Below are 55892 nucleotides of genomic sequence, written 5' to 3' on the forward strand. Positions count from 1 at the left end.
AGACCGGATGTGGCGCCGCCCGGCAGATCGACCTGCGTGATGTCGCCGGTGACCACGATCTTGGATCCGAACCCCAGCCGGGTGAGGAACATCTTCATCTGCTCGGCGGTGGTGTTCTGCGCCTCGTCGAGGATGATGAAGGCGTCGTTGAGGCTGCGGCCACGCATGAAGGCCAGCGGTGCCACCTCGATTACGCCGGCGGCCAACAGGTTCGGGATGGCGGCCGGATCCATCATGTCGTGCAGCGCGTCATACAGCGGCCGCAGGTAGGGGTCGATCTTCTCGGTCAGCGTGCCGGGCAGAAACCCAAGGCGCTCACCGGCTTCCACTGCGGGGCGGGTCAGGATGATCCTGCTGACCTGCTTGGTCTGCAGCGCATTGACGGCCTTGGCCATGGCCAGATAGGTCTTACCGGTACCCGCCGGCCCGATACCGAACACGATGGTGTGGGCGTCGATGGCGTCGACATAGCGCTTCTGGTTCAGCGTCTTGGGCCGAATTGTCTTGCCCCGCCGGGACAGAATGTCCAGGGTCAGTACCTCGGCCGGTGACTCGTTATCGGCGCCGGTGACCATCCCGATGCTGTGCCGCACCGCATCCGGCGACAGCGTCTGGCCGCCGGCCACGATTGCGATGAGCTCGGAGATCACCCGCTCGGCCATCGCGATATCGGCCGCGTCGCCGGACAGGGTGACGGTGTTACCTCGGACATGCACGTCGGCTGACAGGCTGCGTTCCAGTGCGCGCAAGTTTTCGTCGGCGGAACCCAGCAGGCCCACAACGAGGTCGGGCGGAACAGTCATGCTGCTGCGCACTTGCGAAGCAGCGGTCGTCTCGCGGGGCGTCACGTGTTCTTCGAAGCCTGCTTCCTGGAGGTCGAGATTGCCGGTTGGTTCATCCTACCGCCGGGCCTTGACCCGGTGAAGTCGATAACGTCTGGGCGCTGGCACGTATGCCTGCCAGCAGGAGGTCGAGCGCGCACTCGAAGTCCGCCGCCGCCGAGGACCGCTGGCTCACCTCGGCCAGGGCGGCAAGGCGGTGATGCCGATCCGAGGCCAGCGCCCCGATCTGGGCGGCTACCTGTCGCTGCTGCTCGTCGCGCCCGGTGCCGGCCAGCGGCCCGGCCAACTCGACCTGCGCGCTGCCCATGACCAGGCTGAGCACCGCCCGGAACGCGCCAAGCAGGGCGGTGTCGTCGAGGCCTCCGCGGCTCAGCGCGTCGACGAGACGCTCGGCGGCCGCGTAGCTCGTCGGTGACACCGTGCGCCTGGTCAACACCAGCGGAATGGCGTTTGGATGCGCCCGCACGCCCTGCCACATCGCGGTGGCGATCGCGCGAACATCGCCGAGCCAGTCGCTGCCGCTGTCGGGCAGCTCGACGGCGGCGATCACGGCCTCGGCAACCAACTCCTCCAACTGATCTCGGTCGCGGACGTAGTTGTAGAGGGTCATCGCGCCGGTGCCAAGGGCCGCGGCCAGCGTGCGCATGCTCAGCCCGGCCAGCCCGTCGCGGTCCACGATCTGCAGCGCGGCGGTCTGGATCTCGTCGATCGTGAAGCGTGGGCGCATCGGCGGAATCTCCCTCCCTTGACACGTACATCGTACGGGTTAGTGTTTACGTACACCGTACGTATCGAGGAGAACCGATGTCCCCAGCCACTCAAACCGCCCTGACCTTCGACTCGAGCGGCGCGACGTGCGCCGCCTGGCTCACCCGGCCGCCCGGCCCTGGGCCGCATCCCGGCCTGGTGCTCGTCCACGGGTTCGGCGCCAACCACACGATGTCGCTCGAGCAGTACGAACAGCACTTCAGCCAGGCGGGAATCGCCACGCTGGCGTTCGACTACCGCGGACTGGGAGCATCGGGCGGATTCCCGCGCCAGCGATTGAGCCTGCGCAAGCACCGCCAGGACGTCGGCGCCGCATTCGAGTTCCTCGCCGGCCTGCCGGACATCGATGCCGGGCGGGTCGGCCTGTGGGGCACCAGCCTGGGCGCGATGCACGCCCTGCAGGTCGCGGCCGCCCGCGACGACGTGGCGGCCGTCGTGGTGCAGTGCCCGATCGTCGACGGCCCCGCGGTGGTGCGCCGGCTCGGACTCGGCGCCATGCTGCAGCTGACCCCGGCAGTGCTCAACGATCTCGGACGGCGCCTGTTGGGCCGGACACCGCACTACATCCCCGTCGTCGGCCCGCCGGGCAGCGCGGCGGCGGTGACGGTTGCGGGCGCGCTGGAAGGCTGGGACGCCACCGTCTCCCCCGGCGGCTACTTCGACAACCGGGTCGGGGCTTCCGACGTCGCGGAGATCGCGGTCACGACCGCGGTTCGCGCGGCGTCCCGCATCACCGCGCCCGCGCTGGTCTGCGTCAGCGACCGCGAGACGCTGATGGATCCCGGGCGCGCAGAAGACATCGCCCGACGGGCGCCGCACGGCGAGATCCGCCATTACGACGCCGACCACTTCGACGTCTATCACCCGCCACTGCTGGCCGATCTTCTCGCCGACCAGACCGACTTTCTGCGGAAGCACCTCAATGTCGACCCGACGTAACCTGTTGCGGCGCAACGATCTCAGGTTTATCGCGTTCGCGAGATCGCTGTCCGCCGCCGACTGGCAGCACACAAGCCTGTGCACGGACTGGACCAACCACGAGGTGCTGGCCCACATCGTCTACGGCTACCAGGCCCCGCCTGCACCCATGGTGGCCGAGATGGTCAGGCATGGCGGGTCTTTCGATCGCGCGAACTCCGCCCTGGCGCGCCGGCACGCGGTACGCCGCACACCGGCCGAGCTGATCGGCGACCTGACCGCCCTGATCGACGCACCCCGCGGCATCGGCCGGGTGTTCCCGCCGGGGTTGTTACTCGGCGACCACGTGATCCACGAACTCGACATCGCGCTGGCGATCGGCCGGGAGCCGGACGTTCATACCGAAGCGCTGACCGCTGTTCTCGAAACCCAAGTGCGCGTGCCCAATCCGTTCATCCCGGCGCGATCCCGGGCACGTGGGCTGACCCTGCACGCCCGCGACGTGGGCTGGCGTCGTGGCGCCACCGGACCTCGCGTGAGCGGATCGGCCGCACACCTGGCCTCGGTGCTGGCCGGCCGGCCCCAGGCGTTGGAGCACCTCGACGGTGACGGGGTGACGACGTTGGGCGCCCGCCTCTGACGCGCTATTCGCGGGTGAAGGCGTCGTGGGTCAGCGCCGAGTTCATGAAGTCCCGGAAGTGCAACCACTTGCCGTCCCGCAACGTGATGATGTGGGCGAACTCCGACTCCCAGGTGTGCCCGGTAGCCAGCCGCAGGAACTTCTGGTGACCCCAGACCGCCAGGTTGTCCCCGTCGCCGATGAACAGCCACGGTTCCATCGCCACAATCTGGATGTGGCTGCCGACGGTGGTGAAGAAGTCGACCGCCTGCGTAATGCCCTGGTAGTCACCGGCATACGGGATCGCGGCACTGCCGTAGTAGGTGATCCGGATTTCCGGATCCATGTGGCTGAGCGCGGTTTCGAGATCGCCGGCGGGGACCGCCGCGTAGATCGCCTTGGTGGCGGCGACGTTGCCGCTCTCGACGGTGCTCATCGGCTCAGTTGCATCGGCAGGCGGACGAAGCCGTGGGTGAGCAGGCTGGCGGTCTGTCGCACACCGGGTTCCTCGGAAAGGCCGATCACCGAGTAGCGGTCCAGTACCGCGTTGACGACCGCGAACACCTCCAACCGGGCCAGCGGCGCGCCCAGGCAGAAGTGCAGTCCGTGGCCGAAGGCCAGGTGCTGGCGAATGTTGGGCCGGTCCAGGTCCAGGCGTTGGGGATCTTCGAAGACGGCCGGGTCGTGGTTGGCCGCGCCGAAGAACAGCGCCACCCACTCCCCCTTCTTGATATTGGCGCCATCGATCTCGACGTCGCGGGTCGCGATGCGGAACAACCGTTGTGGTCCGGTGAGCCGGGCGACCTCCTCGATGAAGGTGCTCACCAGCGAGCGGTCGGCCCGCAGCCGAGCGGTCACCGCAGGCTCACGCGCCATGGCGTGCAGGACGCTGCCGATCAGATAGGTCGTCGTCTCGCTGCCTGCCACCACCAGCGTCACGCACAGGCGCACGATCTGCTCGGGGGTGAGCCGCTGGCCGTCGAGTTCGGCCCGCAGCAGCGCCGAGATCAGATCCTCAGCGTCCTCGACATCCTGCGAATTATCCAGGCGGGCACTGTGTTCGATGACCCGATCGGTGAACGCCGCCACCATGTCGGCGTTGCTGGCCATCCGCTCCTCGGGCGTCATCGTCGATGAGAGCATGAATGCGTTGGCCCAGTTCTTGAACCGGACGTGGTCGCCGTCGGGCAGACCCAGCAGCCGCACCATCGCGCGGGTGGGCACCTCGTCGGCGAACTCCATGACGTCGGGATCATCGTCGCGCTTGCGGGCATCGAAATCGGCGAGCAGAACCGGCACCAGCTCGGCGAGCCAGTTCTCGAGCCGGCGGATGCGCCGTGGCGAGAACGCCTGGCTGACCAGTTTGCGTTCACCGGTGTGCGCGGGCGGGTCGGTGTTGACCAGCATCAGACTCGGGGCCGACGACGCCTCCTGGATCGGGTCGCGGGAGGAGAACGTCTCGCCGTCGCGAGCCGCCGCGAGAACCTGGTCGTGGCGGAACAACGCCCAGGCGGTGACGGGCTCGTCAGCCCCGGGCACGGTCCCGGGCGGCCAGTCCTGGTAGCCCGCCACCGGCGAGGAATCCCGCAGTTGCTCGAAGAGTGGATAGGGGTTGGCGATCCCCTCCGGAGTGGTCAGCAGGTGGAGCGCGGAAGCGGTCGTCGAGGTCATGCCAACAGCCTCGATGCTGCTATGGCGGCCGGTCGATCTCCCGATGGAGGTCAGTTGCGCTCCCTACCGGGCGGTTTTGCCACTGCCGCCCCGTTGGTGGTGAGACGATCGGCGCACTGTGACCGCCACCACTGACTCCCTTGACTCGCTGCCCGTGACCGCGCTCGTCGACGGCAATCACCCGGGCTGGGCGTCCAAGCAACCGCCGACCAGCGCGGTGACCCGTCGCTACGACGAGGCCTGCCGGCTGGGCATCGTCGAACGCGCCGACGACCCGATCCGAGCCGTCGCCGACACCGTCGACGCGCATGCCACCCAGGTGCGCGAGGCTCTGGAAGGCCTGGGCGACGAGAAGGCGCTGGCCGCGTTGGAGGCGGTGCTCGATCTGTCCCTGCTGGAGCGTCAGCTGATCGAGGACGCCGCCCGGCGCAGGACGCTGGCGCTGCTGCGCGTGCAGGAAGGGCTCTCGAAACTGCGCGCGATCGACGAGGTCGCCAAGATCGTCGACCGGGCCCCGCGTGAGCTCGTGGAGTCGTGCGGGTTCGACCGGGCGGTGTTGTTCCGCGTGCACGAAGGCCGGATGGTGATGGAGTCGGCGTACTTCGGCGATGACGTCGAGGGTGCCGAGAAGATGGTCGCCTTCGCCCAGTCCGTCGCCCCGCCGTTGGACCACATGTTGCTCGAGACGCAGATGATCCGAAGGCGCGCACCGGAAATCGTGCGCGACGCCCAGAACGATCCGCGCGTCAACCGCCCGATCATCGACTTCTCGCTGACCCACTCCTACGTTGCGGCCCCGGTCATGCCCACCGGTCGGGTGATCGGCTTCCTGCACGCTGACCGGCTGTACTCGGGGCGCACCGTCGACGAGATCGACCGAGACACGGTGTGGGCGTTCGCCGAAGGATTCGGCTACGCCTTCGAGCGCACCGTGCTGATGGAACGGATGCGCCGCCAGCACGCGGAGGTGCGTAGCGCGCTGGCCACCGCGGAGGAGGCCGCCCAGGCCTTGCAGGACGCCGATCTGGAACTGCGCAAGGTCGAGCCGGCCGAGCGCAGCCCGGCCAGCCGCCGGCTTGCCGAGGTCGAGTCACGCGTGCACGAGATGCTGACCCGCCGCGAGGCCGAGGTGCTGCGGCTGATGGCAGACGGGCGGACCAACCAGCAGATCGCCGATGAACTGGTGATCACCCCTGGCACGGTGAAATCCCATGTGAAGCGGGTACTTCGGAAGCTGCACGCGAGCAACCGCGCTGAGGCCGCGTCGATCTACGCGCGCCTGGCGTCCCGGCCGGATCCGGCCTGAGCGCGTGCGGCCGTAATCAGATGAGCGCCCCGCAGATTTCGGAACCGGGATTCGCCTGGCACTGGGCTACGGCCACGACATAGAGCGCGGCGAAGGCGAGGGTCGCGGGCAACGTCACCACTGCGATCGCGCCCTGCAGCTGCTGGACACCGAGGATCTTAAAGATCAGATCCGTCCTCAAATCGGCCTGCTCGTCGGCGATGTCGTCGATGTCGCCACGCCGCTGAGCTTCGAGCAGCTCGATCCCGTCCTGCACCAGATTCACCGCCCCCACCACCTGGGCGACGACCGGAATGAAGCCGAGCACCGTCGAAAACTGTTCGCGGTTGGACTCGGCTGCGCTGTTGGGCAGGCGCCGCGGCGGACCGGACGGAATCTCGGTCAGCCCAAGGTCGCCCGGGAAAACACCGGGGTCGAACGCCTTGATATCCCAGCTCGCGCCGAGCGGCACGTTGGCATTCTGGTTCAGATACAACCGGGTGTAGGCGACGTACTTGTCGCCGTCACCGTGGAGGACGAAAATCTCGGCATCGTCCACCGCTCCGTCTGTCCCGTAGACGCCGGTGATCTTGATATTCCACGAATCGTCCCGGAACGCCTGCATATTCAAGTCCACGTAGTAGGACGGCGGCAGATCCGCCAACGTGACCGAACCGGTGGAGGACTCCGCCGCCGGCGTCCGCACGGAATTGGCCCGGCGATCGGCAGGGCGCGCCGCACGCAGATTCACCACCCTCGCGGGAGCCTTCTGCGTCCCCGAAATCGTGGATGCCGCCAACGCCCGCGTACCGGCCTGCTTCTTCGCGACCGCCCGGGGCGGGGAGCCTTCGCTGTGCGCGTGCGCGGGCTTGGCAGATCCGCTACCTGTCGAATCAGCCGACGCAGAACCCGATCCCGCTAAAACCGCGGCACCCAGACCGAGCGCGAACACCCCACCACAGACGTAACCGACATACGTCATCTTGACCCCCCAAAAATTGACGTTGGGGAATATTAACGCATCGACGCGGGGTAGGGCTGAGTTACCGCGCGATCGACCAGCGCGGCGTCAGTACGCCCAGCGCGCCCAACGCCACCGCCGCGGCGGTCGTGGTGCGCAACACCGTGGGGCCAAGCCGCACCGCCGAGGCGCCTGCGGCAACCAGCGCGACGAGCTCGCGGTCGCTGATCCCACCTTCGGGCCCCACGATCAACAGGATCGAATTCGCTTGCGCCACAGGGAGTTCAGCCAGCGGCCGAGCGGCGGATTCGTGCAGCGCAAGGACCAGTCCCCCGGCACCCACCTGATCGCCGACGGCCTTGACCAGCGCCGCCGTCGCCACCGGCCCACCGATGTCCGGGATGTAGGCACGCCGCGACTGCCGGGCGGCCGAGCGCGCCACCGCGCGCCAGCGGCGCAAACCCTTCTCCGCGCGCTCGCCGTCCCAGCGCGCGACGCACCGGTCCGCCTGCCAGGCGATGAAATCGTCGGCGCCGGCTTCGGTGGCCAGCTCGATCGCCAGTTCCGACCGTTCCGACTTCGGGATGCCCTGGGCGACAGTCACTGTCGGCGTGGGGCGCGATGCTGTCCAGCGCTCGAGGACCCGGGCCGAGAACCCGCGCTTGCTGGTTTCCTCGACCTCGCAGCGGGCCAGGGTGCCTGCACCGTCGGAGAGCACCAGCGCCTCACCGGGGCGGATGCGCCGCACCGTGGCGGCGTGGAAGCCCTCGTCGCCGTCGACGACGGCCGCCTGCCCGACCGCCGGGATGGCGTCGGCGTAGAACAGGGTGTCGGCCAATGCCTCAGCGGCCGCTGAAGGTCTCGCGCAGCCGGTTGAACAGGCCGCCGGAATTGGCGGACGCGGCGTGCGTGGATTTGACCTCGGGTTCGGCGTGGCTGCGCGTCTTGAACTCGGCGAGCAGTTCCTTGGCTCGCGCGTCGAGCTTGCCAGGGACCGTCACCTCGATGTGTGCGTGCAGGTTTCCGCGGACGCCCGAGCGCAGGTGCGGCATGCCGTGGCCCCGCAGCGTCGTCACCGAACCGGGCTGGGTGCCGGGCGCGATCGTGATCTCGGTCAGCCCGTCGAGAATGGCGTCGACAGTGACCGTGGTGCCGAGCGCGGCATCGACCATCGGCACCGAGACGGTGAAGTGAAGGTCGTCAGTGTCGCGGATGAAGATGTCATGTTGCTGCTCGTGGACCTCGACATAGAGATCGCCCGCCGGGCCACCGCCCGGACCGACTTCACCCTGGGCGGCCAGCCGGACCCGCATGCCGTCGCCGACGCCGGCCGGGATCTTGACGCTGATGTCGCGACGGGCGCGCACGCGGCCGTCACCGGCGCACCGGTGGCACGGGTCGGGGATGACCTCACCGACGCCACGACAGGTCGGGCAGGGGCGCGACGTCATGACCTGTCCGAGCAGCGAGCGCTGCACGGTCTGCACCTCGCCGCGTCCGCCGCAGGTATCGCAGGCGACCGGGGTGGAGTTGCCGTGGGTGCCCTTGCCCTGGCAGATGTCACACAGCACAGCGGTGTCGACGGTGACCTGTTTGGTCACGCCGGTCGCGCACTCCGCGAGGGTAAGCCGCATTCGCAGCAGCGAGTCCGAGCCGGGACGCACCCGGCCGATGGGACCGCGCGATGCGCCACTACCGCCGAAGAAGGCTTCGAACACATCGCCTAAGCCGCCAAAGCCGCTGAATCCGTTGCCTGCCGAGGCGGCGCTTTCCAGCGGATCGCCACCGAGGTCGACGATGCGGCGCTTCTCCGGGTCGGACAGCACCTCGTAGGCGGCGCTGATTTCCTTGAACTGGTGCTGGGCCGCCTCGTCGGGATTGACGTCGGGATGCAGTTCGCGGGCCAGCTTCCGATAGGCGCGCTTGATCTCCTGATCGCTGGCGCCCTGGCTCACCCCGAGCAAGCCGTAGTAGTCCCGTGCCACACTTGACCTTTCGAAATCCTGCCGGTTATCCGGCTCGGTGTCCCCTGCCGGCTATCCGGCGCGGTGTCCTAGGACATCGCCGATGTACAGCGCAACCGCCGCGACATTGGCAATAGTTCCCGGGTAGTCCATTCTGGTCGGCCCCAAGACACCCATGCCGCCGAATACGGTGCCTGAGCTGCCGTAGGTCGTGGTCACCACCGAGGTGCCGACCATCTGCTCGGCCTCGGTCTCATGGCCGATGCGCACCGTGACCTTACCCGCTTCCTGCTGGGCGGCTAGCAGGCGAATGACCACCACCTGCTCCTCGAGCGCTTCGAGGATCGAGCGCAGCGAGCCCCCGAAGTCGGCGGTGTTGCGGGTCAGGTTGGCGGTACCGCCCATCAGCAGGCGTTCCTCGTTGTGTTCGACCAGCGACTCCAACAGGACGGTCGCTGAGCGGCCGACGGCGTCGCCAAGCCCGCCCGACCCGTCGAGCCTGGCGGCCAGGTCGGCCACCGCGGCCGAGGCCGCCGCGAGCCGCTTGCCCTCCAGCGCCTGCCCGAGCAGTTCGCGCAACTGGGACAGCTGGTGGTCGTCGATCGTGTCGCCCAGCTCGACGATGCGCTGGTCGACCCGGCCGGAGTCGGTGATGACGACCATCAGCAGCCGCGCGGGTGTGATCGAGACGATCTCGAGGTGGCGCACGGTCGAGGTGGACAGCGTCGGGTACTGGACGATCGCCACCTGGCGGGTCAGCTGGGCCAGCAGCTTCACCGCGCGGCGCAGCACGTCGTCCAGGTCGACCCCGGACTCCAGGAACTGCAGGATCGCGCGGCGTTCCGGCGGCGAGAGCGGCTTGACGTCGTCGATGCGGTTGACGAACTCCCGGTAACCCTTCTCGGTGGGCACCCGACCGGAGCTGGTGTGGGGCTGGGTGATGTACCCCTCCGCCTCCAGCACCGCCATGTCGTTGCGCACGGTGGCGCTGGATACCCCGAGGTTGTGGCGGTCGACGAGAACCTTGGAACCGACTGGTTCCTTGGTCGCGACGAAGTCGGCAACGATGGCGCGAAGTACCTCAAAGCGACGGTCGTCGGCACTTCCCATCAGATACACCTCCAAGTTGCCTCTATTTTAGTGTCAGTATCAGCTCAATTAGCACCCACACGCTCCGAGTGCCATCGCGCCGTCGACGCACGGCCGCCCTCCGCTGGCAATCCGGGCGCCAGCGACTAGCCTTGCTCAGATGGTGATGCGGAGTCCGGGGGCTGCGCTCGGGGCTGGGGCCCGATGATCTTCAAGGGCGTTCGGGAAGGCAAGCCGTATCCCGAGCATGGTCTGACCTACCGCGACTGGTCGCATATCCCCCCACGACAGATCCGCCTCGACGAGCTGGTCACCACGACCACCGTGCTCGCGCTGGATCGCCTGCTGTCCGAAGACTCCACCTTCTACGGCGACCTGTTTCCGCATGCGGTCCGGTGGCGGGGCGTCGTCTACCTCGAAGACGGCCTGCACAGGGCGGTGCGCGCCGCGCTGCGTAATCGCACCGTGCTGCACGCCAGGGTCTACGACATGGACCCCGGCCCGAACGGCCAATTCGCACCGAGCTGACCGGACTCGGTCGCCCTCGCCGCGGGTAGCCGCACCATGAATACTGTTCTGCCAGGACTGGATTCGGCCACCACGGTGCCTTTGTGCGCCTCCACGATCGACAGGACGATCGCCAGCCCGAGGCCACTGCAGCCCAGTTCGCGCGACCGCGCCTTGTCGGCCCGGACGAACCGACCGAAGAGATTCGGCATGATCTCGTCGGGAATCCCTGGCCCGTCGTCGGCCACCACCAGCTCGACCACCGTGCCGGTGCCGGCCGTGCGAGTCGACAGCGACGTGGTGACGGTCACCCCGGCCGGTGTGTGCACTCGCGCGTTGCTCAGCAGGTTGCCCAACAGCTGATGGAGCCGGGCGCGATCCCCGCGTACCCAGATCCCATGGTCGGGCAAGTCGGTGACGAAATGGTGATCCGGTGCGGTCACCGACGCATCGTTCACGGCATCGGCGACGACATCGCACAGATCGAGATCCTCGAGCTCGAGATCGAGGCCCTCGTCAAGCCGGGACAGCAGCAGGAGATCAGCCACCAGTGCGGCCATCCGCCGCGACTCCGCCTCGATGCGCGCCAGGGCGTACTCGGTGGTCGGCGGCAGGATTTCGCTGTCTTGCCGGGTGAGTTCGGCGTAGCCGAGGATCGCCGCCAGCGGAGTGCGCAGCTCGTGGCTCGCGTCGGTGAGGAACTGCCGGGTCCGCCGATCCGAATCCGCCATGTTGGTGAGCGCGGTGTCGACGTTGGCCAGGAGCCGGTTCAGCGTCTGCCCGACGACACCGACCTCGCTTTCGGGGTCGGTATCGGCGTCCCCCACCCGGGCGGTGATGCGATGGTCCATGGCATCCAGCGGCATCGCAGCGACCTGGCCGGCGACCGCGGCCACCCGGCGAAGCGGCTTGAGCGCATAGTTCACCGCCACGACGGTGCCAAGCGCGGTGGTGACGAGCGCAAGCACCACCAGCCCCACCACGGTCAGCGCCTTGCCGGCCACGGTCTTGTTGGCCTGGTGCAGGGACACCGCTGAAACCAGCCGCTCACCTCCGGCGAAGTCGCGATGGCCGACCCGATGCGGCCCTAGGTCACCAAGGCTGACCGTCTGCGGATCCCCGTCACCCCAGTCGATGGCTTCCAACGCCCGCATCACGTCCGACGACGCGGGAAGGGGTTCGCCGTCGGTGAACACCGTGCCGGAGACGGCGGTGTCGCCGCGCAGCATGGCGATGACCGTCCCTGGCGCCTGGCCCGGGAAGTCGATGACATCCCCGTGCGACTCGTCGGCCGCGGGCGGCACCGGGTAGACGTGGTCGCGCTTGGACTTCGCATACGAATAGCCGAACGCGGCCAGCGAATTGGACACCTGACTGTCGGCCAGGCTGGCGGCCTCGTCCCGCAGGCTGATGACAGCCACGGCGCCGACGCCGACCAGCGCAACGCTGACGATCACCGATACCCACAGAACCAGTCGCCGGCGCAGCGACCTCGGCCGCCACGACCAGCTCCTGGGGTTCATGGCTGGGGCCGCAGCATGTAGCCGACCCCTCGAACGGTGTGGATCATCGGCTCACGGTGTGTGTCGACCTTTCGGCGCAGGTAGGAGATGTAGAGGTCGACGATGCTGGACCGTCCGCCGAAGCCGTAGTTCCAGACTCGATCCAGGATCTCCGTACGAGTGATTGCGCGCCGCGGGTTGCGCATCAGATAGCGGAGCAACTCGAACTCAGTCGTGGTCAGCGAGATCGGCTCACCGCTTCGTCGAACGTCACGGCTGGCGCCGTCGAGCACCAGGTCGCCCACCTTGAGCACCTCGTCCTCGGGGTCCATGGTGGCCTTGGCCCGGCGCAGCAGGCCGCGCAACCGGGCCACCAACTCCTCCAGGCTGAAGGGTTTGGTCAGGTAGTCGTCGGCACCGGCTGTCAGACCCGTCACCCGGTCGACCACCGAGTCGCGCGCAGTCAGGAACAGCGTCGGGGTGTACCCCTCCGACTCCCTCGTCATCTTGAGGATCTGCAGGCCGTCGGTGTCGGGGAGCATGATGTCCAGGACCAGCAGGTCCGGCTCGAAGTCCTGAAACTTCGCCAAGGCGTCCCGGCCGTCGCCTGCCGTCTGCACATCCCAGCCCTCATAGTGCAGCGCCATCTTGACCAGATTGGTCAACGCCGGTTCGTCGTCGACGAGCAGAACACGGATCGGCGATCCGTCGATCCGTGAGATGCGGGGCAGCTGGCCAAGGATCGCCTGGCGGGGCTGGAGTGGACGGGACGAAGTGGGTGCGACCGGTAGAGCCATACTTCGATTCTGTAGAAAACACATGAATCTGTCATGCAGCCCATACCTGTTTCATATCTTAGCTGGCCGCAGCTGCATCCATGCCGTGCTGTATTACGTTCGCCGCCACGGGTTTCCGCAAAGTTCTGTTAGGCGCGACACAGTTTGGTCACGACTGCACGCCGTTCGACCGATCCAGATATGGATCCGATATGGATACCTTGAATACCCCAAGACACCACACCTACTGTCGCGCTTGTGAATTCGTTCCGCTTCAGCGGCTCGATACGCGAATCGATTGTCACTGAAAAGATCTCGCACGCGCAGACAGGAGTTTTACCTTGCAGCGTTCCATCGAGCCGACCACGGGTTCTGACGACCCGAGCAGGATGTCCACGATCCTGCGCCATGATCTACCGGCCTCGCTGGTGGTCTTCCTGGTGGCCTTGCCACTGTCGCTGGGTATCGCGATCGCCTCCGACGCACCGGTGCTCGCCGGGCTGATCGCCGCGATCGTCGGTGGTGTGGTCGCCGGGGCCCTTGGTGGCTCCCCGCTGCAGGTGAGCGGACCGGCGGCCGGGCTGACGGTCATCGTCGCGGGCTTGATCGCCGAGTTCGGCTGGGCGGTGACCTGCGCTGTCACCGTCTGCGCAGGTCTGCTGCAGATACTGCTCGGGGTCAGCCGAGTGGGCCGTGCGGCGCTGGCGATCTCGCCGATGGTGGTGCACGCCATGCTGGCGGGCATCGGAGTCACGATCGCGCTGCAGCAAGTCCACGTGCTGCTCGGTGGCAGCTCCGAGAGTTCGGCCTGGCGCAATATCACCGAACTGCCCAGTCAGCTGATCGCGGCCGACGGCGCCGGGCTGGCCGTCGGTGTGCTGGTGATCGGAATCCTGCTGGCGTGGCGCTGGGTCCCCGCTCGGATTCGCAAAGTGCCAGGCCCGCTGGTCGCGATCGTCGTCGCGAGCGCGGTATCGGTGCTCTTCGCGTTGAACGTGCCCCGCATTCAGCTCGACGGATCCCTGCTCAACGCCCTGCAGGCACCCGGTCTACCGGAGGGCAATTGGGGGGCGTTCGCGACGGGCGTCATCACCGTTGCCCTCATCGCCAGCGTGGAAAGCCTGCTCACGGCGGTCGCCGTCGACCGCATGCAAGACGGTCCGCGGTCGAACCTGAACCGCGAACTGGTGGGCCAGGGCGCCGCCAATGTGGCCTCGGGCGCCGTCGGCGGACTTCCGATCACCGGTGTGATCGTGCGCAGCTCGGCCAACGTGACCGCAGGCGCCAAGACCCGCGCATCGTCGATCCTGCACGGACTATGGGTGCTGGTCTTCGCCCTGCCGTTCGCCGGCTTGGCCCAGCAGATTCCGACCGCGGCGCTGGCCGGACTGCTCATAGTGATCGGCATCCAGCTGGTCAAGCTCACCCACATCAAGACGGCCCGGCAGACCGGGGACATCGCGGTCTATCTGGTGACGATCGCCGGCGTGGTCTTCCTCAACCTCCTCCAGGGCGTCCTGCTCGGGCTGGCGTTGGCGGTCGCACTCACCGTCTGGCGGGTGGCGCGCGCCAGGATCCACGCCGAGCCCGCCGACGATACGGACAACGCCGATTGGCACATCGCCGTGGAAGGGTCGTGCACGTTCTTGTCCCTGCCCCAGCTTCACAAGACGCTGGCATCCGTGCCGCCGGGTGTGCGCGTCACGCTGGAGATGTCGGTGGACTTCATCGACCATGCCGCACACCAGGCACTCAAGGACTGGCAGCGTCAGCACGAGGCATCCGGCGGCAGCGTGCTGGTGCAGGAGGTCGGCTCCGTCGAACTTCACAGCGCAGTCACCGGGCCGCCCCAGCGCGCCTTCACTCAGATCGACAAGCGGCTCGGAGTGGTGCCGTGGAGTTCGTGGCAGGACCCGCAGACCAAGAACGGCCACGAGCGGCGCGACACCCCGCCCCAGGCGGTTCTCGACGGCCTCGAGGTGTACCACCGCAGGACCGCGCCCCAGATACGGCCGCACATGGCGAAATTGGCGCACGCCCATCAGGCCGAGACGCTGTTCATCACCTGCACTGACGCCAGGATTGTGCCGAATGCGATCACCAGCAGCGGGCCTGGCGACCTGTTCACAGTGCGCAACGTCGGCAACCTGGTACCCGCCGACCAGCTCGACTCTTCCGTGGAGGCAGCGATCGCCTATGCGGTCGGCAGGTTGACGGTGTCCTCAATAGTCGTGTGTGGCCATTCCGCCTGCGGCGCAATGCATGCCGCCCTGCGCGAGCAAGGCGTGCCAGGCGAGCGAGTACCCGGTGAAGAACACCTGCGATCCTGGCTCAAGCACGCTCGGCCGGCATTGGACGCCTTCGACGAAGGCCGCCACCCCATTGCAATATCCGCCGAGGAACAAGGATTCAACACCGCGGACCAGCTGAGCATGGTCAGCGTCGCCGTCCAGGTCGACACTCTGGTACGCCATCCACTGATCCGTGAACTGCACGAGGAAGGCCGGCTGAAGGTCGTCGGCTTGTTCTACGACATTGGCAGCGCGCGGGTGCTGCACGTCGAGCCAGCATCGAGTTTGACTGTCCATCAACATATTTGACCCTGATATGAATAGCGTGACCGGTGGGAGACCATCGCCTATGTTGGAGATATCGGGCAGACGTCACGAAACCTGCATTCCCCCAATGGGTTTCTCTTCCCGACACACGAAAGGACCAGCAATGAAGCTCACACTCCGCCACCTCGCACCCGTCGTCGCCGCCGGCGCCGCGGCAGCTGCCCTCAGCCTCGCACCGAGCGCTGCTGCGGCGCCCAATCCGATCAATTGCATGCAGAAGGGCGGCGCGACCATGTGCGAGAAGCAGGGCCACGCCCGGATTCACGCCACACCCCCTGCCACTTCGCCCCAGCAGGCCTTCGGGTTCAACGGCATCCCGCTGTGGGCGCTGGGCTAGCCGGCAGGGCCACCGAGCAAGGCCGCGGGAAGTGCCTACCCCCCAAGGCTTCCCCGCGGCCTTGCCATGTCCGGCCGTCAGTCGTCGAGCACGTCGCGCACGATGCCGTCGGCCAACAGTCGCCCACGGTCGGTCAGCACCAACCGGTCGCACGCACGGACCAGAAGACCGGCGCCCACCGCCTCGTCAGCCCGCACCTGTTCGGACCCCGTCAGCGCCGTCAGCGGCAGCCCCGTGCGCATCCGGATCTGCAGGAGGACGTTCTCGATGTGGCGGGCGTGGGCGTCAAGGCGTTCGAACTCCGCGACCGGCAGCTGCCTCCCGGCGAGCGCCTCGGCGTAGGCAGTCGGGTGCTTGACGTTCCACCACCGGGTGTCGCCGACGAACGCGTGGGCGCCGGGTCCGGCCCCCCACCACTGGCCGCCGTTCCAGTAGCCGACGTTGTGCCGGCACTCGGCGCCGGGACGACTCCAGTTCGACACCTCATACCAGCTCAGCCCGGCCGCCGACAGCCGCTGGTCGAGTAGTTCGTAGCGGTGCGCGAGCACATCGTCGTCGGGAGCGGCGATCTCACCGCGGCGCACCCGGCGGGCCAGCGCGGTGCCGTCCTCGACGACAAGGGCGTAGGCCGACACGTGGTCGACGCCTGCAGTCAGCGCGGCGTCGACCGAGCGCAGCAGATCGTCGTCGGACTCCCCCGGCGTGCCGTAGATGAGGTCGATGTTGAGGTGCTCGAAGCCGGCGGACGTGGCCTCGGCGGCGGCGTGCAGCGCCCGCCCCGGCGAATGGGTCCGGTCCAGCAGCGCCAGCACGCGGGGTGCCACCGACTGCATGCCCAGCGACACCCGGGTGTAGCCCGCGGCGCGGATCTCCTCGAAAAACTCCGGTGACGTCGACTCCGGGTTGGCCTCGGTGGTCACCTCGGCGTCGGCGGCCATGGCGAAGTTGTTCCGCACGACGTCGAGCACCTCGGCCAGTCCTGTGCCACCGAGTAGCGATGGTGTGCCACCACCGACGAACACCGTGTCGACCGGTACTGCACCCAGCAGGTCAGCGGCCAGTTCGAGCTCGGTGCGCAGCGCGGTCAGCCAGCCCTGTGGCGACGCGCCGCCCAGCTCGGCGGCGGTGTAGGTGTTGAAGTCGCAATACCCGCAGCGGGTGGCACAGAACGGCACATGGACATAGATGCCGAACGCCGTGCCGGGCGTCAGGACGAGCTCCGGCAGGGCGGCCTGCGCGGGACGGACCGACATGCGTCCAGTGTCCCAGAGTCGACTTTTACTCACGACGAGCCGAAATTTGTCCCGGTTAGAGCGATTGACGGGGTTCGTGGCAGAATGGCGCGCATGCCTGCCCCCCAGAATCTGCGCCCGGTCGCACTGGTGGTTCGGCGGCATGTCGATTACCAGCGCGTCTGTACCTGTTGTTGTCTGGCTTGACGCCGTAGACCGCCCACCTGTACTTCAGCTGGCCGCCGGATCTGCGCCGCCGGAACAGCCCACCGGTGGAATCGCGCGATCCGAACGCCAGCTCCTTGACATGAGGAGCCCCATTTCATGACTCAGCCGACCAAGGCCGCCCCGAAGCGCCCGAAGGGTGAGGGCCAGTGGGCCCTTGGCTACCGCGAGCCGCTCAACCCCAACGAGCAGTTCAAGAAGGACGACGACGCACTCAACGTCCGCGCCCGCATCGAGAACATCTACGCCAAGCAGGGCTTCGACAGCATCGACAAGCAGGATCTGCGCGGCCGCATGCGCTGGTGGGGCCTCTACACCCAGCGCAAGCCCGGCTATGACGGCACCTGGACCGGTGACGAGAACACCGACATGCTCGAAGACGAGTTCTTCATGCTGCGAGTGCGCAGCGACGGCGGCGCACTGACCACCGCGGCGCTGCGCACGCTCGGCGGCATCTCGACCGAGTTCGCCCGCGACACCGCCGATATCAGCGATCGCGAGAACGTGCAGTACCACTGGATCCAGATCGAGGACATGCCGGAGATCTGGCGTCGGCTCGACGAGATCGGTCTGCAGACCACCGAGGCGTGCGGCGACTGCCCACGCGTGGTGCTGGGCTCACCGCTTGCGGGTGAATCGCTCGACGAGGTCATCGACGGCACCCCGGCGATCCAAGAGATCGTCAAGCGCTACATCGGCAAGCCCGAGTACTCGAACCTCCCCCGCAAGTTCAAGACCGCCATCAGCGGCCTGCAGGACGTCGTGCACGAGGTCAACGACGTCGCCTTCATCGGGGTCAACCACCCCGAGCACGGCCCCGGCTTCGACCTGTGGGTCGGCGGCGGCCTGTCCACCAACCCGATGCTGGGACAGCGAGTCGGCGCCTGGGTGCCTCTCGACGAGGTGCCCGACGTCTGGGAAGGCGTGGTCAGCGTGTTCCGTGACTACGGTTACCGGCGGCTGCGCGCCAAAGCCCGGCTGAAGTTCCTCATCAAGGACTGGGGCATCCAGAAGTTCCGTGAGGTGCTCGAGACCGAGTACCTGAAGCGGCCGCTGATCGACGGGCCCGCACCCGCACCGGTCCCCCGTCCGATCGACCACGTCGGCGTCCAAAAGCTCAAGAACGGCCTCAACGCCGTCGGGGTTGCACCGATCGCGGGGCGGGTCTCGGGCACGATCCTGACGAAGGTCGCCGACCTGGCCGAGGCCGCCGGTTCAACTCGGGTCCGGTTCACCCCGTATCAGAAGCTGATCGTCCTGGACGTGCCCGACGACAAGCTCGAAGAGCTTCGCAGTGGGCTCGATGCCATCGGCCTGCCATCGGCACCGTCGCATTGGCGGCGAAACCTGATGGCCTGCACGGGAATCGAGTTCTGCAAGCTCAGCTTCGCCGAGACCCGCGTGCGCGCTCAGAGCCTGGTGCCGGACCTGGAGAAGCGGCTCGAAGACATCAATGCCGAACTCGATGTGCCGGTCACAGTCAACATCAACGGCTGCCCCAACTCATGCGCCCGCATCCAGGTCGCCGACATCGGGTTCAAGGGCCAGATGATCGACGACGGCAACGGCCCGGAAGAAGGGTTCCAGGTTCACCTGGGCGGCAGCCTGGGCCTGGACAGCGGTTTCGGCCGAAAGCTCCGTCAGCACAAGGTGGTCTCCACCGAACTCGGCGACTACATCGAGCGGGTCGTGCGCAACTTCGTGAAACAAAAGCACGAAGGAGAACGTTTCGCCCAGTGGGCTGTGCGAGCGGAAGAAGATGATTTGCGATGAGTATTGGGGTGGGTGAATTGACGGAGGCAGACCTACGACAGCTTGCCGAGCACGGCGCCGCCGAATTGGACGGCGCCAGCGCTGACGAGCTGATGGCCTGGACCGACAAGCACTTCGGCGGTGAATACGTCGTGGCCTCCAACATGCAGGACGCGGTGTTGGTCGACATCGCCGCCAAAGTTCGCCCCGGCGTTGACGTGCTGTTCCTCGATACCGGCTACCACTTCGCCGAGACGATCGGCACCCGCGACGCGGTCGAGGCCGTATACGACATCCATGTCGTCAACGTCACACCCGAGCACAGCGTGGCCGAGCAGGACCAGTTGCTGGGCAAGGACCTGTTCGCCAGCAATCCGACCGAGTGCTGCCGGCTGCGTAAGGTCACCCCGCTGGGCAAAGCGTTGCAGGGATACACGGCCTGGGTCACCGGCATCCGCCGTGTCGAGGCACCCACCCGTGCCCATGCGCCGCTGATCAGCTTCGACGAGGCATTCAAGCTGGTGAAGATCAATCCGCTGGCCGCGTGGTCCGATGACGACATGGACGCCTACATCCAGGCCAACGGTGTTTTGGTGAACCCGCTTGTCGACGAAGGATATCCGTCGATCGGCTGCGCGCCGTGCACGGCGAAGCCGATCGAGGGTGCGGACCCGCGCAGCGGCCGCTGGCAGGGCCTGTCGAAAACAGAATGCGGACTCCACGTTTCGTGAGGCTCATCCTCACCGCGCACGGCAGCGCTGATCCGCGCTCCTCGGCCACCATTCATGCGGTGGCCGAGCGAATTCGCGCGTTGCGGCCCGAGCTGGATGTGCGAGTCGCGTTCTGCGAACAGAACTCACCGAATCTGTGTGATGAACTACGCGCGCTGGACGGTCCGGCGGTCGTCACACCGCTACTGCTGGCCAGCGCGTACCACGCCCGCACCGACATCCCCGCGATGATCGCCGACGCGGGTGCCGATGTGATCCAGGCCGACGCCCTGGGTGAGGATCCGCGCCTCCTCGAGGTCATGCGGGAACGCCTGGCACAGAACCAGATTCACCAATTCGAGCGCGGTCTGGGCGTGCTGGTGGTGGCGGTCGGCTCTTCGCATCCCGCCGCCAACGCCCGCACCTCGGCGCTCGCCGAGACATTGGCCCGTGGGACCCGATGGTCCGGGGTGCAGGTGGCCTACGCGACCGGACCGCACCCGTCGGTGCTGGACGGAGCCGAGATCCTGCGCCGCAAGGGCGCCCGGCGAATCGTCGTGGCGCCGTGGTTCATCGCACCGGGGCGCATCACCGACCGGGTGGCCGCAATCGCTGACGCCGAAGGCATGACGATGGTGGCGCCGCTGGGCGCGCATCCACTGGTGGCCGAGACGGTGCTCGACCGGTTCGACCACGCGGTGTCCGCCCGGGTCGCGGCCTAGGTTGCCGCGACCTGCACTTCGCTTGCCGCGACCTGTACTTCGCCGGCGATCGGCGGCACCCTGGTGGCCCGCACGTACACCGAGTCGCCCTCTTTCAGCCCGAGCGCCTCGGCGTCGCCGCGGGTGATCTGCGCGATGAACGGTTTCCCGTTGGTGGCGCTGGTCAATTCGACCCGCACCTCGAAGCCCAGATACGCAACCCGATCGATGGTGGCGCGCACGACACCGGTTGACTCCCCGGTGCCGTCGCCGGCGGCGATCGCCATTTCTGGATTGCGCCCGACGCGAATATCGTGCGGGCGCACCAGGATTCCGTTGAGCGACGACACGGTGCCCAGGAATGACATCACGAATGCATTGGACGGGCTGTCGTAGACCTCCGTCGGCGAGCCGACCTGTTCGATCCGACCCTTGTTGAGCACGGCGATCCGGTCGGCGACGTCCAGCGCCTCGGCCTGGTCGTGGGTGACGAGCACCGTCGTCACGTGCACCTCGTCATGCAGCCGGCGCAGCCATGTCCGCAGATCCTCTCGGACCTTGGCGTCCAAGGCGCCAAACGGCTCGTCGAGTAGCAGCACCTCCGGGTCGACGGCGAGTGCCCGAGCCAGCGCCATCCGCTGGCGCTGGCCACCGGAAAGCTGGCTGGGATAGCGGGTTTGGAACCCGGCCAGCCCAACGACCTCGAGCAGGTTGTCGACCTTGTCCTTGATCTCCGACTTAGGCTTCTTGCGGATCTTGAGCCCGAACGCGACGTTGTCCCGCACAGTCAGGTGCTTGAACGCGGCATAGTGCTGGAACACGAAGCCGATGCCGCGCCGCTGCGGGGGGACGTTGGTGACATCTCGGCCGTTGATGGTGATGCTGCCGGTGTCGGGCTGGTCGAGTCCGGCGATGGCACGCAGCAGTGTGGACTTGCCCGAGCCACTGGGCCCCAGCAGCGCGGTCAGCGACCCGGCGGGCACCACGAAGTCGACGTCGTCGAGCGCGGCGAACTCGCCGTAGCGCTTGTTGGCGCCGGTGACGGTGATGGCATTGGTCATGAGAGCTTTTCTCCTCGTTACCTATTCACTCGCCGCTTTGGCGCGCCGGGCATCCAGCACCACCTGAACGATGAGGACGAGCACGGCCACCGCCATCAGCAGTGTCGAGATCGTGTACGCGCCGTATTGGTCACCGCGGCTGTAGCGGTCGGACACCAGCAGAGTCATGGTCTGCGAGGTACCCGGCAGGTTCGACGACACCATGATGACGCCGCCGTACTCACCAAGCGTGCGGGCGATCGTCAGCACCACACCGTAGGTGAGTCCCCACCGTATCGATGGCAGGGTGATCCGCCAGAACGTCTGCCACCAGCTGGATCCCAGCGTGGCGGCCGCCTCCTCCTGGTCGGTGCCGAGTTCGTGCAGCACCGGCTCGACTTCGCGGATCACGAACGGCACGGTGACGAAGATGCTGGCCAGTACGATCCCGGGAAAGCCGAAGATGATCTTGAATCCGAGATCGTTCTCGACGAAGCCGAACACGCCCGCGCTGCCCCACAGCAGGATCAGTGCCACACCGACGACCACCGGCGACACCGCGAACGGCAGGTCGATGACGGCCTGCAGGGCAGACTTACCGCGGAACTTGTTGCGCGCCAGCACGAGCGCGGTCGGTATCCCAAAGATGACATTGAGTGGCACGACGATCGCGACCACCAGCAGCGAAAGCTGCAGCGCCGATATCGCGGCCGGGGTACTGATCGAGTCGAAGAACGCGCCGATTCCCGGCTGGAACGCCCGCCAGAGAATCAATCCGACGGGGACGATCACCAGCACCGCGACGTAGGCCAGAGCCACGTAACGGATGAGGTACCGCACCAGCGGTGACAGCGTCACTTTGCCAGCTCCTCCCGCTTGGCCGCCCGCGAGCCGACAGCCCGCAGGACGAACAACACGATGAACGAAACAAGCAGCAGCACAATCGAAATCGCGGCGGCACCGGTCCGGTCGTCATTCTCGATCAGCGTGCGGATCCACTGTGAGGACACCTCGGTCTCCCCCGGCACCGCGCCGCCGATCAGCACCACCGAGCCGAATTCGCCGATCGCGCGGGAGAACGCCAGCCCCCCGCCGGAGAGCAGGGACGGCAACAACGCAGGCAAGATCACCTTGGTGAAGATGATCCTGTTGTTGGCGCCCAGCGAGGCGGCCGCCTGCTCAACTTCGCGGTCGAGCTCGAGCAGCACCGGCTGAACAGAACGCACCACGAACGGCAGCGTGACGAACAGCAGCGCGATCCCGACACCCCATTTGGTGTGCTGTAGCTGGACATCGATCGGGCTGTACGGGCCGTACAGCGCGAGCATGACCAAGCTGGCGACGATGGTGGGCAGGGCGAACGGCAGGTCGATCACGGCATCGACCAACCGCTTACCCGGGAAGTCATCGCGGGTCAGCACCCAGGCGACCAGCAGTCCGAAGACGGTGTTGACCAGGGTGACGCCGATCGAGATCGTGAGCGTCACCCGGAACGACTCGATCGCGGCGTTGGAGGTGACCGCCAGCCAAAAGAGGTGCCAGCCACCCTTGGCCGACTGCCACACGATCGCAGCGAGTGGCAGCAGGACGATGACGCTCAGCCAGATCGACGCCGCCCCAACCCGCAAGCTGGTCGTGCCGTGCCTGCGGCCGCCGAAGCGGGACGGCCCGCCCGAGTCACCTCCGGTGAGCTCGGGCCGGACCGCCTGCGGATTTGGTTCGATGGCTGCTGTCATCCAGTGGCCTGCTTGTAGATCTTCGTGATGGAGCCATTGTCCTTATCGAACAGCGCCGGATCCACCTTGCTCCAGCCGCCGAGGTCAGCGATGGTCCACAACTTCTGCGGGGTCGGGAAGTCGGTGGCGAAGTCAGCAGCCGCTGCGGGATCGACAGGACGGAATCCGGCCTGGGCCCAGATCTTCTGAGCTTCCGGGGTGAACAGGTAGTTGTTCAGCGCGGTCGCCTTGTCGACGTGGGCGCTGGTGGTCACCACCGCCACCGGGTTCTCGATCTTGAACGTCTGCGGCGGATTGACGTGCTCGACCGGCTTGCCCTGCCGCTCGGTGTTGATGGCCTCGTTCTCGTAGCTGATCAGAACGTCACCGGTGCCCTGCAGGAACACGTCGGTGGCCTCGCGACCGGAACCCGGCCGGGTCTTGATGTGCTCGGAGACGAGCTTGGTGATGAAGTCGATGCCTGCCGCGTCGTCCTGACCGCCGTTGCTCTTGGCGGCATAGGGCGCCAACAGGTTCCACTTGGCCGAGCCGGAACTCAGCGGGCTGGGGCTGACGACCTCAAGACCGGGCTGCAGCAGATCATCCCAGTCCTTGATGTTCTTCGGGTTGCCCTTGCGGACGACCAGCGACACCACCGAGCCGAACGGGATGCCCTTGGTGGTGGACTTGTTCCAGTCGGCGGCAACCTTATTGGCCTTCACCAGGCGGCTGACGTCCGGCTCGACCGAGAAGTTGACGATATCGGCCGGCTTGCCGTCGACCACGGCGCGCGACTGATCACCGGAGGCGCCGTAGGACGTCGTCACTGCCACGCCCTTGCCCTCGGGCGTCGCGGCGAACGCCGGGAGGATCTTGCTCCAGCCGGGCTCCGGCACCGCGTAGGCGACCAGAGTCAGGGTGGTGTCAGCCTTCGGCTGGCTGCTACCGCCGGCGACATCGCTCGAACCGCCGCCGCCGCAGGCGGCAAGCACCGTTGCGGTCGTCGCGAGCGCGACTGCTGTGCTCCACCGTCGAACGGGGAGGTGAAAGTTGGGCATTGCTGGCCTTTCTCATTGCGGATAAGGGGATTCGAGCCCCGTCGCAACGGAATGGCGATGCTTGACAACGATTGCCAACGACCATCACCGACACCAAACCGCGGACGGGTAAAGGGTGTCAGCGACAACAAGCAACATCAGCAACGGCCAACGCACCGACGGCAATAAGGGCCAAGACATGGCCCTCGCCGTAACCGGTCGCCGTTTGCATGGCGCGAAGCTTAACAGAGATTTTTTCGGTCACCAGCCGGGGCATTCAGCGGTTGATCAGCCACACCACGACGACGAGGATCAGCAGCGCGACCAGGGCCAGCGTCACCCGCGATCGCGGCATCCCGCTCATCGAAGCCGCCGGTCAGCGCCGCGCAGCCGGCGCAACACCCGGATGCCGTTGCCCAGGAACACATCGAAGACCAAGGCGATGACGTAGGCGAGCAATAAAACCACGGGCATCACGATGATCGTTTGAAGAACGAAACCGAGGCCGGACAACCACAGTTCGACACCGTCCCACCAACTCAACAGCGCCTGCACGGCACCAGCGTATGCCGCGGCTGTCACCGCCTTGTCACCGGCGGTAACAGCAAAGGCACGGATCGCTGTATAAGTAGACGCCGAGTGGCCCGGCGGTCGATGATGTCCCCATGGTTCTGCAAGCCCAGCCGACCGGCGAGGACACTCGAGACGTGGCCATCGAATCCGCCCCGCCGCCGCTGTCCGCAACCGCCCCAGTGCCCTACCCCTCGCCCGCTTCGCTGCGCAATCCGTTCCCGCCGATCGCCGACTACGCCTTCCTGTCCGACTGCGAGAACACGTGTCTGATCTCGTCGGCCGGCGCACTGGAATGGCTGTGCGTTCCGCGGCCGGACTCCCCTAGCGTTTTCGGAGCGATCCTGGACCGCGGCGCCGGCCATTTCCGGCTTGGGCCCTACGGCGTGTCGGTGCCGGCCGCCCGCCGCTATCTCCCGGGCAGCCTCATTCTCGAGACCACCTGGCAGACCCACACCGGCTGGCTCATCGTGCGGGACGCCCTGGTGATGGGACCGTGGCACGATCTCGATACCCGCTCTCGGACGCACCGGCGTACCCCGATGGACTGGGACGCCGAGCACATCCTGCTGCGCACCGTGCGCTGTGTGAGCGGGACGGTCGAGCTGGTGATGAACTGCGAACCGTCATTCGACTACGCCCGGGTCAACGCCACCTGGGAGTACTCGGCCAACGCCTATGGCGAGGCGATCGCGCGGGCCAGAAAAGACCCCGATGCCCATCCCACGCTGCGGCTGACGACGAATCTGCGGATCGGGCTGGAGGGCCGCGAAGCGCGCGCCCGCACCCGGCTCAAAGAGGGTGACAACGTGTTCGTCGCCCTCTCGTGGTCGAAGCACCCGTCGCCGCAGACGTATGAAGAAGCGGCCGACAAAATGTGGCAGACCAGCGAGGCGTGGCGGCAGTGGATCAACATCGGTGACTTCCCCGATCATCCGTGGCGCTCTTACCTGCAGCGCAGCGCGCTCACGCTCAAGGGTCTGACCTATTCGCCGACCGGCGCCCTCCTGGCCGCCAGCACCACGTCACTACCCGAGACACCGCAGGGTGAACGCAACTGGGACTACCGCTATGCGTGGGTGCGTGACTCGACGTTCGCGCTGTGGGGTCTCTACACGCTGGGTCTCGACCGCGAGGCCGACGACTTCTTCTCCTTCATCGCCGACGTGTCCGGCGCCAACAACGGTGAGCGGCATCCACTTCAGGTGATGTACGGCGTCGGCGGCGAGCGTGAACTGGTCGAGGAAGAACTCAGTCACCTATCCGGGTACGACAACGCTCGGCCGGTGCGCATCGGCAACGGCGCATTCGACCAGATGCAGCACGACATCTGGGGCACCATGCTCGACTCGGTGTACCTGCACGCCAAGTCCCGCGAGCAGATCTCCGATCAGTTGTGGCCGGTGCTCAAGGAGCAGGTCGAAGAGGCGATCAAGCACTGGAAGGAACCCGACCGCGGCATCTGGGAGGTCCGCGGCGAGCCGCAGCACTTCACCTCCTCGAAGATCATGTGCTGGGTCGCGCTGGATCGCGGGTCCAAGCTGGCCGAACTGGTCGGCGAGAAGAGCTACGCCCAGCAGTGGCGGGCGATCGCCGAGGAGATCAAGGCCGACATCCTTGCGAAAGGCGTGGACAAGCGCGGCGTGCTCACCCAGCGCTACGGCGACGACGCTCTGGACGCGTCGCTGCTGCTGGTGCCGCTGGTGCGGTTCCTGCCGTCGGACGACCCGCGGCTGCGGGCCACCGTGCTGGCCATTGCCGACGAGCTCACCGAGGACGGCTTGGTACTGCGGTATCGCGTCGAGGAGACCGACGACGGCCTGTCCGGCGAAGAAGGCAGCTTCACCATCTGCTCGTTCTGGCTGGTGTCGGCGCTGGTCGAGATCGGCGAGGTCAGCCGCGCTCGCCATCTGTGCGAGCGGCTGCTGTCCTTCGCCAGCCCACTACACCTCTATGCCGAGGAGATCGAGCCGCGTACCGGCCGCCATCTGGGCAACTTCCCGCAGGCGTTCACCCATCTGGCCTTGATCAATGCCGTGGTGCACGTCATCAGGGCCGAAGAGGAAGCCGACAGCACGGGCGTGTTCCAGCCGGCCAACGCGCCGATGTAGGTGTAGCTAGCCCAAGCGACCGGCCACCAGCCCCGCTTCGACCCGCTCGAGCAGCGCCTTGGCGGCTGCAATGGCCTGCCGATCGTCGCCGACGGCGCGCGTCATCTGGCTGGCCCACTGCCGCCGCAGCCGGGTGAGGTTGTCAGCCGCGAGGTCGGTCGGAAACAGATTGACGCCCCTCGCGTCGTGCGGATCGGCACGCCGCTCGACGAACCCGCGGCGTTCCAGCGTCCGCAGCGCGGTCGAGAGGTTGCTGCGCTGCAGGCCGGTCGCTCGCGCGACATCGCTCGGCGTGACGCCCGGATGGTGATCGATGTGCCGCATCACGTGCGCTTCCTGCGCGGTCAGGTGGATGACGTCCGCAGATAAGGCCATCCGCAGCTCTCGGCCCACGCCCAGGATCGCCTCGGCAAGATCGGCCAGCTCACTATCCATGGACAAATCCTACCCTACTAGTTATGATTCAATAGTTATTGTTTGATAACTACTTAGATTGAGGATCTTGATGACCACCGTCACCCAGCCGGCCGAGCAGCTCCGGCGCGACGCCGCCATCTCGCCATGGCTGCTGGTCGTGCTGGCCCTGCTGAGTGCGGTCGCGCCGGTAGCCACCGACCTCTATCTACCGGCGTTCCCGGAGATGACCGCGGAGCTGCAGGCTAGCGCCACCGCCGTGCAACTGACCCTGACGGCGTTTCTGCTCGGGCTGACGTTCGGCCAGTTGATGTTCGGCCCGCTCTCCGACCGGCTCGGCCGGCGCCGCCCGCTGATCGTCGGCGCCCTGCTGTGCGTGGTCGCCAGCGTGATCGCGGCGACGGCGCCCAATATCGGCATTCTCATCGTGGCGCGGTTCGCCCAAGGGTTCACCGGAGCCGCAGGCATGGTGATCGGCCGCGCGGTGATCTCCGACCTCACCACCGGCAAGACGGCGGGGCGGGCGTTCAGCCTGATGATGATCGTCGGCGGTGTGGCGCCGGTAATTGCGCCGTTCGCCGGCGGCCTGCTCGTCGATTCACTCGGCTGGCGCGGGATCCTGTGGGTGGTCTGCGCCATCGCGGTCGCGATGCTGATCTCCATCGTCTTCGTGGTCCGGGAGTCACACCCCGAAGAGCGTCGATCCGAGCTCAAAGCCGCTGCTGCGCAGGGCATCTCACCGTGGTCGGCACTGCGGTCCCGGACGTATATCGCCAACACCCTGGCCTTCGGGTTCGGCTTCGCGGTGATGATGGCCTACATCTCGGCCTCACCGTTCGTCTACCAGGTGATGATCGGCCTCACGCCCATGCAGTACGGCATCGCCTTCGGTGTCAATGCGCTGGGCATGATCTCCGTCAGCGCCGTGTCGTCGCGGCTGAACCGAACCGTCTCCAGCACCACGCTGCTCGGCATCGGCCTTGGGCTGACCGTGGCCGCGACGCTAGTGCTGCTCGCGCTGGTCCTGACGGGCGTGCCGGCGTGGCTGATGATGATCCCGATCTTCGTGGCGGTCGCCAGCCAGGGGCTGATTCTCGGCAATGCCACTGCCCTGGCATTGTCCGCCGTCCCGCGCGCGGCCGGCTCCGGCTCGGCCGGCCTGGGCGCCCTGCAGTTCGGGCTCGGCGCCGCCGTATCGCCCTTAGTCGGCCTTGGCGGTGAGCACACCGCCCTACCGCTTGCCGTGGTGATGGTGACCGTGTCGGTGCTGGCACTGATGGCATACCTCGCCAGCCGACGGGCTAGCTGACCAGCGCCGGTTCCTGGGCGGCCGAATACTCCTGCCACGCAACCAGAACGGCCTCCAGCTGTTCGGGTGAATGCCGGCCCAGCCCGCACTCGGTCGACACCCCGAACTCGGGCAGGAACTCGGCCGCCAACTCGGCCCTCGTCCTCGCCCCCGCGGCACCGTCCTCGGCATGCAGCAGGCCGAGGTAGAACTCGGTACTGGGCTCCAGGGCCAGGTCGGCCAGCGGCTGCCAGTGCGCTCGCTTGGTCCAGGCCGCCACCGTCGCCGCCTGGATCGCGTCGATGCGCCGAGTGACGTGACGAGACAGGCCGTTGGCCAACGCGACGATCGCAGACGCGTCGCGGGGCAGGATGTGCCGTCCGCCGCGGGCCGCGGCCTCCTCGCTCGGCGGTTCCCCCATGAACGGCGAAGCACCGAACTTCGAGTCGCCGTAGCACAAATGGAACGTCAGCTCCGCCTCGGGACGGACCCAGTCCCCCACCCGACCCGTCGCCGCGAAGATCGGCTCCAGGCTTCCGTACGGATTGTCGAACCACCCCTCGACGGTCGCCAGCTCGGTCGGTAGATCCCATTGGATGGCGAGGTCTCCCGGCGGAATGGCGTCCTGGATCGCATCGACGCTGTGCCGCAACGCCTTTTCGTAGGCGTAGGCCACCTGCACGCGATCGGCGAAATCGACGAACGAGTTCACCGCGTTGAACGGAGTCGGAATCGACACCAGGAACCGCGAATCCGCGGCGAGCACCCCCTGGTCGCGGGCGTTGCGGAACTTCGCGTACGACTCGGTGGCGATGCTGTGGTAGTCCACCGGACCGAATTCGACGGACACCCCGGGCCGGGTCGTGACGCGGTCGCCGACGACCTCCAACGTCGGGTTCTTCCGGAAGTGGTCGGCCTGGGTGAACACCCAGTTGGCCCGGTCCCCCGGTTCGCCATCGGGCACTCGGCGGACGCCGGGCTGCAGCCGAGAACCGACAAGCCGGAAGGCGTCGTCGACGGTCGGGACGTTGATGCTTCCGGTCACGTAGAAGGTGGTCATCGAAACTCCAATGATTGCAAGGGTTTACAAGAGGACACCGAGGCGTGGCGGAAAGGTGCCGCGCAACGTGAAATTGCCGAGGTGGACGTATTTCCACCGCGCCGGGTCGTGCAGGGAATGCACGCGAACGTTGCGCCAGTGTCGATCCAGCGCGAAACCGCGGTCGGTGGCCGAGGCGCCGGCGAGTTCGAAGACACCACTGGCGATCTCGACCGCGAACTCCTGGGCCAGGGCCTTGGCCGCCGCGACCTGAAGCGATGCGGCGGCCGCGGACTCGCGGGTCAGCTCCGGTTCCGCCAGCGCCGCGTCGACCAGGTGGGAACCGTGCGCCAGCAGCGCCTCCAATGCGAACAGCCGCGCGGTGAGCTCGCCGAAGCGGCGCACCACGTGTGGCTCCTCGGTCGCCGAGTCGACCTGCGCCTCGAACCACGGCCTGCTCCTGGTGCCGACGAACTGCGCGCCGTCTTCCAGTGCGGCCCTGGCGATGCCGATGTCGACCGCGGCATGCAGTGCCTGATCGAAGGCGCCCAGCACCGAAGGGTCCGCCGTCACCGGATCGGCGTCGGGCCCCTCATCGATGACGAATGCGTCGTCGACGACGACGTTGTCGAACACCACCTCGCCGCTGGCCGTACCGCGCTGGCCGAACGACGACCACTTCTCCAGGTTCAGCGTGACACCCGGATCGTTGGCGCGGACGAACACCGTTGCACCGTGCGCGGGTTCGGTACCCGGGATGCGCGCGGCGACGCCGATCCACGTCGAGCCGAGGGTGCCGGTCGCGTAGTACTTCGTGCCGTTGAGCAACCAGCCACCCTCGGGCCTGCGTTGCACGGTGGTGAGCCGGTCGACCGAGAGGCGGGTGCCGCGCTCGACGGTGGCGTTGCCCAGCTGTGCACCGGCCAGGATGTCGGCGTAGATCTGCGGCGCCGGATCAGACTGGCCCAGTCCTCGTATCGCCGCGCTGAGCACGAAGTGTGCGAGTAACAGCTGCCCGACGGCCGAGTCGGCCCGGGACAGGATGCGCAGCACCTCGACCGCGGTGGCGCGCGGTAGATCCGGACCGCCGTGCTCGGCAGGCACGATGATGCCGAGCAGACCCGACGCCGCGACCGCGCGCAGCTGTTCGGTCGGCAAGGTGCCGTCGAGCTCGCGCTGGACGGCGCCGGCGGCGATCTCGGCGGCAACGTCAGCGGCGACCGCCAGGGCGTCGTCAACCGACTGCAGCACCGGGGTTTTCGCTTCGATGGTCGTCATGCAATTCACTCCTTGGGGAAGGTGTACCGGAATGCTAAGTGGCACTTCGTTGTCGAACAGCAGGCGTCAAGCAACGCTGGAGGGGCGTGCAGGAACGCTGTACACAGCGTCGGCGGCCAGCCGCGCGCCCACGCCCTGCACGAGTGCGACCAGGGTGGCCAGCGCGGTCCCCCGTGCCGGGGGCGCCGCGGTCGCCACCGAGATGCGTCGCACCGGGCGACGGCCCACGACGCGACGCACGGCGACGTCCACCCTGGTGTCGGAGGCCGCCAGCGAGGGCACCAGCGACACCCCGAGGTTCGCCGCGACCAGACCTTGCACTGTCGAATACTCCTCGGCACGGAAGGTGATCGATGGCGCGAAACCCGCATGGCGGCAAGCATTGTGGAAGACGCGGGTGTCCGGACAGGTTCCCGTTGCCGAGCTGACCACCCACTGCTCGGCGGCCAACGCGGGCAGCGCCACCTCTGCGGCCGCAGCCAGCCGATGGTTGAGCGGCAGGACGACGAAGAACTCGTCGTCGTAGACCGGGACGGCCACGACGCCGGGGTACTGACTGGGCTCACCGGGAACCTCGGTGATGATCGCTGCGTCGGCGCCGCCACTGGCCAGCAGCGCTACCCCGTCGTCGGGGTCGGCATCGATGAGTTGCACCTTGGTGCGCGGGTGCCGGGTCCGGAACCTGGCGAGTGCTCGCGGGAGGATCGCCGCCGCAGCGCTGGTGAACGACGCCACCCGAATCAGGTCCGGCCCTGCGGCAGCGAGGCTTTGGAGATCTTGCTCGGCCTTGGCAACGGCGTCCAGGATCCGTTCGGCGTGCTCCAGCAGCCTCGTGCCGGCGGGCGTCGGGCGGGCCCCGGAGGGTCCGCGGACCAGCACGACGGTGCCGATGTCGCGCTCGAGCGCGGAGATCTGTTGGGACACAGCAGAGGTCGTGTAGTTCAGCGTTGCGGCGGCAGCACTGAGCGAGCCGCAGCGCGCGACCTCTTGCAGTACCCGCAGCCGTCGCACATCGAACACCCTGGCCAAACTAGCCGCAGCGGTGCGGGCCGCCCATGGTTGTGATCAGGGCGAAGTAATCGCCCCCACCGGTGTGATGCCGTGGTGCAGCTCGGCGACGTCGGGGTGCGCACGCGTGCGGGACTTCCAGGCGTTCTCGCCGTAGGTATTGAAGATCGGGTTGTTGGGATCGGCTTCCACACCCCGCGAGCGCGCGGCCAGCTCGGGCGGCAGCTCGATGATCGGGATCGTGGCGTCCAGGGCCGGATTGACGAAGTACGGAATGGACACCCGGTCGGTGCCGGGTCGCGGGGCCAGCACCCGATGCTGGGTGGCGCGCAGGTACCCGCCGGTGGCCACCTCGAGCAGTTCACCGATGTTGACGACGAATGCCCCGGCCAGCGGCGGTACGTCGAGCCACTGTCCGTCCGCCAGTTCGACCTGCAGCCCGGTCGAATCGGGTTCGAGCAGCAGCAGGGTCAGCACCCCGGAATCCTTGTGGGCGCCAACACCTTGCACGTAGTCGTCGCGGCCGGGGTATCGGACGACCTTGATCAGGGTGGCGGGCTTGTCGGCGAATGCGGGATCGAACGTGTCCTCGGCTGCGCCAAGAGACACCGCCCAATGCCGTAGCAGCCGCAACCCCACCGCGGACAGGCTGGCATCCCAGCGTTCGAACGCCGCGCGGAAGCCGGCCGGGGTGGCCGGCCACAGGTTGGGCCCCTGCAGCCGCCAGTACCCGGTCGCACCGTCGAGCGTCGGGCGTTGGGGCCCGACGTCGATCTGCTCGCGCCAGTCCACCCTGCCGTTGGTCAGTTCACCGCCGAGCCGTGAGTAGCCGCGAAACTGCGGGCTCTTCAGCTGGCTGATCTCGTTCTTGGCGTCCAGCGGCAGGGCGAAGAACGTTCGCGCCAGCGTCAGCACTTCGTCGATCTGAGCATCCGGCACCCCGTGACCGACCAGGTAGAAGAAGCCGATGTCGTGAGCGGCTTCGCGCAGCCGCGAACGGAATGCGCCCGCGTCACGGTCAGCGTCGGCGAGGTCGAGTACGGGCAGCACGAGAACCATTGTGGGGTCCCCCAGCGTCCGCGCGCCACAGGCGTTCACGAGAACTGCACGGGTGTGAAGCAATCACGGTGCTTTGATTTCTTGTCCCAGCTCACCTCGGCGCGAACCATGGTGTCCATGAGCTATCGCACTGTCGACACCTCACGCCGGGTGATCGATCTGGCCACCGGGATTCTGGTGGGCCTGCGCGGGTGCTCGGAGCGCGACGCGTTCGCCGAACTGGTGGCCGTGGTTCAGCACACCGGCATCGGCCTTGGCAGTATCGCGCGGGCGTTGGTGGCGATTGCCGGATCCCCTGGCGACTCGGTGCCCCATCAGGCCGAGGCGTTCGATGCGTGGGCGGACCTGCTCGCGGCTCGGGCGCTCACCGCCGCGGCGCACTAGACTCGCGGTCGGCGCACAGTATCGGAGCGGAGCACCATGACCACAGTCGAAGACACCACACCCGCGACGTTCGAAGACGCCTGGAACGAGTGGCACCGGGAGCGCGAGCGCTACTACCGCGATCCGCTCGGCTGGGTCAGCCTCACGGGCTTGTACTGGCTCACCGACGAATTCACGTCCATTGCCGACCTCCCGGGTCAGTGGCGAGCCGACGCCGATGCCGCCTACGTCGACGGGACCGACGGGACCGAGGTGCTGCGTCCGGTCGAGGGCGCACCGGGAGTGCTCGTCGAGGCAGGCGATCGGCGTATCGAGGTTATCCGCCGGACGGGTTCGGTCGCGTTGCGCGTACACGACCCGGAATCGCCCCACCTGTCGGCGTATCAGGGCATTCCCGCCTACGCACCGGACGTACGGTGGCGGGTGCCCGGCAGATTCACCGCGCATCCGCAGCCGGAGGTCATCACGACGGGCGCCGTCGTCGATGGGCTCGAACACCACCACACCGCGGTCGGTGTCATCGACTTCGAACTGGCCGGTGCCGCTTTGCGTCTGGTCGCGTTCGGCCGCCCCGACGGCAGCCTGCATGTGCTCTTCACCGACGCCACCAGCGGAGTGACGACGTATCCGGCGGCCAGGGGGCTCGGCGTCGACGAGCCCGACGCCGACGGCACGGTGACCCTCGACTTCAACCGGGCGTCGAACTTGCCCTGCGCCTTCACCGATTACGCGACATGCCCGGTTGCGCCGGCGGAGAACCGGCTGTCCGTGGCCGTCGAGGCCGGGGAAAAGAACCCCCGCTGAACGGCCCTCAGCCGGGGTCTGCCCCGGGAACTCCGCATCCGCCGACACGACGGGACCGCCCGGCCCGCGTCGTCGTCGTCGGCGGCGGGTTCAGTGGCACGATGACGGCCGTCAACATCGCCAGGCTGACCGAATACCCGTTGCACATCACCGTGGTCAACGACCGGGGCCCGGTGGGGCGCGGGGTCGCCTACGCGGTGCGGCGACCGGAGTATCTGCTCAACGTGGCCGCGCGCAACATGTCGGCGTTCCCCCACGAACCGAACCACTTCCTGGACTGGCTTCGCACCCGCTCGGAGTTCGAACTGAGCCCCGAGATCGAATTGCGCGAGCGCTTCGTCGCGCGCGAGATCTACGGCGACTACCTGCGTTCCATCGCGCAACACCATCTGCAAAGCCCGGGAGAAGGCGCCCTTGCCTCGTCGCAGTTGGTCAACGGTGTGGTCGTCGACATCGAATCGGCGGGACGAGGTTGCCGCGTGCGATTGGCGGACGGAACGGCTATCGACGCCGACCGGGTGGTGCTGGCCACCGGAAATGAGCCACCCGCGCCGTTGCCCGGCGCAGCGGAGCTGACCGACCATCCGGCCTGGGTGGCGAACCCGTGGCAGGCATGGGAACAACGGCTGCCGGACCACGATGGGACTGTGGTGCTTCTCGGAACCGGCCTGACGGCGGTCGACGCCATCATTACCCTGCGCGCGCTGGGCTGGCTGGGCACCATTCACGCGATATCCCGCCACGGCTGGTTTCCGCACGCACATTTCCGCGGGATCGAATACCCGGAATTTCCGCCTGCCGATGTCGACCTCGCCGCACTCGGGCTTGAACGTTTGGTGGCCCTCGTCGAGGAGCACTGCGCAATCCTGCACGAGCGCAACGCGAATCCCGCCATCATCGTCGACAAACTCCGGGGTTACACACAGCAGATCTGGTCGGGATTCAGCCTCGAGGACCGCCTGACGTTCGCCCGTGAACATGCCGCCCGCTGGAATGTCTTTCGGCATCGCATCGCTCCGGAGCTCCGTGCGCAGATCACCAGTTCCCAACTCACCGGCCAGCTTCGGGTGCATGCCGGCTCGATCGTCAAGCTCGAGCCGTCGGCGGCCCGGATTCGTGTCGAACTGGCCGATGGCCAGTCGGTGCAGGGCGATCTGGTGATCAACGCCACCGGTCCGTCGACGAGATTCACGGCGACCCGGTCGGTGCTGCTGCAGAATCTGCTGCGCGAGGGCTCGATCGCGCCAGACCTGACCGATCTCGGTGTCCACATCGATACCGACCACACGGTGTTGACCCGTTCCGGTGAACGCTCACCGTGGCTTCTCGCGTTGGGACCGCTATTGCGGGGTACCTACTGGGAAACGATCGCCGTACCCGAATTGCGTGTGCAAGCCAGGCGCGTGGCCGAGACGGTGCTGGGTGGGGCACGCGCCGAGCAGGAGAGCCAGCTACAGCTGGAATACATGATCTGACAACGCCGAGCAGCGCAGTGGTACAGGGGTTTTCCACAGATTCGGGTTCATCCCCAGATTTGAGTTTGGGTCCATTTTTGTCGGTGCGACGGCATAGACTTTCGAACATGAGTTCGATTGATGGCCTACTGGACGCGCTCGACGAAGTCGTCGCATCCATCGGCGCGGTCGATCTCGAGACCCTGCCCGCACCGAAGCGGTTCGCGGTATTGGAGCGGCTGGAAACAGCCCAGCGACGCCTGACGGCGATCTCTCACGCCGGGGTCGCCCGGTTGGAGCAATTCGAGGGGTGTCCACCGGTGGGGATTGCTTTGGCCGATGTGTTGCGGATCAGTCCCCCCGAAGCACGACGCCGGATTCGCGACGCCGAACAGTTGGCACCGCGGACCACGTTGACCGGGGATCCGCTGCCGCCTCTGTTGCCCGCAACGTCTCAGGCGTGGCACGACGGCCAGCTTGATCGCGAGCACCTGCGGGTGATCCAAAAGTTCTTCCACGACCTGCCCGACCATGTGCCGTCGGCCGAGGTGGAGAAGGCTGAACGCTCGCTGGCGGGGCATGCGGTGAATCTGCGTCCGGATCAGTTGGCGAAGGTCGCCTACCGGTTGGCGCTGCATCTCAATCCCGATGGCACGTTCTCGGACGACGACCGCGCCCGCAAGCGGGGGTTCGTGTGGTGCGGCGGGCAACAGGTCGATGGCATGAGCGTCGGCAAGCTCATCGCCGACCCGGAGTTGCGCTCAGAGCTCGACGCGTGGTTCGCGAAATTCGCCGCCCCCGGCATGTGCAACCCGGCCGACGACCATCCGACCGTCAACCCCTCCGATGAGGTCAAAGAGCGGGATCTGCGCAGCTGCGGGCAGCGCCAGCATGATGCCCTCAAAGCCTTGGTGCGCGGACAGCTCGGGGACCCGAAGTTCGGTCAGCACAACGGCTTACCCGTGACGGTGATCGTGACGGCCACCCTGCAAGACATCCAGAACAAAACCGGCTACGGGATCACCGCCAGCGGCGCCGTGGTCCCGATCTCGGACGTCATCCGCGTGGGCGCCCACGCGTATCACTACTTGGCGCTCTTCGACGGCGTGACGGGGCGGGCGTTGTGGCTAGGCCGCACCAAACGCATCGCTTCTGCCGACCAGCGAATCATCCTGCACGCCAAGGATCGTGGCTGCACCCGGCCCGGCTGCGACGCCCCCGGCTACCACTCCGTTGTCCACCACGCCGCAAAAGACTGGAAAAACGGCGGCAACACCGACATCAACGACCTCACCCTGGCCTGCCCGCCCGACAACCAACTCGTCGAAACCGGCGGCTGGGACACCCGCATCCTGGCAGGCGGCCAAACCCAATGGATCCCACCACCAGGACTACCCATGCTCAAGGGCGGAGTCAACGACTACCACCACCCAGAGCGGCTGCTGGAGAACGACAGCGATCCGCCGGCCGACGATGCAGGCGCGGCCTAACCCGGCTAGTTGCCCTGTCCCCCACGGCCGATCGATGCCAGATCGGCGACCGGGTCGATGCGGTTGATCAGCCAGTCGCCGAGGATGCGCGCCTTGTAGACCCGCGGATTGTGCGAGGCCAGCGTTCGCGCATTCTTCCAATGCCGGTCCAGCCCACGCCGTTCGGACACCCCGGATGCGCCGAGCGCATCGAAGATCCGCGTCGTGGCCGACAACGCTGCCGCGATGATCACCAGTTGGGCTTGGTCGACGGCGACCTCCGCGTCGATCAGCAGCCGCCGCGCACCCGCCTCGTCACCGGCCAGCCGGCCCGACACGATGCGGTCCAGCGTTGCGGTGCTCCGCGCCAGCGCCGCTTCCGCGGCGAACACATCGGCCGAGACCTCACCGACCACCTGAAGCAGTTGCGGATCGAACGACGGAACGGCCGTCAATCCCTGCGGGTAGTTGCGGATTCGTTCGGCCAGGGCGCTCGAGCCGTCGCGCAGTGCGGCTTTGGTGATGCCTGTCAGCACCGAGTGCATGGCGGTCTGATAGAAGTGCGCCTGGTAGGCGAACCGTTCGGTGGCCGGGAAGACATTTCCGGACTCGGCACGCGCCCGTTCGTAGCGGGCGGTACCGCTGGCCGTGGTGCGCTGGCCGAACCCGTCCCAGTCGTCGACGAGTGTCACTCCCGGGTCGTCGCGGCGCACCAGCGCTGTCACCAGCTGGCCGTCATCACCGCGACCCAGCACGTCGAGCCAGTCGGCGTAAAGACTGCCGGTCGCATAGTATTTCGCGCCGCTGACCGACCAGTGGTCGTCTTCGGCGGTGATCGTGGAGGTCAGATTGGCCAGGGTCACATTGTTGGCTTCGGTCCAGCCGCCACCGACGAATTCACCGGCGAGGAACCGCTTGATCCAGGTGTCGTTGGTGTCCGATTGCGGTGCGTTGAGCCGGTCTTCGACGAACGCCAGGTGGTTGCGCCAGATGTGCGCGACATTGGGGTCCGCCTCGGCCAGCTCGGCCAACAGCGCGAAGGTCTGCTCCAGCGAGGCACCGAAACCGCCATGAATGGCCGGAATTCGCACCGTACCGAAGTCGACGTCGGCCAGCCAGCGGACCTGCTCATGCGGGAACACCCGCTCCCGTTCCCGCTCGAGGTTGCCTTGCGCGATCTTGTCGAACACGGGCCGGAATACCGAGAACAGGCCGTCGTCGGAGGCGGTCGGATCCGCCAGATACGTGAGTGTCGCGCTCATTGTCGGGGTCCTGGACTCTCGATGCGGTAGGAGTACTGCTCCTCGACCGCCACATATCCGAGGCGGCGGTACAGCAGGTGCGCCTTGCTGCGGTTGTTGATATCGGTACCCAGTGAGGCGACGGTCAGCCCGCGCCGCAGCGCGGCCAGCCAGATCTTCTGCAGCAGCACCTCGCCGATGCCGTGCCGCCGAAGGTCCGGGCGCACTCCGATGTAGTCGGTATGTGCGCTCAGTTCCTGCGCTCCGGCCACCCCGGTGATGAACGTCGAGCCCAGCACATAGCCGACCACGTCGGCCGCCTCGTCGAGCGCGGCGATGCTGAAGTCGGGCGTGAATGCCCGGCTGGCGATGTGGTGCTCCCAGTCCTCCGGGCTCTTCGACATGTTGCCGAAATGCTCCAGAAAGGTGCTGTGCTGGAGCCTGCGGACCTGCTCGCCCAATCCCCTACTGATGACCTCGGGCCAGCCGATCACCGTGATACCCGCAGCGCCAACATGTTCCAGCGCACCGCGGTTCTCCCCGTGCAATGGTTTGCGGGTGCGAATGAACTCGGCCTCGCGCACCGCACCGCGCCGCTTGAGCGCGTCGATGACCACCGGCTGATTGGCGCCGATGATCACCCGAAAATACGCGCCGGGGATGTTCGCAGCTTCCCGCTCGAACCGGTGCACCGCGGTGCGCACGACGTCGTCGATGATGTCGGACCCGACATCGGGATCGATGACGAAGTCGCCGCTGATTTCCGGCTCCGCACCGTGCGGCCGGTGCACGGCGGTGTAACCGCGGACTCGTCCGAGCGCGTCGCGGAGCACCGTCGCCTCGAATACCGACGCCAGCTGCTCGGCGATATCGCGGGAGTCGGCGGCGAACTTGCGCCCGCTGAGCCCATGCGTGGTGGCCAGGAAGTCGGCGATCAGCGGATGGTCGGCGGTGCTGACCGGTGCCACCGACCAGTTGCCGGTCACCGTGACGTCGAGCAGTGTCATCGGAAGCTCCTCGGTGACGGGACCGAGATCCCCAGCAGCGTCGTCTCGCTGATCCACGTCGGTGTGCTCGCCCGCAGGAAGCCCGCGCGCAGTGACGACACGAGGCGCCGAATCCGGCTCACGGCGCCACCACCTCCTTGTCCTTGTCCCTGTCCTTGTCCTCGTCCGTTTGGGGCTCGTCATGGCTGAGCACGTCGAGGATCCCCTCCTCGACGAGCCGCTGCTGTTCAGCCTCCGACAGGGTCTGGATGCTGCCGAGCCGCGCCGCCACCTCGGGGCGGGTCGCACGCAGGTACCAGTACCAGAGCAGGCCCACGAACAGCAGCCCGAAGAACACGAACGGCAGGATGTTGAAGGGGAATTCAGGCACCGGGAAGAAGTTGGAGAAGATCACGTAGCCAATGCCGAGCGCGGCCGCAACCGAGATGACCAACCGAGTGGTGGTGAGTGCCTTGATCTTTCGCAGCCAGATCGGAGTGGCAATGACCACGAGCAGGTAGCTGACAAGGAATCCCCAGTTGGCGACATAACCACCGTAGACATCGAACACCAGCCGGCCCACCGAACTGAAGGTGGCCGTCACCGAGAACACGAACGCCAGCGCACCGACCAGCGCGATACCGACCCAGGGGGTCCGGTACTTGGCATGCACCTTCGTCAGCGCGCTCGGCAGCGCACCCTCGTGAGCAAAGGTGAACAGTGAGCGGGCCGCCGCGGTGGTGACCGCAGTGACGAACACGATGAACGCGATGGCCACCGCCGCACTCACGATGTAATTGACCCACGACACCCCGGTCACGTCGGCGAGCTGCGGCAGCACCGCCTTGTCACCATTGATGTCACCGAAATGCAGGATCTGCGGGTACGTGGCGAAGATGTAGATCACGCCGATCAGCAGCACGACCCGCAGCAGTGAGCGCGCGATGTTCTGGTGCGCGTTCTTGGCTTCCGCGCCGAGCGAGGCCACACTCTCGAAGCCCGCGTAGGACCCGACCGCCGTGACAGCGGCGATGAACGTCGCGCTCGACCCCAGGTGGGTGAGGCTGAACTGCTCGGTGTCGATGTGGAAGCCGTAGGTGACGTAGGAGGCGACGATGATCACCAGGATCGAGGCGATCGCGACCACCTCGAAGGCCAGCTCGTACTTGGCGGCGATGGCCACCCCCCGGAAGGGCAGGTAGGTCGCGGCGGCCACCACGACGATCACCAGCAGCAGGCGGAACCATGTTGCCTGCGAACCCAATCCGATGGACTCCAGGAACGAGTCGAGATACAGCACCCCGCCGAGCGTTCCGGTGATCGCGAAACCGATGTAGCCCAGCAAGAGACTGAAGCCGGCCGCATAGGCGAACCCGGGGCCCAGACCGTTACCCGTGTACGTGCCCAGCGAGCCCGACGACACCGTGCGCTTGGCCTGGAAGCTGATGGTCGTGGCGATGAGGATGGTGAGCGCCAGGCCGACGATCACCGCCCAGGAGGCGCCCTTCCCCGCGGCGACGAACAACGAGTAGGGCACCACGGCCACGGCGACGCTCGGCGCCGCCGCCGCGAGGCCCTGGGCGAAGACACCCCACGGCCCCAACGCTTCTCGTTCAAGTCCGGTCGATTCCGCGGCGGTCAGTGAGCGACCGCCGATGCCGAATTGTGGTGTGGACACAGTGCCGCCTTTCCCGCCCGGCGTGCGTCATCGCCGCCACGCATTCGCTTGGCACGCAGGGATTTAACGTATTGTTGACGTATCTGACACGGTGCCCGAAAGTTGCGCTCGGCGTCAGTTATCGGATCGCCGAGATTCTTTTCCGGGGTGCCGCACCTGGGTGTTCGTCGGGCAGCAGCGCCGAACCGAATGGAAACAGCCGTTGCCGCAACGTGTCCGCACGGTCCGCGGTCGCCAATCCGCGCCGCCGCAGCTCGGGGATGAGGTACTCGGCAACGTCGGCGAAACTGCCGGGTGTGACGTGGTAGGCGATGTTGAAGCCGTCGACCCCGGCCTCCGCAGCGAAGTCAGCCAGCCCGTCCGCGACGGTCGACGCGTCACCGACGAACAACGGTCCGCCGAATCCGCCGAGGCCGCCGACATAGTCCCGCAAGGTGATCCGCTGCCGAAGCCCGTCGGAGTCGTCCACCGTGGCCAGGATGGACTGGCTGGCATCGGTCTCGAACTGCTCGATCGGCCGGTCGACGCCGTAGGTCGACCAATCCACACCGCTCAGCGCCGAGAGCAGCACCAGACCGCCTTCCAGATCCGTATAGCGGGCAAGTTCGTCGGCCTTGGCCTGCGCCGCGCGTTGGGTGCTGTCGACGACGATCTCGACCGAGCTCAGGAATCGCACCGAGTCCGGGCTGCGCCCATGGCTCACCGCCCGGCGGCGCACGTCGTCCACCCGCGCTCGCACGACAGCAGGCCGCGGATCCGACAAGAAGACGATCTCGGCGTTGCGGGCCGCGAATTCTCGTCCCGCGGTCGATGATCCGGCCTGGAACAGCACCGGGGTGCGCTGCGGGGACGGCTCCACCAGATGCGCTCCCGGCACACTGAAGTACCGGCCCTCATGACCGATCGGATGCACCTTGGCGGCATCGGTGAACACCCCACCGGCGCGATCGCGCACCACGGCCCCGTCTTCCCAGGAGCCTTCCCACAGCTTGTAGGTGACGTCCAGGAACTCCTGTGCGATGGCGTAGCGCTCGTCGTGGGGAATCTGGCGTTCGCGGCCGATGATGTTGCGGGCGGCGCTGTCCAGGAGCGAGGTGACGATGTTCCAGCCGACCCTGCCGCCGGTGAGATGATCCAGCGTGCTGAACTTGCGGGCCAGTAGGTAGGGGCTCTCGTAGGTGGTCGACACGGTGATACCGAAACCCAGCCGCTGGGTTGCCGCGGCCATCGCCGATACCGCGAGCAACGGGTCGGTGACCGGGGTCTGCACGCCGTGGCTCAGCGCGGCGTCCGCACTGCCGCCGAACACATCGAGCTGGCCGACCGCGTCGGCGATGAACAACAGGTCGAATCCGCCCTCGTCGAGCAGACGCGCCAGATCCACCCAGTAGTTCAGGCTCGTGTATTGCGCGGTGCGATCGTCGGGGTGACGCCACATGCCGAAGTTGCCGTGTGACACCGTCGACATCGAGAATGCCGACAGGACGAACGGCGCCGGAAGGCTCATGCTGAGCGCTCCCTGCGTTCCGGGACGGGCAGGCCCAGGTGCGAGCGCAACGTCGTACCGGTGTACTCGTGCCGGAACAGTCCGCGCTTGCGCAGCACCGGGACCACCTGGTCGACGAAATCAGCGAACTGTCCCGGCAATCCGGAGTCGGTCAGCACAAAACCGTCGGCGGCATGGGACAGAAACCATGTCTCGATCTCGTCGGCAATCCGCTCCGGGGTGCCGATGACCTGCGCACCCCATCCGTTGATGGTGCGGTACAGGAACTCTCGCACGGTCGGGTTGCCATCGCGGGCCAGGGCACGGTAACCGGCCAAGGCGGTTTGGTGCGTTTCGGTGGTGTCGGGGAACGCCGAGTCGGGCACGGGGCCGTCGAGGTCGGCGCCGACGACGTCGACATCGACCTCCAGCAGCCAGCCGGCCTGATACTCCGGGCTGAAGTAGTCGTATGCCGACCGTTCGATGCGACGCACCTCGTCATCGGTAGAGCCGACGATGAACCTCAGCGACGGGGTGATCAGCGGCGCGGCCGGTCGCCCGGCGCGGCCGGCCTCGGCATGAACCTTGCGGTAGAACTCCTGGGCACCGGCGATCGTGCCCTGCCCGGTGAAGATGACCTCGGCGTGCCGCGCGGCGAACTGCCGTCCGCGTGGCGACGATCCGGCCTGAAAGATCACCGGCTGACCCTGCGCAGACCGGGCGGCGCCGATCGGACCCGCGACCTGAAAGTGCGGGCCCCGGTGATCGGCGACCTGAATCGCACTGAGGTCGTTGAAGATTCCTCGTCCACGGTCCTCGACGATGGTCTCGGATCCCCAACCGTCCCAGAGCTTCCTGACGACCTCGATCGCCTCGTCGGCGATCTCGTAGCGGGCGTCGTGCTCGACCACTCCCCTGCCGCTGAAGTTGGCTGCCGCGGCGTGCGCGAAGCTGGTCACCAGGTTCCACCCGGCCCGGCCACCGCTGAGATGGTCCAGCGACAGCAACTGGCGGGCAAGGTGATAGGGATGAGCCAACGTGGCCGACCCGGTGACGACCAAACCGATGTGCTCGGTCACCGACGACAGGGCCGCCGTCGCCGTCAGTGGCTCAAAGTCCTCAGTTGTCTTGTACGCCCAGGTTTCCCGTGGGCCGAAGTTGAGGCCGTCGGGGAAGAACAACGCGTCGAAGGTGCCCTTCTCCGCGGTCTGAGCACGCTCGACCAGCCGGCGACGCACCGCCGCGGTGCTGTTGTCGATCTCCGGATGCCGCCACGGGCCCGCCGACCGCGTGCTGCCGAAAGTCAGGAGGTGCACTTCTCGGGACACCTGCGCAGCCTAGGACCACCCGAGGTCACGGCACAGCGGTTAAACCCGCCCCGAATTGAATTGCCGCCCAGCGGGAAGCACGCCCGCGGCGGCTACTTCTTCGCCGCATGCTCGAGCATCGCCGAGGCGATGCTCTTGGCCTCGTCGTTGATCGAGTTGCTGCACGCCCACGCTTCGACCACCAGATTGGCCGCCGACGTCAGTGCGTGCTGGCAGCCCCATCCGCCGGCGTTGCGCTGGCTGGACTGCTGGGTGAGGATGTCGCCAGTTGTGTTGGCCTTGTCGATCTTCCAGGTGGAGTGCACGTCGGAGTTGTCGATGTCGATCGACGTACCACCGCACTTGTCCCATGTCGTCCGGGACCCCTCGACGAACTTCTGGGCCTTGTCCGCCGACGGGTAGAGCACCGCGATCTGTTCGACCCAGTGCGCATTGTCGGTGGTGGGCTCCTGGAGTACCTCGTCGCGGACAGCCGTCCAGTCGCTGCCCTTGTAGACCAGTTCTTCGGCACCGTAGATCGCGCCAAGACAGTCGACGTCGGACACCCCGTCGGAGTTGTCGCTCATGCTCTGCGATGACGCGGTCGCCCGGATTCCGGTGGCGTCCATGACGCCGTTGACCTCACCCGCGGTGAGCAGCACCCGGTCGAGGTCGGACTCCTCGAGCTTGGGCACGTTGGTGGGAGTGGGGCCGGCAGCCTGGCCACGCAGCGCCGTACCGCTCACGGTCGACACACATCCGGACAGCAACGCGCCGATCAGGACGGCGGTGCAGAACACAGGCGCACGGCGGCTCACGGACGATATTGTCCCTCAGCTGGCAGTTTCCTGTGCCCCAACACCTGGATTAGCGTCCCCGGTTGATCTTGTCCTGCATCGTTGTGGCCAGGCTGACCGCCCGGCCCGAGGCCCGTTGCTCAGCCGGGGTGCCACCGGTGACCGCGACGTCCACGTCGACAACGCAATCGGCCGCCAACCCGATGGCCCGCTCGGTGGGAAATGTCGCGTCCCCCTGGTTGTCGGAGTTGATCACCGTCGCCGACAACACCGGTCCGTCCACCTTCACGTCGGTGATCTTCTGGTACAGCTCGGTGTTGGCCGGGCTGCGCAGCACGCTGCGCACCGTCTTACCTTCGCAGGCCTTCCATCGGCTGACGAATCCGCCGAACATCCGTTGCGCCTCGGCTTCGGAGCCGAACTCGACGACACCGGCGTCGAGACTGGACACCGTCTGGCCGCCGCCGAAGTTCGAGAACTCCTGCCAGGCGGCACGCCGCACGTCGCCACCCTCGTACACCACCCGCATGAACGGTGTGATCGGGCCAAGGCATTCGATGGGATTGGCGTCGTTGTTGTCACGAATCCCGTTGGGTAACACGTCAATTCCGCCAACTGACGGTAAACCGTTGTCGGGCAGTGGGTTTCCCGCAGCCTGACCAGCTTCGGCATTGCTCGGCAGGATCGCGGCGAGGTCACGCACCGCGCTGACAGGGTCGCGGCGCGCGGCGGTGCCGGCCACCGTGCTCGTGCATCCCGCAAGCACGACGACGCCGACTACGGCACCAACTATCGATCGCCCCCGAACGACATGAAGGTCGCGTGTGATGAAATCCCCTACTTCTTTGCTTTGTCGCTGCCGGCCTCGGATGACAGCGCGGCGACGAAGGCTTCCTGCGGTACTTCGACCCGGCCGATGGTCTTCATCCGCTTCTTGCCTTCCTTCTGCTTCTCGAGCAGTTTGCGCTTGCGGGTGATGTCACCGCCGTAGCACTTGCTAAGCACGTCCTTGCGGATCGCCCGGATGTTCTCGCGGGCAATGATTCTCGCTCCGATGGCGGCCTGGATCGGCACCTCGAACTGCTGACGGGGAATGAGCTCCTTGAGCTTGGTCGTCATCTTGTTGCCGTAGGCGGCGGCACCATCCTTGTGCACGATGGCACTGAAGGCGTCGACGGCCTCGCCCTGCAGCAGGATGTCCACCTTCACCAGGTCGGCTTCCTGCTCGCCCGCTTCCTCGTAGTCGAGGCTGGCGTAGCCGCGGGTCCGCGATTTCAGCGAGTCGAAGAAGTCGAAGATGATCTCGCCCAGCGGCATGGTGTAGCGCAGCTCGACTCGTTCGGGCGACAGGTAGTCCATGCCGCCGAGCTCGCCGCGACGGGACTGGCACAGCTCCATGATCGTGCCGATGAACTCACTGGGCGCGATGACCGTCGTCTTCACGATCGGTTCGAAGACGGACCGGACCTTGCCCTCCTGCCAGTCCGAGGGGTTCGTCACGACGATCTCAGAACCGTCGTCCCTGACGATTCGGTAGACGACGTTCGGGGCGGTGGAGATCAGGTCCAGGTCGAACTCGCGCTCAAGGCGCTCCCTGGTGATCTCCATGTGCAGCAGGCCCAGAAAGCCGCAGCGGAAGCCGAAGCCGAGCGCCACCGAGGTTTCCGGCTCCCACACCAGCGCAGCATCGTTGAGCTGCAACCGTTCGAGCGCATCGCGCAGGTTCGGGTAATCCGAGCCGTCCACGGGATACAGCCCGGAGTAGACCATCGGCCGTGGCTCCCGGTAGCCCGTCAGCGCTTCGGTGGCGCCGTTGCGGAACGACGTGACGGTGTCGCCGACCTTCGACTGCCGGACGTCCTTGACGCCGGTGATGAGATAGCCCACCTCGCCGACGCCGAGGCCCTCGGTCGCCTTGGGCTCGGGTGAGACGATGCCGACTTCCAGCAGTTCGTGCGTCGTGCCGGTGGACATCATCTTGATCTTCTCGCGCGGCTTGAGCGTGCCGTCCACCACGCGCACGTAGGTGACCACGCCGCGGTAGATGTCGTAGACCGAGTCGAAGATCATCGCCCGTGCGGGTGCGTCGGCGTCGCCAACCGGCGCCGGGATCAGCCGGACCACCTCGTCGAGCAGCTCGCGGACACCCTCGCCGGTCTTGCCCGAGACGCGGAGCACGTCCTCGGGCTCGCAGCCGATGATGTGGGCGATCTCGCCGGCGTAGCGATCGGGGTCGGCGGCGGGGAGGTCGATCTTGTTGAGCACCGGGATGATCGTCAAATCGCGGTCCAGCGCCAGGTAGAGGTTGGCCAGCGTCTGGGCCTCGATGCCCTGGGCGGCGTCGACCAGCAGCACCGCGCCCTCGCAGGCCTCCAGCGCGCGGGACACCTCATAGGTGAAGTCGACGTGGCCGGGGGTGTCGATCAGGTGCAGCACGAACTGCTCACCGGAGACCTCCCACGGCAGGCGCACGTTCTGCGCCTTGATGGTGATGCCGCGTTCGCGCTCGATGTCCATCCGGTCGAGGTACTGAGCACGCATGTCGCGGTCGGCGACCACGCCGGTGATGCCGAGCATCCGGTCGGCGAGCGTGGACTTCCCATGATCGATGTGAGCGATGATGCAGAAGTTCCGAATCTGCGCCGGCGCAGTGAAAGTCTTGTCGGCGAAGCTGCTGATGGGAATCTCCTGGTGGGGTCGTGCTTCGAGGGGGCCCTCGGGTTTTACCAGGGTATCGAGTGGGGCCCTTCGGGACACAATCGTGCGCCGCGAGGTCTCCGCGTTCCGCCTATGCTGTCGAGAATGGCGTCGCAGTGGAGGACGTTCCAGAGACTCGCAGAGCACCTCGTTTTCAACGAGGCGCCCAGATTCATCCGGCAATTGCCGATTCCCCAGGCCGTGCCGCGAACCATCCAGCAGGGGCTCAGGCTGGGCCTCGAGGCGCTGGTGGCCAGTTCCGTGGCCACCGAGCAGCCCGCTGCGATCACCGCGGGCCGCCCCGTGACCAGCAGCAGCGTGCCGACCGCGCACCGCGCGCGCCGCCTTATCTATGCACCCGATCTCGACGGCCGCGCCGACCCGGGCGAGGTGGTCTGGACCTGGGTGGTCTACGAGGACGACCCGACCCGGGGCAAGGACCGGCCGGTGCTGGTGGTCGGGCGCGACCGTCAGACCCTGCTGGGCCTGATGCTGTCCAGCCAGACCCAGCACTCCGAGGACGGCAACTGGATCGGTATCGGCTCGGGCGGCTGGGATTACGAGGGCCGGGCCAGCTGGGTGCGGTTGGATCGGGTCCTCGACGTCCCCGAGGAGGGCATCCGCCGCGAGGGCGCGATCCTGGAGAAATCGACCTTCGAGGTGGTCGCCGCCCGACTGCGCGCCGAGTACTCCTGGAGCTAGCGGCTAACCGCCTTGCGTGATGTAGGCCTGCAGATGCTCCTGCTCGGACTGCAACTGCTCCATCCGGTGCTTCACGACATCGCCGATGCTGACGATGCCGACCAGCCGGTCGCCCTGCATCACCGGGACGTGACGCACTCGGTTGTTGGTCATCAACGCGCTCAGATCGTCGATCTGGTCCTCGGGCGTGCAGGTCACCAGGATCTTGCTCATGATGTCGGAAACCGAGCTGCGCAGCAGCTCAGGGCCGTGGTCATGCAGTTTGCGCACGACGTCGCGCTCCGAGACGATGCCCACGACACCATCGGCGCCCACCACGACCATCGCGCCGATGTTGTGAATGACCAATTCGGCGAGCAAACCCGTCACGGTGGTCGTCTCGGTGACCGTGGCCACCGCCGCGCCCTTGGTGCGCAGAATGTCTGCGATGCGCATCGCGACTCCTTGTGATGGATGTCACATCAGGCTAAGGCTTATGGGAGCCCCGGGGAAGCAAACCGCCCCGGTTGCGTTAAGACAGAACGGACGAGGACGAGGAGATGGGCAATGGGCACACTGGCTACGACGGTGTTGGGTGACGGACTGACGGTCAGCGCGATCGGTTTCGGCGGGATGGCGCTGACCCCCGTGTACGGCGCGGTCGACGACACCGAATCGCTGGCGACGCTGCACCACTGCCTGGACGTGGGTGTGACGTTCATCGACACCGCCAACGTGTACGGCGTCGGCGCCAACGAGCGGCTGATCGCCCAGCTGCTGGCCGATCGCCGTGACGAGGTGCAGCTGGCGACGAAGTTCGGCATCGACGGCGACCCGACCACAGGGAAGCTCAAGGCCCGCGGAGACGCCGCGTATGTGCGGCAGAGCATCGACGAAAGCCTGGGCCGGCTCGGGACCGACAGCGTCGACCTCTACTACATGCACCGCCGCGACGTGTCGGTGCCGATCGAGGAGACCGTCGGCGCGATGGCCGAGCTGGTCACCGCCGGCAAGGTGCGCCATCTGGGGCTGTCCGAGGTGACGGCCGACGAGCTGCGCGCCGCGGTGGCGGTGCACCCGATCGCGGCGGTGCAGAGCGAGTGGTCGATCTGGAGCCGCGACGTCGAAGCCAACGTCGTGCCGGCCGCCGCGGAACTCGGCGTCGGCTTCGTCCCGTATTCGCCGCTGGGCCGCGGCTTCCTGGCCGGCGCGGTTCGCTCGGCCGCCGACTTGTCGTCGGGTGGGGACCTTCGCAGCCTCATGCCGCGCTTCGCCGGCGAGGCGCTCGACACGAATATGGCTGTGGTGCAGGTGGTTACCTCGATCGCCGAGGAGGTCGGCGCGACACCGGCCCAGGTGGCGCTGGCTTGGCTGCACCAGCGCGCCGAGGCGCTGGGCGTGGTCTCGGTGCCCATCCCGGGTACCCGGCGTGCCGCCAGGGTCGACGAGAACACCGGCTCGCTGTCGGTGCACCTGAACCCCGACCAGATGACGGCGCTGGAGACTGCGGGTGCGCGCGTGTCCGGCCACCGCTCGTTCGACCCGGGTGGGGTGTCGTCGGCCCGCGAGTGATGATCCGGCGTGTAGTAATGACCCCATGATCGACATCACGCTGCTTGGCACCGGAAGCCCGATGATCGACCCGAACCGGGCCGGACCGTCGACCCTGGTGAAAGCCGGTGACGCGGTGTTCCTGGTGGACTGCGGGCGCGGGGTGCTGATGCGGGCAGCGGCGGCCGGCGTCGGCGCGGCCAACATCTCCGCGCTGTTGCTGACCCACCTGCACAGCGACCACATCACCGACCTGTCCGACGTCATCACGACGCGCTGGGTGACGACGTTCGTGCCCACCCCGCTGCCGATCATCGGCCCGCCCGGCACCAAGGCCGTCGTCGAGGCGACGCTGGCCGCGCTGGCACCCGACATCTCCTACCGCATCGGCCATCACCCCGACATCACCGAACCCCCGTCGATTCAGGTGCACGAGTACACCGAGGGTCAGGTGTGGGACGACGGCGGTGTCCGCATCACCGCGGCGCCCACCGACCACCGACCGGTCGAACCGACGCTGGGTTTCCGTGTCGAGTACGACGGCGCCACGGTGGTGCTGGCCGGTGACACCGTGCCGTGCGCGAGCCTGGACGCCCTCGCTGCGGGCGCAAACGCTTTGGTGCACACGGTGATTCGTGCGGATCTGGTGGCGCAGATACCGGTTCAGCGACTCCGCGACATCCTCGACTACCACTCGTCGGTGGAACAGGCCGCGGCCACCGCGGCCCGCGCCGGAGTCGGCAAGCTGGTGCTCACCCACTACGTGCCGGCACTCGTGCCCGGGCAGGAAGATCAGTGGCGCGCCCTGGCGGCCACCGAGTTCAGCGGCCCGGTGGAAATCGGCAACGATTTGCTTCAGGTGTCCGTCGGGAACTAATCCACCGCAGCGCACGACTCATGTGCGATGACAACGACGGTGGAAACCTCGACGCGACGCGCTGACTCCGCTGTGCTGCGCCGAATCTGGCGGCTGCACTTCTGGGTGGGGCTGTTCGCGGCGCCGGTGCTGGTGGTCCTGGCCTGCTCGGGGTTGGTGATCCTCTACAGCCAGCCGCTTGACGCCGTGCTGAACCGGCATCTGCTCGTCGTCGAGCCGGGATCGCAGACCGTGCCGCTCGACGCCCAGGTGATCACCGCCAAACAGCACGTCACCACCACCGACACCCTCGAAGCCGTCACCCCGCCCGACAGTCCGGACTCCTCCACGCGACTGGACTTCTTGTCCGCGACCGCGCCGGGCTACCCGCAGGCCGAAGCCAACGTCATCCAGGTGTTCGTCGATCCCTACACCGGCGCGTATCTGGGCCAGCGCGATCAGCTCTCGGGATTGGTGGGCTGGGCCAATCAGCTGCACCGGATGTTCGGCAACGACGGACCGCACGTGCCGCTGCCGTCGCTGGGACATCTGATCAACCCGTCGGCGTATCCCGAGTCCACGATCCCGGTGGGGATCGGCAACCTCTGGATGGAGCTGACCGCGATCTGGATTCTGGTGCTACTGGGCAGCGGCGTCTATCTGTGGTGGCCAAGGGCGATCGAAGCCGCCAAGCCGCTGTTGACAGTCCGGTGGCGCAGCGGCGGTCGGGTGCGGTGGCGCGATGTGCATGCGCTCACCGGTGTGGTCCTCGCCGTCATCCTGTCCTGCTACATCCTCTCGGGCATGACGTGGACGCGGTACTGGGGCGAGAACTGGCGGGCGGTGACCGCGACGGTCACGCCCTCGGCCCAAATCGATGCTCCCTCAACGCCGGCCAAGCTCGGTGACTACGACCGGTTGGGGCGCCGCATCGCCTGGGCCGCGACCGACGACCCGATCTACGCCTCACAGCCGGACGGCGCCGCGGCCCGACTGTCCTACGCCGACATCGACCGCATCGCCAAGGACGAGCACATGGTGCCCGGCTACGCGATCTTCCCGCCGTCGGACTCAACCCAGGACGGCGCAGAAGTCTTCGGCAGCTACACGGTGGTCAATCCGTGGCCGCAGCGGGTGTCCGAACAGCGGACGCTCTACCTGAATCAGTTCACCGGCGCGACGATCACCAACGCCACCGCCGCTGCGGACGGGGCGCTGTCGCGGTTGACCAGTTTCGGGATCGCCATGCACATGGGCCACCAATTCGGTTGGCTGACCCGCATTTCGGCCACCGTCGCCTGTCTCGGTGTCCTGCTCAGCGTGCTGACCGGGCTGCTGATGTGGTGGAAGCGGCGGCCGTCCGGCGGTAGCGGGCTGCCCGGCCCGGCCAGCCCGGCGGCTCGCGCCAACACCCCGAAGCGGGCGATGGTCACGGTGGCGGTCATCGCCATCGCACTCGGGGTGCTGTTCCCCGCGTTCGGCATCTCACTGATCGTGGTGCTCATCGCCGAGGGGATCGTCGCGGCCCGGCGTGATCACGCCAGCCGGGTGACCTCCACCACCACGTCGAGATCGGTTGACCCCTCGCCGGAGTAGATGCCCTTCAGCGGGGTCACGTCGGCGTAGTCCCGGCCGACCCCGACGCTGATGTACTGCTCGTTGATCTCGGAATCGTTGGTCGGGTCGTAATTCCACCAGCCGCCCGTCCACGCCTGGATCCAGGCGTGGCTCTGCCCGTCGACGGTGTCACCGACCACCGCGTTGCGCTTGGGGTGCAGATATCCCGAGACGTATCGCGACGGAATACCCATGCCGCGCAACAGAATCAGGGTCAGGTGCGCGAAATCCTGGCAGACGCCCTTGCCCTCGCGCAGCGCGTCGATGCCCGACGAGTGCACGCCGGTGGTGCCGGGCACGTACTGCAGTTCGCTGTGCGCCCATCGGGCGGCGGCGATGACGGCTGCCTGCGGATCGTTCTCCTTGACGATGCGCCTGCCGACCCGCTCGAGCCGCCGGCTCGCCGGCGTGTAGTGCGTGGCGGTGAGCACCTCGTCGAAACGATCCCGCACCGCCTCGGACGCCAGTTCATCCCACGACACTTCGTCCGTCGGCGCTTCCGGCTCCTCGGTCTCGACCACCGAGGACGCCGTCACCTCCAGTTCGGTGTGCGGTGCATGCAGGTCGAAAGCCGTTACCGCCGTGCCCCAATAGTCGACATACCGGTAAGAGCGGGTGGCCGGAATGGTTTCGACCCGGTTGAGGATGACGTTCTGCCGGGAATCCGAGCGCGGCGTGAGCCGGGCCTCGTTGTAGGAGGCGGTGACCGGTGACTTGTAGGCGTACCCCGTCGCGTGCACAACCCGCATGCGCCACATTCAGATCTCCCCTTCCTCGATGACCAGCTCAGCCTGTTGCCCGGCATCCGACCACGCCACCCACGGCGCGGAGTGGAAGTACTGCAGCGCCACCGCTTCTCCGACATCGCGGCAGGTCTCCTGCAGGCTGGCGAGCCGTTCTTCCAGAGACTCGAGCAGCACACCCGGTCGGATGAATTCCAGCTCACTGCGGGCCCGCCCGAGCAGGCGCTGGGCCTCAGCGGTAGAGCCAACTCGGTTGTGGCGGCGGTGCATCAGTTCGTCGAGGCTGTGCTCGGCAAGCTTGAGCGAGTAGTAGATCGACCGCGGGAAAAGCCGGTCCAGCAACATGAATTCGACGACCCGGCTGGCGTCGAGCACGCCACGATAGGTGCGTAGGTAGGTGTCGTGGGCGCCGGCCGAGCGCAGCACCGTCACCCACGCCGGCGAGGATGCGCTGTCCCCGACCCGGGATAGCAACAGCCGCACCGTCATATCGACCCGCTCGATCGCCCGGCCCAGCACCAGGAAGCGGTAGCCGTCGTCGCGCGAGAGTGTCGAATCGGCCAGCCCCGCGAACATCGCGGCCCGGCCCTCGATGAAGCTGAAGAACTCGTGCGGGCCCAGCCTGCGGGAGGCGCGCTCACGTTCGGCCAGCGCGTTGTAGGTGGTGTTCAGGCACTCCCACATGTCGGTGGACGTGACTTCCCTTGCCGAGCGGGCATTTTCGCGGGCTGCCGATATCGCGTCGACGATCGAGCAGCCGCCCTCCAGGTCACGGCTGAATGCCACCAGATCGGTCAGTGACCACAGATCGAGCTGGTGGTCGGGCGGCTCGATCCCCAGCACCTGCAGCAGCACCCGGGAGGTGTGGTCGGGGTCGACGCTGGAGTCCTCGAGCAGCTGGTGGACGGTGATGTCGAGGATGCGGGCGGTGTCGTCGGCGCGCTCGACATAACGCCCGATCCAATAGAGCGCCTCGGCGTTACGGGCCAGCATCAGCGCATCACCTGCTGCTGCTGTTGCTGGTCCTGCTGGTTCTGCTGCTGTTGCCCCTGCTGCTGCTGATTCTGCTCGGCGCCCTTCTCCGCGACCGGCGCCTTGGCCGTCTTGGGGATCTTGCGGACGACCTCGGCGGCGCCGAGCTCGCGGGCGGCCACCGACGTCCGGGATGCCAGCACCCAGGTGTCCTTGGATCCACCGCCCTGACTGGAGTTCACCAACAGCGAGCCCTCGGTGAGGGCGACCCGGGTCAACCCGCCGGGCAGCACCCACACCTCCTCGCCGTCGTTGACGGCGAACGGGCGCAGGTCGACGTGCCGGGGCGCCAACTCATCGCCGACCTTCGTCGGCACCGTCGACAGCTGCACCACCGGCTGCGCGATCCAGCCGCGGGGGTCGGCGTTGATCTTCTTGCGGATGGTCGCCAGCTCCTTGTCGCTGGCGTCCGGGCCAAACACAATGCCGTAGCCGCCGGAGCCCTCGACCGGCTTGACCACCAACTCGTCGACCCGGTCGAGCACCTCTTCGCGTTCCTCGTCGAGCCAGCAGCGCATCGTGTCGACGTTGGCCACCAACGGCTTCTCGCCGAGGTAGTACTCGATGATGGTCGGCACGTAGGTGTAGACGAGCTTGTCGTCGCCGACACCGTTGCCGACCGCGCTGGAGATCACCACGTTGCCGGCCCGCGCCGCGTTCAGCAGGCCCGCCACCCCCAGCACCGAGTCGGGGCGGAATTGCATGGGATCGAGGTAGTCGTCGTCGATGCGGCGGTAGATGACGTCGACCTGACGCTCACCCTCGGTGGTGCGCATGTACACGGTGTTGTCACGGCAGAACAGGTCGCGGCCTTCGACCAGTTCGACGCCCATCTGCCGGGCCAGCAGGGAGTGCTCGAAGTAGGCGGAGTTGAACGGGCCCGGGGTGAGGACGACGACGGTGGGGTCGGCCTCGTTGGTGGCCGCCGCGTTGCGCAGCGCCCGCAGCAGATGAGACGCGTAGTCGCCGACCGCCCGCACCCGGTGGGTGGCGAACAGATTCGGGAAGACCCGGGCCATGGTGCGCCGGTTCTCCATGACGTAGGAGACCCCCGACGGGGACCGCAGGTTGTCCTCGAGGACCCGGAAGGTGCCCTGGGCGTCGCGGACCAGGTCGATGCCTGCGACGTGGATGCGCACCCCGTTGGGCGGGTTGATCCCTACGGCCTGCCGGTGGAAATGCTCACAGGAGGTGACCAGCCGGCGCGGGATGACCCCGTCGCGCAGGATCTCCTGGTCGCCGTAGATGTCGTCGAGGTACATCTCGAGGGCTTTGACGCGCTGGGTGATGCCGCGTTCCAGCCGGGACCACTCGGCGGCGGAGATGACGCGGGGCACCAGGTCGAGCGGGAAGGGCCGCTCCTGGCCGGACAGCGAGAACGTGATGCCCTGGTCGATGAACGCGCGGCCCAGCGCCTCGGCCCTGGCCTCGAGCTCGTCGGCGTCGGACGGGGCGAGCTCGGCGAAGATGCCCTTGTACGGCCCGCGGACGTTGCCCTCGCTGTCGAACATCTCGTCGAACGCCTTGGCGTAGGAGCCCATGTTGTTGTAGCCGCCGAAGATATGGTCGTGTCTGTGCGGCCGTCGCGAACCGTTACGTGACGTCCGACTGGCTTCCGATGGCAGGGTACGAAGGCTCACCAGTCACATGCTGCCCCAAACTCGTCGTTTCGGCAGGCCAGTGAGCTCCGCTTTGGGAGATTCGAGTCCTGACTGGTACCCTGAGCAGTCGCTGCACGTGGGCCCGACGGCCCCGGCAAGACCGAGACCCCCAAGCTTGAAGACGAGGAATTAACGCGTGGCTAACATCAAGTCGCAGGAAAAGCGTATTCGCACCAACGAGAAGCGCCGCGTGCGCAACAAGTCGGTGAAGAGCTCGCTTCACACTGCGATCCGCGGATTCCGTGAGGCAGCTTCCGGGGGCGACAAGGACAAGGCCGCCGAGTTGCTGGCGTCGACCAGCCGCAAGCTGGACAAGGCCGCCAGCAAGGGCGTCATCCACAAGAACCAGGCGGCCAACAAGAAGTCCGCGCTGGCTCAGGCCTTCAACAAGATCTGATCAGTCCCGGCCGCT

The 55892-nt window shown here is 67.0% G+C and carries 55 protein-coding genes (2 of these 55 cut by a window edge); 20 read left to right on the forward strand and 35 right to left on the reverse strand.

All coding sequences use genetic code 11. From position 1 onward, the window contains the following. Both SLQ31_RS27575 and SLQ31_RS27580 read right to left on the reverse strand, forming a co-directional pair. Window positions 1-848, reverse strand: partial view of a PhoH family protein gene (locus tag SLQ31_RS27575; RefSeq protein ID WP_413643159.1) — the 5' portion only. 169 nt of this gene lie to the left of the window's left edge; only the first 848 of its 1017 coding nucleotides appear in the window; it begins with the start codon at window positions 846-848; the stop codon falls past the left edge of the window. Window positions 849-894: 46 nt separating this feature from the next. Then, window positions 895-1569, reverse strand: coding sequence for a TetR/AcrR family transcriptional regulator (locus SLQ31_RS27580; RefSeq protein ID WP_319437366.1), 675 nt, complete (start codon window positions 1567-1569; stop codon window positions 895-897). 77 nt (window positions 1570-1646) lie between these two features. On the opposite strand from SLQ31_RS27580, the gene SLQ31_RS27585 reads away from it, so the two are divergent. Next, window positions 1647-2549, forward strand: coding sequence for an alpha/beta hydrolase (locus tag SLQ31_RS27585; protein WP_319437368.1), 903 nt, complete (start codon window positions 1647-1649; stop codon window positions 2547-2549). Further along, complete coding sequence (locus SLQ31_RS27590; protein WP_319437370.1) at window positions 2533-3168, forward strand: maleylpyruvate isomerase family mycothiol-dependent enzyme; 636 nt, start codon at window positions 2533-2535, stop codon at window positions 3166-3168. Before SLQ31_RS27585 ends, SLQ31_RS27590 begins: the two co-directional genes overlap by 17 nt. A 4-nt stretch (window positions 3169-3172) precedes the next feature. Here the strand turns inward: SLQ31_RS27590 and SLQ31_RS27595 are convergent, their stop codons facing one another. Then, window positions 3173-3583: a nuclear transport factor 2 family protein gene (locus SLQ31_RS27595; protein ID WP_319437371.1), complete on the reverse strand. Its 411-nt coding sequence runs from the start codon at window positions 3581-3583 to the stop codon at window positions 3173-3175. Further along, a complete protein-coding gene (locus SLQ31_RS27600) occupies window positions 3580-4818 on the reverse strand; it encodes a cytochrome P450 (RefSeq protein WP_319437372.1) in 1239 nt (412 codons plus the stop codon). Before SLQ31_RS27600 ends, SLQ31_RS27595 begins: the two co-directional genes overlap by 4 nt. Window positions 4819-4936: 118 nt before the next feature. Here SLQ31_RS27600 and SLQ31_RS27605 point away from each other — a divergent pair, with 118 nt between their 5' ends. Continuing rightward, window positions 4937-6124 carry a LuxR C-terminal-related transcriptional regulator gene (locus tag SLQ31_RS27605; protein WP_319437373.1) on the forward strand — a complete coding sequence of 396 codons (1188 nt, stop codon included), beginning with the start codon at window positions 4937-4939 and terminating at the stop codon, window positions 6122-6124. Between the two features lie 16 nt (window positions 6125-6140). Here SLQ31_RS27605 and SLQ31_RS27610 read toward each other — a convergent pair whose 3' ends face one another. From SLQ31_RS27610 to hrcA, 4 genes are all read right to left on the reverse strand, one after another. Beyond that, window positions 6141-7085, reverse strand: a complete 945-nt coding sequence (locus tag SLQ31_RS27610) for a hypothetical protein (protein ID WP_319437374.1) — start codon at window positions 7083-7085, stop codon at window positions 6141-6143. Between the two features lie 61 nt (window positions 7086-7146). Beyond that, the gene (locus tag SLQ31_RS27615; RefSeq protein ID WP_319437375.1) at window positions 7147-7902 is read right to left on the reverse strand and encodes a 16S rRNA (uracil(1498)-N(3))-methyltransferase; all 756 of its coding nucleotides are present in this window, start codon (window positions 7900-7902) and stop codon (window positions 7147-7149) included. A 4-nt stretch (window positions 7903-7906) separates the two neighbouring features. Beyond that, window positions 7907-9049, reverse strand: a complete 1143-nt coding sequence (gene dnaJ / locus SLQ31_RS27620; RefSeq protein WP_319437376.1) for a molecular chaperone DnaJ — start codon at window positions 9047-9049, stop codon at window positions 7907-7909. Between the two features lie 51 nt (window positions 9050-9100). Continuing rightward, entirely contained in the window at window positions 9101-10138 is a 1038-nt protein-coding gene (hrcA, locus tag SLQ31_RS27625; protein WP_319437377.1) for a heat-inducible transcriptional repressor HrcA, read from the reverse strand. 183 nt (window positions 10139-10321) lie between these two features. On the opposite strand from hrcA, the gene SLQ31_RS27630 reads away from it, so the two are divergent. Then, the gene (locus SLQ31_RS27630) at window positions 10322-10645 is read left to right on the forward strand and encodes a type II toxin-antitoxin system VapB family antitoxin (protein ID WP_319437378.1); all 324 of its coding nucleotides are present in this window, start codon (window positions 10322-10324) and stop codon (window positions 10643-10645) included. On the opposite strand, the gene SLQ31_RS27635 is transcribed toward SLQ31_RS27630, so the two are convergent. After that, window positions 10600-12147 carry a HAMP domain-containing sensor histidine kinase gene (locus tag SLQ31_RS27635; protein WP_319437379.1) on the reverse strand — a complete coding sequence of 516 codons (1548 nt, stop codon included), beginning with the start codon at window positions 12145-12147 and terminating at the stop codon, window positions 10600-10602. The genes SLQ31_RS27630 and SLQ31_RS27635 overlap by 46 nt on opposite strands. Then, window positions 12144-12923, reverse strand: a complete 780-nt coding sequence (locus SLQ31_RS27640) for a response regulator transcription factor (protein ID WP_319437380.1) — start codon at window positions 12921-12923, stop codon at window positions 12144-12146. The genes SLQ31_RS27635 and SLQ31_RS27640 overlap by 4 nt, the downstream gene beginning before the upstream one ends. Before the next feature lie 368 nt (window positions 12924-13291). Here SLQ31_RS27640 and SLQ31_RS27645 point away from each other — a divergent pair, with 368 nt between their 5' ends. After that, window positions 13292-15502: a bifunctional SulP family inorganic anion transporter/carbonic anhydrase gene (locus tag SLQ31_RS27645; RefSeq protein WP_319437486.1), complete on the forward strand. Its 2211-nt coding sequence runs from the start codon at window positions 13292-13294 to the stop codon at window positions 15500-15502. Between the two features lie 121 nt (window positions 15503-15623). Beyond that, on the forward strand, window positions 15624-15857 hold the full coding sequence (locus SLQ31_RS27650) for a hypothetical protein (RefSeq protein ID WP_319437381.1): 234 nt from the start codon (window positions 15624-15626) through the stop codon (window positions 15855-15857). A gap of 77 nt (window positions 15858-15934) precedes the next feature. Here SLQ31_RS27650 and hemW read toward each other — a convergent pair whose 3' ends face one another. Further along, window positions 15935-17110: a radical SAM family heme chaperone HemW gene (gene hemW / locus SLQ31_RS27655; RefSeq protein WP_319437382.1), complete on the reverse strand. Its 1176-nt coding sequence runs from the start codon at window positions 17108-17110 to the stop codon at window positions 15935-15937. Between the two features lie 303 nt (window positions 17111-17413). On the opposite strand from hemW, the gene SLQ31_RS27660 reads away from it, so the two are divergent. From SLQ31_RS27660 to SLQ31_RS27670, 3 genes are read left to right on the forward strand one after another with little or no spacing between them, the layout of a single operon-like run. Further along, window positions 17414-19087: a nitrite/sulfite reductase gene (locus tag SLQ31_RS27660; RefSeq protein ID WP_319437383.1), complete on the forward strand. Its 1674-nt coding sequence runs from the start codon at window positions 17414-17416 to the stop codon at window positions 19085-19087. Continuing rightward, complete coding sequence (locus SLQ31_RS27665) at window positions 19084-19797, forward strand: phosphoadenylyl-sulfate reductase (protein WP_319437384.1); 714 nt, start codon at window positions 19084-19086, stop codon at window positions 19795-19797. Before SLQ31_RS27660 ends, SLQ31_RS27665 begins: the two co-directional genes overlap by 4 nt. After that, window positions 19794-20498: a sirohydrochlorin chelatase gene (locus tag SLQ31_RS27670; protein WP_319437385.1), complete on the forward strand. Its 705-nt coding sequence runs from the start codon at window positions 19794-19796 to the stop codon at window positions 20496-20498. Before SLQ31_RS27665 ends, SLQ31_RS27670 begins: the two co-directional genes overlap by 4 nt. Here SLQ31_RS27670 and SLQ31_RS27675 read toward each other — a convergent pair. The 6 genes from SLQ31_RS27675 to SLQ31_RS27695 all read right to left on the reverse strand — a co-directional run bounded on the left by SLQ31_RS27675 (window position 20495) and on the right by SLQ31_RS27695 (window position 24824). Next, window positions 20495-21538: a sulfate/molybdate ABC transporter ATP-binding protein gene (locus SLQ31_RS27675; protein WP_319437386.1), complete on the reverse strand. Its 1044-nt coding sequence runs from the start codon at window positions 21536-21538 to the stop codon at window positions 20495-20497. The genes SLQ31_RS27670 and SLQ31_RS27675 overlap by 4 nt on opposite strands. Before the next feature lie 21 nt (window positions 21539-21559). Continuing rightward, window positions 21560-22375 carry a sulfate ABC transporter permease subunit CysW gene (gene cysW / locus SLQ31_RS27680; protein ID WP_319437387.1) on the reverse strand — a complete coding sequence of 272 codons (816 nt, stop codon included), beginning with the start codon at window positions 22373-22375 and terminating at the stop codon, window positions 21560-21562. Beyond that, window positions 22372-23253, reverse strand: a complete 882-nt coding sequence (gene cysT, locus SLQ31_RS27685) for a sulfate ABC transporter permease subunit CysT (RefSeq protein ID WP_319437388.1) — start codon at window positions 23251-23253, stop codon at window positions 22372-22374. Before cysT ends, cysW begins: the two co-directional genes overlap by 4 nt. After that, entirely contained in the window at window positions 23250-24290 is a 1041-nt protein-coding gene (locus SLQ31_RS27690; protein ID WP_319437389.1) for a sulfate ABC transporter substrate-binding protein, read from the reverse strand. The genes cysT and SLQ31_RS27690 overlap by 4 nt, the downstream gene beginning before the upstream one ends. Before the next feature lie 118 nt (window positions 24291-24408). Further along, window positions 24409-24546, reverse strand: coding sequence for an Ms4533A family Cys-rich leader peptide (locus SLQ31_RS29530; protein ID WP_413643168.1), 138 nt, complete (start codon window positions 24544-24546; stop codon window positions 24409-24411). A gap of 83 nt (window positions 24547-24629) precedes the next feature. Then, on the reverse strand, window positions 24630-24824 hold the full coding sequence (locus SLQ31_RS27695; RefSeq protein WP_319437390.1) for a hypothetical protein: 195 nt from the start codon (window positions 24822-24824) through the stop codon (window positions 24630-24632). A 110-nt stretch (window positions 24825-24934) separates the two neighbouring features. Here SLQ31_RS27695 and SLQ31_RS27700 point away from each other — a divergent pair, with 110 nt between their 5' ends. Next, on the forward strand, window positions 24935-26950 hold the full coding sequence (locus SLQ31_RS27700; protein WP_319437391.1) for a glycoside hydrolase family 15 protein: 2016 nt from the start codon (window positions 24935-24937) through the stop codon (window positions 26948-26950). Window positions 26951-26956: 6 nt separating this feature from the next. Here SLQ31_RS27700 and SLQ31_RS27705 read toward each other — a convergent pair whose 3' ends face one another. Further along, window positions 26957-27385, reverse strand: coding sequence for a MarR family winged helix-turn-helix transcriptional regulator (locus SLQ31_RS27705; protein WP_319437392.1), 429 nt, complete (start codon window positions 27383-27385; stop codon window positions 26957-26959). A 70-nt stretch (window positions 27386-27455) separates the two neighbouring features. Between SLQ31_RS27705 and SLQ31_RS27710 the strand changes: the two genes are divergently transcribed. After that, window positions 27456-28673, forward strand: a complete 1218-nt coding sequence (locus tag SLQ31_RS27710; protein ID WP_319437393.1) for a multidrug effflux MFS transporter — start codon at window positions 27456-27458, stop codon at window positions 28671-28673. Here the strand turns inward: SLQ31_RS27710 and SLQ31_RS27715 are convergent. The 4 genes from SLQ31_RS27715 to SLQ31_RS27730 all read right to left on the reverse strand — a co-directional run bounded on the left by SLQ31_RS27715 (window position 28666) and on the right by SLQ31_RS27730 (window position 33027). Further along, window positions 28666-29712: a hypothetical protein gene (locus tag SLQ31_RS27715; protein ID WP_319437394.1), complete on the reverse strand. Its 1047-nt coding sequence runs from the start codon at window positions 29710-29712 to the stop codon at window positions 28666-28668. The genes SLQ31_RS27710 and SLQ31_RS27715 overlap by 8 nt on opposite strands. Window positions 29713-29736: 24 nt before the next feature. Then, window positions 29737-30969, reverse strand: a complete 1233-nt coding sequence (locus SLQ31_RS27720; RefSeq protein WP_319437395.1) for an acyl-CoA dehydrogenase family protein — start codon at window positions 30967-30969, stop codon at window positions 29737-29739. Between the two features lie 66 nt (window positions 30970-31035). Continuing rightward, entirely contained in the window at window positions 31036-31989 is a 954-nt protein-coding gene (locus SLQ31_RS27725; RefSeq protein ID WP_319437396.1) for a LysR family transcriptional regulator, read from the reverse strand. 45 nt (window positions 31990-32034) lie between these two features. Further along, the gene (locus SLQ31_RS27730; protein WP_319437397.1) at window positions 32035-33027 is read right to left on the reverse strand and encodes an isopenicillin N synthase family dioxygenase; all 993 of its coding nucleotides are present in this window, start codon (window positions 33025-33027) and stop codon (window positions 32035-32037) included. 126 nt (window positions 33028-33153) lie between these two features. On the opposite strand from SLQ31_RS27730, the gene SLQ31_RS27735 reads away from it, so the two are divergent. The 4 genes from SLQ31_RS27735 (at window position 33154) to SLQ31_RS27750 (ending at window position 37168) form a co-directional block, all read left to right on the forward strand. Next, entirely contained in the window at window positions 33154-33420 is a 267-nt protein-coding gene (locus SLQ31_RS27735; protein ID WP_319437398.1) for an ANTAR domain-containing protein, read from the forward strand. Between the two features lie 36 nt (window positions 33421-33456). Further along, window positions 33457-34224: a DUF1684 domain-containing protein gene (locus tag SLQ31_RS27740; protein ID WP_319437399.1), complete on the forward strand. Its 768-nt coding sequence runs from the start codon at window positions 33457-33459 to the stop codon at window positions 34222-34224. Further along, window positions 34221-35699, forward strand: coding sequence for an FAD/NAD(P)-binding protein (locus tag SLQ31_RS27745; protein ID WP_319437487.1), 1479 nt, complete (start codon window positions 34221-34223; stop codon window positions 35697-35699). The genes SLQ31_RS27740 and SLQ31_RS27745 overlap by 4 nt, the downstream gene beginning before the upstream one ends. Window positions 35700-35806: 107 nt before the next feature. Then, the gene (locus SLQ31_RS27750) at window positions 35807-37168 is read left to right on the forward strand and encodes an HNH endonuclease signature motif containing protein (protein WP_319437400.1); all 1362 of its coding nucleotides are present in this window, start codon (window positions 35807-35809) and stop codon (window positions 37166-37168) included. A 5-nt stretch (window positions 37169-37173) separates the two neighbouring features. On the opposite strand, the gene SLQ31_RS27755 is transcribed toward SLQ31_RS27750, so the two are convergent. From SLQ31_RS27755 to lepA, 8 genes are all read right to left on the reverse strand, one after another. Beyond that, a complete protein-coding gene (locus tag SLQ31_RS27755) occupies window positions 37174-38409 on the reverse strand; it encodes an acyl-CoA dehydrogenase family protein (protein WP_319437401.1) in 1236 nt (411 codons plus the stop codon). Beyond that, entirely contained in the window at window positions 38406-39452 is a 1047-nt protein-coding gene (locus SLQ31_RS27760; RefSeq protein ID WP_319437402.1) for a GNAT family N-acetyltransferase, read from the reverse strand. The genes SLQ31_RS27755 and SLQ31_RS27760 overlap by 4 nt, the downstream gene beginning before the upstream one ends. Before the next feature lie 61 nt (window positions 39453-39513). Beyond that, complete coding sequence (locus SLQ31_RS27765; protein ID WP_319437403.1) at window positions 39514-41052, reverse strand: APC family permease; 1539 nt, start codon at window positions 41050-41052, stop codon at window positions 39514-39516. 118 nt (window positions 41053-41170) lie between these two features. After that, window positions 41171-42559 carry an NtaA/DmoA family FMN-dependent monooxygenase gene (locus SLQ31_RS27770; RefSeq protein WP_319437404.1) on the reverse strand — a complete coding sequence of 463 codons (1389 nt, stop codon included), beginning with the start codon at window positions 42557-42559 and terminating at the stop codon, window positions 41171-41173. Beyond that, window positions 42556-43866: an NtaA/DmoA family FMN-dependent monooxygenase gene (locus SLQ31_RS27775; protein WP_319437405.1), complete on the reverse strand. Its 1311-nt coding sequence runs from the start codon at window positions 43864-43866 to the stop codon at window positions 42556-42558. The genes SLQ31_RS27770 and SLQ31_RS27775 overlap by 4 nt, the downstream gene beginning before the upstream one ends. Window positions 43867-43958: 92 nt before the next feature. Further along, on the reverse strand, window positions 43959-44663 hold the full coding sequence (locus tag SLQ31_RS27780) for a sensor domain-containing protein (RefSeq protein ID WP_319437406.1): 705 nt from the start codon (window positions 44661-44663) through the stop codon (window positions 43959-43961). A 49-nt stretch (window positions 44664-44712) separates the two neighbouring features. Continuing rightward, window positions 44713-45384, reverse strand: coding sequence for a sensor domain-containing protein (locus SLQ31_RS27785; protein ID WP_319437407.1), 672 nt, complete (start codon window positions 45382-45384; stop codon window positions 44713-44715). Window positions 45385-45479: 95 nt separating this feature from the next. After that, window positions 45480-47399 (reverse strand): translation elongation factor 4, encoded by a 1920-nt coding sequence (gene lepA, locus SLQ31_RS27790; RefSeq protein WP_413643176.1) that lies wholly within the window; start codon window positions 47397-47399, stop codon window positions 45480-45482. Window positions 47400-47444: 45 nt separating this feature from the next. On the opposite strand from lepA, the gene SLQ31_RS27795 reads away from it, so the two are divergent. Next, on the forward strand, window positions 47445-48041 hold the full coding sequence (locus tag SLQ31_RS27795; protein WP_319437408.1) for a type II toxin-antitoxin system PemK/MazF family toxin: 597 nt from the start codon (window positions 47445-47447) through the stop codon (window positions 48039-48041). Between the two features lie 3 nt (window positions 48042-48044). Here SLQ31_RS27795 and SLQ31_RS27800 read toward each other — a convergent pair whose 3' ends face one another. Next, window positions 48045-48476 (reverse strand): CBS domain-containing protein, encoded by a 432-nt coding sequence (locus SLQ31_RS27800; protein WP_319437409.1) that lies wholly within the window; start codon window positions 48474-48476, stop codon window positions 48045-48047. A gap of 111 nt (window positions 48477-48587) precedes the next feature. Between SLQ31_RS27800 and SLQ31_RS27805 the strand changes: the two genes are divergently transcribed. Genes SLQ31_RS27805 through SLQ31_RS27815 form a run of 3 tightly spaced genes read left to right on the forward strand, consistent with a single transcriptional unit; the run spans window position 48588 to window position 52023 of the window. Further along, the gene (locus SLQ31_RS27805; RefSeq protein WP_319437410.1) at window positions 48588-49592 is read left to right on the forward strand and encodes an aldo/keto reductase; all 1005 of its coding nucleotides are present in this window, start codon (window positions 48588-48590) and stop codon (window positions 49590-49592) included. Window positions 49593-49617: 25 nt separating this feature from the next. Then, entirely contained in the window at window positions 49618-50448 is an 831-nt protein-coding gene (locus SLQ31_RS27810; RefSeq protein WP_319437411.1) for a ribonuclease Z, read from the forward strand. Between the two features lie 27 nt (window positions 50449-50475). Further along, entirely contained in the window at window positions 50476-52023 is a 1548-nt protein-coding gene (locus tag SLQ31_RS27815; protein ID WP_319437412.1) for a PepSY domain-containing protein, read from the forward strand. Here SLQ31_RS27815 and SLQ31_RS27820 read toward each other — a convergent pair. Genes SLQ31_RS27820 through SLQ31_RS27830 form a run of 3 tightly spaced genes read right to left on the reverse strand, consistent with a single transcriptional unit; the run spans window position 51963 to window position 55360 of the window. After that, window positions 51963-52802 carry a transglutaminase family protein gene (locus SLQ31_RS27820; protein WP_319437413.1) on the reverse strand — a complete coding sequence of 280 codons (840 nt, stop codon included), beginning with the start codon at window positions 52800-52802 and terminating at the stop codon, window positions 51963-51965. The genes SLQ31_RS27815 and SLQ31_RS27820 overlap by 61 nt on opposite strands. After that, window positions 52803-53780 (reverse strand): alpha-E domain-containing protein, encoded by a 978-nt coding sequence (locus SLQ31_RS27825; protein WP_319437414.1) that lies wholly within the window; start codon window positions 53778-53780, stop codon window positions 52803-52805. Further along, window positions 53780-55360: a circularly permuted type 2 ATP-grasp protein gene (locus tag SLQ31_RS27830; protein ID WP_413643207.1), complete on the reverse strand. Its 1581-nt coding sequence runs from the start codon at window positions 55358-55360 to the stop codon at window positions 53780-53782. The genes SLQ31_RS27825 and SLQ31_RS27830 overlap by 1 nt, the downstream gene beginning before the upstream one ends. Window positions 55361-55616: 256 nt before the next feature. Between SLQ31_RS27830 and rpsT the strand changes: the two genes are divergently transcribed. Then, window positions 55617-55877, forward strand: a complete 261-nt coding sequence (gene rpsT, locus SLQ31_RS27835) for a 30S ribosomal protein S20 (RefSeq protein WP_319437416.1) — start codon at window positions 55617-55619, stop codon at window positions 55875-55877. On the opposite strand, the gene holA is transcribed toward rpsT, so the two are convergent. Continuing rightward, window positions 55878-55892, reverse strand: partial view of a DNA polymerase III subunit delta gene (gene holA / locus SLQ31_RS27840; RefSeq protein WP_319437489.1) — the 3' end only. It continues 939 nt past the right edge of the window; 15 of the gene's 954 nt are visible here — the last part of the coding sequence; the start codon falls outside the window, past its right edge; it ends in the stop codon at window positions 55878-55880.

Origin of the sequence: Mycobacterium sp. RTGN5 (genome assembly GCF_033804465.1) — a bacterium.
Lineage (GTDB): Bacteria > Actinomycetota > Actinomycetes > Mycobacteriales > Mycobacteriaceae > Mycobacterium.

What these genes read in the sequence shown, in the direction of transcription:
- SLQ31_RS27700 (WP_319437391.1), top strand. Translation starts at nt 24,935, where the DNA reads ATGGTTCTGCAAGCCCAGCCGACCGGCGAGGACACTCGAGACGTGGCC.
- SLQ31_RS27650 (WP_319437381.1), top strand. Translation starts at nt 15,624, where the DNA reads ATGAAGCTCACACTCCGCCACCTCGCACCCGTCGTCGCCGCCGGCGCC.
- SLQ31_RS27610 (WP_319437374.1), bottom strand. Translation starts at nt 7,085, where the DNA reads ATGACGTATGTCGGTTACGTCTGTGGTGGGGTGTTCGCGCTCGGTCTG.
- SLQ31_RS27770 (WP_319437404.1), bottom strand. Translation starts at nt 42,559, where the DNA reads ATGAGCCTTCCGGCGCCGTTCGTCCTGTCGGCATTCTCGATGTCGACG.
- cysT (WP_319437388.1), bottom strand. Translation starts at nt 23,253, where the DNA reads ATGACAGCAGCCATCGAACCAAATCCGCAGGCGGTCCGGCCCGAGCTC.
- SLQ31_RS27690 (WP_319437389.1), bottom strand. Translation starts at nt 24,290, where the DNA reads ATGCCCAACTTTCACCTCCCCGTTCGACGGTGGAGCACAGCAGTCGCG.
- SLQ31_RS27815 (WP_319437412.1), top strand. Translation starts at nt 50,476, where the DNA reads ATGACAACGACGGTGGAAACCTCGACGCGACGCGCTGACTCCGCTGTG.
- SLQ31_RS27830 (WP_413643207.1), bottom strand. Translation starts at nt 55,360, where the DNA reads ATGGGCTCCTACGCCAAGGCGTTCGACGAGATGTTCGACAGCGAGGGC.
- SLQ31_RS27715 (WP_319437394.1), bottom strand. Translation starts at nt 29,712, where the DNA reads ATGACCACCTTCTACGTGACCGGAAGCATCAACGTCCCGACCGTCGAC.
- SLQ31_RS27820 (WP_319437413.1), bottom strand. Translation starts at nt 52,802, where the DNA reads ATGTGGCGCATGCGGGTTGTGCACGCGACGGGGTACGCCTACAAGTCA.
- SLQ31_RS27675 (WP_319437386.1), bottom strand. Translation starts at nt 21,538, where the DNA reads ATGACCAATGCCATCACCGTCACCGGCGCCAACAAGCGCTACGGCGAG.
- SLQ31_RS27740 (WP_319437399.1), top strand. Translation starts at nt 33,457, where the DNA reads ATGACCACAGTCGAAGACACCACACCCGCGACGTTCGAAGACGCCTGG.
- SLQ31_RS27825 (WP_319437414.1), bottom strand. Translation starts at nt 53,780, where the DNA reads ATGCTGGCCCGTAACGCCGAGGCGCTCTATTGGATCGGGCGTTATGTC.
- SLQ31_RS27580 (WP_319437366.1), bottom strand. Translation starts at nt 1,569, where the DNA reads ATGCGCCCACGCTTCACGATCGACGAGATCCAGACCGCCGCGCTGCAG.
- SLQ31_RS27640 (WP_319437380.1), bottom strand. Translation starts at nt 12,923, where the DNA reads ATGGCTCTACCGGTCGCACCCACTTCGTCCCGTCCACTCCAGCCCCGC.
- SLQ31_RS27795 (WP_319437408.1), top strand. Translation starts at nt 47,445, where the DNA reads ATGGCGTCGCAGTGGAGGACGTTCCAGAGACTCGCAGAGCACCTCGTT.
- SLQ31_RS29530 (WP_413643168.1), bottom strand. Translation starts at nt 24,546, where the DNA reads ATGCCCCGGCTGGTGACCGAAAAAATCTCTGTTAAGCTTCGCGCCATG.
- SLQ31_RS27630 (WP_319437378.1), top strand. Translation starts at nt 10,322, where the DNA reads ATGATCTTCAAGGGCGTTCGGGAAGGCAAGCCGTATCCCGAGCATGGT.
- SLQ31_RS27600 (WP_319437372.1), bottom strand. Translation starts at nt 4,818, where the DNA reads ATGACCTCGACGACCGCTTCCGCGCTCCACCTGCTGACCACTCCGGAG.
- SLQ31_RS27705 (WP_319437392.1), bottom strand. Translation starts at nt 27,385, where the DNA reads ATGGATAGTGAGCTGGCCGATCTTGCCGAGGCGATCCTGGGCGTGGGC.
- SLQ31_RS27585 (WP_319437368.1), top strand. Translation starts at nt 1,647, where the DNA reads ATGTCCCCAGCCACTCAAACCGCCCTGACCTTCGACTCGAGCGGCGCG.
- SLQ31_RS27810 (WP_319437411.1), top strand. Translation starts at nt 49,618, where the DNA reads ATGATCGACATCACGCTGCTTGGCACCGGAAGCCCGATGATCGACCCG.
- SLQ31_RS27750 (WP_319437400.1), top strand. Translation starts at nt 35,807, where the DNA reads ATGAGTTCGATTGATGGCCTACTGGACGCGCTCGACGAAGTCGTCGCA.
- SLQ31_RS27755 (WP_319437401.1), bottom strand. Translation starts at nt 38,409, where the DNA reads ATGAGCGCGACACTCACGTATCTGGCGGATCCGACCGCCTCCGACGAC.
- SLQ31_RS27735 (WP_319437398.1), top strand. Translation starts at nt 33,154, where the DNA reads ATGAGCTATCGCACTGTCGACACCTCACGCCGGGTGATCGATCTGGCC.
- SLQ31_RS27660 (WP_319437383.1), top strand. Translation starts at nt 17,414, where the DNA reads ATGACTCAGCCGACCAAGGCCGCCCCGAAGCGCCCGAAGGGTGAGGGC.
- hrcA (WP_319437377.1), bottom strand. Translation starts at nt 10,138, where the DNA reads ATGGGAAGTGCCGACGACCGTCGCTTTGAGGTACTTCGCGCCATCGTT.
- SLQ31_RS27645 (WP_319437486.1), top strand. Translation starts at nt 13,292, where the DNA reads ATGTCCACGATCCTGCGCCATGATCTACCGGCCTCGCTGGTGGTCTTC.
- SLQ31_RS27720 (WP_319437395.1), bottom strand. Translation starts at nt 30,969, where the DNA reads ATGACGACCATCGAAGCGAAAACCCCGGTGCTGCAGTCGGTTGACGAC.
- hemW (WP_319437382.1), bottom strand. Translation starts at nt 17,110, where the DNA reads ATGTCGGTCCGTCCCGCGCAGGCCGCCCTGCCGGAGCTCGTCCTGACG.
- SLQ31_RS27800 (WP_319437409.1), bottom strand. Translation starts at nt 48,476, where the DNA reads ATGCGCATCGCAGACATTCTGCGCACCAAGGGCGCGGCGGTGGCCACG.
- SLQ31_RS27710 (WP_319437393.1), top strand. Translation starts at nt 27,456, where the DNA reads ATGACCACCGTCACCCAGCCGGCCGAGCAGCTCCGGCGCGACGCCGCC.
- SLQ31_RS27590 (WP_319437370.1), top strand. Translation starts at nt 2,533, where the DNA reads ATGTCGACCCGACGTAACCTGTTGCGGCGCAACGATCTCAGGTTTATC.
- SLQ31_RS27665 (WP_319437384.1), top strand. Translation starts at nt 19,084, where the DNA reads ATGAGTATTGGGGTGGGTGAATTGACGGAGGCAGACCTACGACAGCTT.
- SLQ31_RS27635 (WP_319437379.1), bottom strand. Translation starts at nt 12,147, where the DNA reads ATGAACCCCAGGAGCTGGTCGTGGCGGCCGAGGTCGCTGCGCCGGCGA.
- SLQ31_RS27595 (WP_319437371.1), bottom strand. Translation starts at nt 3,583, where the DNA reads ATGAGCACCGTCGAGAGCGGCAACGTCGCCGCCACCAAGGCGATCTAC.
- SLQ31_RS27805 (WP_319437410.1), top strand. Translation starts at nt 48,588, where the DNA reads ATGGGCACACTGGCTACGACGGTGTTGGGTGACGGACTGACGGTCAGC.